Annotated in this window: 57 protein-coding genes, 1 tRNA gene and 6 pseudogenes (2 of these 64 running past the window's edge); 18 read left to right on the top strand and 46 right to left on the bottom strand. The window is 46.8% G+C overall.

The window, feature by feature from the left end; all coding sequences use genetic code 11:
- The 3 genes and pseudogenes from MJQ52_RS14740 to MJQ52_RS14730 all read right to left on the bottom strand — a co-directional run.
- Positions 1 to 105, bottom strand: a pseudogene (locus MJQ52_RS14740) (DUF3237 family protein) (its annotated part extends 45 nt beyond the left edge of the window); the annotation flags it as partial.
- A 256-nt stretch (positions 106 to 361) separates the two neighbouring features.
- Complete coding sequence (locus MJQ52_RS14735; protein ID WP_070082422.1) at positions 362 to 646, bottom strand: DUF1433 domain-containing protein; 285 nt, start codon at positions 644 to 646, stop codon at positions 362 to 364.
- Positions 647 to 776: 130 nt separating this feature from the next.
- A complete protein-coding gene (locus MJQ52_RS14730) occupies positions 777 to 1,091 on the bottom strand; it encodes a DUF1433 domain-containing protein (protein WP_094247470.1) in 315 nt (104 codons plus the stop codon).
- Between the two features lie 32 nt (positions 1,092 to 1,123).
- Between MJQ52_RS14730 and MJQ52_RS14725 the strand changes: the two are divergent.
- Positions 1,124 to 1,491: pseudogene (locus MJQ52_RS14725) on the top strand (lipase); the annotation flags it as partial.
- 96 nt (positions 1,492 to 1,587) lie between these two features.
- Positions 1,588 to 1,698 (top strand): annotated as a pseudogene (locus tag MJQ52_RS14720) (sporulation transcription factor Spo0A); the annotation flags it as partial.
- 188 nt (positions 1,699 to 1,886) lie between these two features.
- Here the strand turns inward: MJQ52_RS14720 and MJQ52_RS14715 are convergent.
- Positions 1,887 to 2,201, bottom strand: a complete 315-nt coding sequence (locus MJQ52_RS14715) for a DUF1433 domain-containing protein (RefSeq protein WP_165698143.1) — start codon at positions 2,199 to 2,201, stop codon at positions 1,887 to 1,889.
- A gap of 51 nt (positions 2,202 to 2,252) precedes the next feature.
- Here MJQ52_RS14715 and MJQ52_RS14710 point away from each other — a divergent pair.
- Positions 2,253 to 2,582 (top strand): annotated as a pseudogene (locus tag MJQ52_RS14710) (lipase); the annotation flags it as partial.
- Between the two features lie 94 nt (positions 2,583 to 2,676).
- On the opposite strand, the pseudogene MJQ52_RS14705 reads toward MJQ52_RS14710, so the two are convergent.
- Together MJQ52_RS14705 and MJQ52_RS14700 are read right to left on the bottom strand one after the other, a co-directional pair.
- A pseudogene (locus tag MJQ52_RS14705) lies at positions 2,677 to 2,760 on the bottom strand (DUF1433 domain-containing protein); the annotation flags it as partial.
- A 97-nt stretch (positions 2,761 to 2,857) separates the two neighbouring features.
- Positions 2,858 to 3,145: a DUF1433 domain-containing protein gene (locus tag MJQ52_RS14700; RefSeq protein ID WP_077722892.1), complete on the bottom strand. Its 288-nt coding sequence runs from the start codon at positions 3,143 to 3,145 to the stop codon at positions 2,858 to 2,860.
- Positions 3,146 to 3,347: 202 nt separating this feature from the next.
- On the opposite strand from MJQ52_RS14700, the gene MJQ52_RS14695 reads away from it, so the two are divergent.
- Positions 3,348 to 3,545, top strand: coding sequence for a helix-turn-helix domain-containing protein (locus MJQ52_RS14695; protein WP_065180501.1), 198 nt, complete (start codon positions 3,348 to 3,350; stop codon positions 3,543 to 3,545).
- Positions 3,546 to 3,569: 24 nt separating this feature from the next.
- Here MJQ52_RS14695 and MJQ52_RS14690 read toward each other — a convergent pair whose 3' ends face one another.
- On the bottom strand, positions 3,570 to 3,914 hold the full coding sequence (locus tag MJQ52_RS14690; protein ID WP_094247469.1) for a DUF1433 domain-containing protein: 345 nt from the start codon (positions 3,912 to 3,914) through the stop codon (positions 3,570 to 3,572).
- A gap of 53 nt (positions 3,915 to 3,967) precedes the next feature.
- Here MJQ52_RS14690 and MJQ52_RS14685 point away from each other — a divergent pair, with 53 nt between their 5' ends.
- Entirely contained in the window at positions 3,968 to 5,389 is a 1,422-nt protein-coding gene (locus MJQ52_RS14685; protein ID WP_094247468.1) for a lipase, read from the top strand.
- A gap of 16 nt (positions 5,390 to 5,405) precedes the next feature.
- On the top strand, positions 5,406 to 5,717 hold the full coding sequence (locus tag MJQ52_RS14680; RefSeq protein ID WP_094247467.1) for a hypothetical protein: 312 nt from the start codon (positions 5,406 to 5,408) through the stop codon (positions 5,715 to 5,717).
- A gap of 59 nt (positions 5,718 to 5,776) precedes the next feature.
- Here MJQ52_RS14680 and MJQ52_RS14675 read toward each other — a convergent pair.
- The 3 genes from MJQ52_RS14675 to MJQ52_RS14665 all read right to left on the bottom strand — a co-directional run bounded on the left by MJQ52_RS14675 (position 5,777) and on the right by MJQ52_RS14665 (position 8,783).
- Positions 5,777 to 5,852, bottom strand: a tRNA-Arg gene (locus MJQ52_RS14675).
- 214 nt (positions 5,853 to 6,066) lie between these two features.
- Positions 6,067 to 7,536, bottom strand: coding sequence for a glycoside hydrolase family 32 protein (locus tag MJQ52_RS14670; RefSeq protein WP_094247466.1), 1,470 nt, complete (start codon positions 7,534 to 7,536; stop codon positions 6,067 to 6,069).
- 14 nt (positions 7,537 to 7,550) lie between these two features.
- Positions 7,551 to 8,783 carry an MFS transporter gene (locus MJQ52_RS14665; protein WP_003151517.1) on the bottom strand — a complete coding sequence of 411 codons (1,233 nt, stop codon included), beginning with the start codon at positions 8,781 to 8,783 and terminating at the stop codon, positions 7,551 to 7,553.
- A gap of 390 nt (positions 8,784 to 9,173) precedes the next feature.
- On the opposite strand from MJQ52_RS14665, the gene MJQ52_RS14660 reads away from it, so the two are divergent.
- Both MJQ52_RS14660 and clpP read left to right on the top strand, forming a co-directional pair.
- The gene (locus tag MJQ52_RS14660) at positions 9,174 to 10,148 is read left to right on the top strand and encodes a LacI family DNA-binding transcriptional regulator (protein ID WP_265210225.1); all 975 of its coding nucleotides are present in this window, start codon (positions 9,174 to 9,176) and stop codon (positions 10,146 to 10,148) included.
- 247 nt (positions 10,149 to 10,395) lie between these two features.
- The gene (gene clpP / locus MJQ52_RS14655; protein WP_003151513.1) at positions 10,396 to 10,992 is read left to right on the top strand and encodes an ATP-dependent Clp endopeptidase proteolytic subunit ClpP; all 597 of its coding nucleotides are present in this window, start codon (positions 10,396 to 10,398) and stop codon (positions 10,990 to 10,992) included.
- Positions 10,993 to 11,035: 43 nt separating this feature from the next.
- Here clpP and MJQ52_RS14650 read toward each other — a convergent pair whose 3' ends face one another.
- Entirely contained in the window at positions 11,036 to 11,896 is an 861-nt protein-coding gene (locus MJQ52_RS14650) for a LysR family transcriptional regulator (RefSeq protein ID WP_003151510.1), read from the bottom strand.
- A 173-nt stretch (positions 11,897 to 12,069) separates the two neighbouring features.
- Between MJQ52_RS14650 and MJQ52_RS14645 the strand changes: the two genes are divergently transcribed.
- Entirely contained in the window at positions 12,070 to 13,200 is a 1,131-nt protein-coding gene (locus MJQ52_RS14645) for a 2-methylaconitate cis-trans isomerase PrpF family protein (RefSeq protein ID WP_265210224.1), read from the top strand.
- 42 nt (positions 13,201 to 13,242) lie between these two features.
- Positions 13,243 to 14,619 (top strand): MFS transporter, encoded by a 1,377-nt coding sequence (locus tag MJQ52_RS14640; RefSeq protein WP_060674016.1) that lies wholly within the window; start codon positions 13,243 to 13,245, stop codon positions 14,617 to 14,619.
- Between the two features lie 208 nt (positions 14,620 to 14,827).
- Here MJQ52_RS14640 and MJQ52_RS14635 read toward each other — a convergent pair whose 3' ends face one another.
- Positions 14,828 to 15,403, bottom strand: a complete 576-nt coding sequence (locus MJQ52_RS14635) for a TIGR00730 family Rossman fold protein (protein ID WP_017418850.1) — start codon at positions 15,401 to 15,403, stop codon at positions 14,828 to 14,830.
- 115 nt (positions 15,404 to 15,518) lie between these two features.
- On the opposite strand from MJQ52_RS14635, the gene MJQ52_RS14630 reads away from it, so the two are divergent.
- On the top strand, positions 15,519 to 15,839 hold the full coding sequence (locus tag MJQ52_RS14630) for a MazG-like family protein (RefSeq protein WP_265210223.1): 321 nt from the start codon (positions 15,519 to 15,521) through the stop codon (positions 15,837 to 15,839).
- Between the two features lie 44 nt (positions 15,840 to 15,883).
- Here the strand turns inward: MJQ52_RS14630 and MJQ52_RS14625 are convergent, their stop codons facing one another.
- Positions 15,884 to 17,473 carry a SulP family inorganic anion transporter gene (locus MJQ52_RS14625; protein WP_265210265.1) on the bottom strand — a complete coding sequence of 530 codons (1,590 nt, stop codon included), beginning with the start codon at positions 17,471 to 17,473 and terminating at the stop codon, positions 15,884 to 15,886.
- A gap of 2 nt (positions 17,474 to 17,475) precedes the next feature.
- The gene (locus MJQ52_RS14620) at positions 17,476 to 18,057 is read right to left on the bottom strand and encodes a beta-class carbonic anhydrase (protein WP_003151503.1); all 582 of its coding nucleotides are present in this window, start codon (positions 18,055 to 18,057) and stop codon (positions 17,476 to 17,478) included.
- Positions 18,058 to 18,508: 451 nt separating this feature from the next.
- On the opposite strand from MJQ52_RS14620, the gene MJQ52_RS14615 reads away from it, so the two are divergent.
- Together MJQ52_RS14615 and MJQ52_RS14610 are read left to right on the top strand one after the other, a co-directional pair.
- Complete coding sequence (locus MJQ52_RS14615; RefSeq protein ID WP_434181930.1) at positions 18,509 to 19,423, top strand: 2-hydroxyacid dehydrogenase; 915 nt, start codon at positions 18,509 to 18,511, stop codon at positions 19,421 to 19,423.
- Positions 19,424 to 19,627: 204 nt separating this feature from the next.
- Positions 19,628 to 20,017, top strand: coding sequence for a ribonuclease (locus MJQ52_RS14610; protein WP_223883540.1), 390 nt, complete (start codon positions 19,628 to 19,630; stop codon positions 20,015 to 20,017).
- A 59-nt stretch (positions 20,018 to 20,076) separates the two neighbouring features.
- Here MJQ52_RS14610 and MJQ52_RS14605 read toward each other — a convergent pair whose 3' ends face one another.
- The 21 genes and pseudogenes from MJQ52_RS14605 to MJQ52_RS14505 all read right to left on the bottom strand — a co-directional run bounded on the left by MJQ52_RS14605 (position 20,077) and on the right by MJQ52_RS14505 (position 40,117).
- Positions 20,077 to 20,823: an arylamine N-acetyltransferase family protein gene (locus MJQ52_RS14605; RefSeq protein WP_017418847.1), complete on the bottom strand. Its 747-nt coding sequence runs from the start codon at positions 20,821 to 20,823 to the stop codon at positions 20,077 to 20,079.
- A gap of 24 nt (positions 20,824 to 20,847) precedes the next feature.
- Positions 20,848 to 21,105, bottom strand: coding sequence for an HPr family phosphocarrier protein (locus MJQ52_RS14600; protein WP_025853523.1), 258 nt, complete (start codon positions 21,103 to 21,105; stop codon positions 20,848 to 20,850).
- 23 nt (positions 21,106 to 21,128) lie between these two features.
- On the bottom strand, positions 21,129 to 22,079 hold the full coding sequence (whiA, locus tag MJQ52_RS14595) for a DNA-binding protein WhiA (RefSeq protein WP_017418846.1): 951 nt from the start codon (positions 22,077 to 22,079) through the stop codon (positions 21,129 to 21,131).
- A gap of 26 nt (positions 22,080 to 22,105) precedes the next feature.
- Positions 22,106 to 23,059, bottom strand: a complete 954-nt coding sequence (locus tag MJQ52_RS14590; RefSeq protein WP_007407422.1) for a gluconeogenesis factor YvcK family protein — start codon at positions 23,057 to 23,059, stop codon at positions 22,106 to 22,108.
- Positions 23,056 to 23,943, bottom strand: coding sequence for an RNase adapter RapZ (rapZ, locus tag MJQ52_RS14585; RefSeq protein ID WP_012118535.1), 888 nt, complete (start codon positions 23,941 to 23,943; stop codon positions 23,056 to 23,058). The genes MJQ52_RS14590 and rapZ overlap by 4 nt, the downstream gene beginning before the upstream one ends.
- Positions 23,944 to 23,968: 25 nt before the next feature.
- Positions 23,969 to 24,436, bottom strand: coding sequence for an 8-oxo-dGTP diphosphatase (locus MJQ52_RS14580; protein WP_003151491.1), 468 nt, complete (start codon positions 24,434 to 24,436; stop codon positions 23,969 to 23,971).
- Between the two features lie 273 nt (positions 24,437 to 24,709).
- The gene (trxB, locus tag MJQ52_RS14575; RefSeq protein WP_007407423.1) at positions 24,710 to 25,660 is read right to left on the bottom strand and encodes a thioredoxin-disulfide reductase; all 951 of its coding nucleotides are present in this window, start codon (positions 25,658 to 25,660) and stop codon (positions 24,710 to 24,712) included.
- 206 nt (positions 25,661 to 25,866) lie between these two features.
- Positions 25,867 to 27,280: pseudogene (locus MJQ52_RS14570) on the bottom strand (PcsB-like coiled-coil domain-containing protein).
- Positions 27,281 to 27,676: 396 nt separating this feature from the next.
- Positions 27,677 to 29,131 (bottom strand): tetratricopeptide repeat protein, encoded by a 1,455-nt coding sequence (locus MJQ52_RS14565; RefSeq protein ID WP_102422868.1) that lies wholly within the window; start codon positions 29,129 to 29,131, stop codon positions 27,677 to 27,679.
- Between the two features lie 115 nt (positions 29,132 to 29,246).
- Complete coding sequence (locus MJQ52_RS14560) at positions 29,247 to 30,308, bottom strand: sensor histidine kinase (RefSeq protein ID WP_176283549.1); 1,062 nt, start codon at positions 30,306 to 30,308, stop codon at positions 29,247 to 29,249.
- The gene (locus MJQ52_RS14555; protein WP_015387652.1) at positions 30,305 to 30,982 is read right to left on the bottom strand and encodes a response regulator transcription factor; all 678 of its coding nucleotides are present in this window, start codon (positions 30,980 to 30,982) and stop codon (positions 30,305 to 30,307) included. The genes MJQ52_RS14560 and MJQ52_RS14555 overlap by 4 nt, the downstream gene beginning before the upstream one ends.
- 36 nt (positions 30,983 to 31,018) lie before the next feature.
- Positions 31,019 to 31,636 carry a hypothetical protein gene (locus MJQ52_RS14550; RefSeq protein WP_191073225.1) on the bottom strand — a complete coding sequence of 206 codons (618 nt, stop codon included), beginning with the start codon at positions 31,634 to 31,636 and terminating at the stop codon, positions 31,019 to 31,021.
- Between the two features lie 88 nt (positions 31,637 to 31,724).
- Positions 31,725 to 33,494, bottom strand: a complete 1,770-nt coding sequence (locus tag MJQ52_RS14545; RefSeq protein ID WP_070082434.1) for an ABC transporter ATP-binding protein — start codon at positions 33,492 to 33,494, stop codon at positions 31,725 to 31,727.
- 211 nt (positions 33,495 to 33,705) lie between these two features.
- Complete coding sequence (gene hisIE / locus MJQ52_RS14540; protein WP_077722905.1) at positions 33,706 to 34,326, bottom strand: bifunctional phosphoribosyl-AMP cyclohydrolase/phosphoribosyl-ATP diphosphatase HisIE; 621 nt, start codon at positions 34,324 to 34,326, stop codon at positions 33,706 to 33,708.
- The gene (hisF, locus tag MJQ52_RS14535; RefSeq protein WP_077722906.1) at positions 34,323 to 35,081 is read right to left on the bottom strand and encodes an imidazole glycerol phosphate synthase subunit HisF; all 759 of its coding nucleotides are present in this window, start codon (positions 35,079 to 35,081) and stop codon (positions 34,323 to 34,325) included. Before hisF ends, hisIE begins: the two co-directional genes overlap by 4 nt.
- Positions 35,078 to 35,815 carry a 1-(5-phosphoribosyl)-5-[(5-phosphoribosylamino)methylideneamino]imidazole-4-carboxamide isomerase gene (gene hisA / locus MJQ52_RS14530; RefSeq protein ID WP_077722907.1) on the bottom strand — a complete coding sequence of 246 codons (738 nt, stop codon included), beginning with the start codon at positions 35,813 to 35,815 and terminating at the stop codon, positions 35,078 to 35,080. Before hisA ends, hisF begins: the two co-directional genes overlap by 4 nt.
- Positions 35,812 to 36,450: an imidazole glycerol phosphate synthase subunit HisH gene (hisH, locus tag MJQ52_RS14525; protein ID WP_070082438.1), complete on the bottom strand. Its 639-nt coding sequence runs from the start codon at positions 36,448 to 36,450 to the stop codon at positions 35,812 to 35,814. Before hisH ends, hisA begins: the two co-directional genes overlap by 4 nt.
- Positions 36,451 to 37,035 carry an imidazoleglycerol-phosphate dehydratase HisB gene (gene hisB / locus MJQ52_RS14520; protein WP_094247463.1) on the bottom strand — a complete coding sequence of 195 codons (585 nt, stop codon included), beginning with the start codon at positions 37,033 to 37,035 and terminating at the stop codon, positions 36,451 to 36,453.
- Entirely contained in the window at positions 37,001 to 38,314 is a 1,314-nt protein-coding gene (hisD, locus tag MJQ52_RS14515; RefSeq protein WP_094247462.1) for a histidinol dehydrogenase, read from the bottom strand. The genes hisB and hisD overlap by 35 nt, the downstream gene beginning before the upstream one ends.
- Positions 38,311 to 38,952, bottom strand: a complete 642-nt coding sequence (hisG, locus tag MJQ52_RS14510; protein ID WP_012118547.1) for an ATP phosphoribosyltransferase — start codon at positions 38,950 to 38,952, stop codon at positions 38,311 to 38,313. The genes hisD and hisG overlap by 4 nt, the downstream gene beginning before the upstream one ends.
- A complete protein-coding gene (locus tag MJQ52_RS14505) occupies positions 38,945 to 40,117 on the bottom strand; it encodes an ATP phosphoribosyltransferase regulatory subunit (RefSeq protein ID WP_077722910.1) in 1,173 nt (390 codons plus the stop codon). The genes hisG and MJQ52_RS14505 overlap by 8 nt, the downstream gene beginning before the upstream one ends.
- 246 nt (positions 40,118 to 40,363) lie before the next feature.
- Here MJQ52_RS14505 and MJQ52_RS14500 point away from each other — a divergent pair, with 246 nt between their 5' ends.
- Positions 40,364 to 41,089: a C39 family peptidase gene (locus MJQ52_RS14500; RefSeq protein ID WP_094247460.1), complete on the top strand. Its 726-nt coding sequence runs from the start codon at positions 40,364 to 40,366 to the stop codon at positions 41,087 to 41,089.
- Between the two features lie 16 nt (positions 41,090 to 41,105).
- On the opposite strand, the gene MJQ52_RS14495 is transcribed toward MJQ52_RS14500, so the two are convergent.
- The 4 genes from MJQ52_RS14495 to hprK are packed head-to-tail and all read right to left on the bottom strand — an operon-like array spanning position 41,106 to position 44,066.
- A complete protein-coding gene (locus MJQ52_RS14495) occupies positions 41,106 to 41,624 on the bottom strand; it encodes an acyltransferase (protein WP_014418977.1) in 519 nt (172 codons plus the stop codon).
- A gap of 3 nt (positions 41,625 to 41,627) precedes the next feature.
- A complete protein-coding gene (ppaX, locus tag MJQ52_RS14490; protein WP_063636484.1) occupies positions 41,628 to 42,278 on the bottom strand; it encodes a pyrophosphatase PpaX in 651 nt (216 codons plus the stop codon).
- 25 nt (positions 42,279 to 42,303) lie between these two features.
- Positions 42,304 to 43,119, bottom strand: a complete 816-nt coding sequence (lgt, locus tag MJQ52_RS14485; protein ID WP_014418979.1) for a prolipoprotein diacylglyceryl transferase — start codon at positions 43,117 to 43,119, stop codon at positions 42,304 to 42,306.
- 14 nt (positions 43,120 to 43,133) lie between these two features.
- Complete coding sequence (hprK, locus tag MJQ52_RS14480; protein WP_013353746.1) at positions 43,134 to 44,066, bottom strand: HPr(Ser) kinase/phosphatase; 933 nt, start codon at positions 44,064 to 44,066, stop codon at positions 43,134 to 43,136.
- Between the two features lie 169 nt (positions 44,067 to 44,235).
- On the opposite strand from hprK, the gene nagA reads away from it, so the two are divergent.
- The 3 genes from nagA to MJQ52_RS14465 are packed head-to-tail and all read left to right on the top strand — an operon-like array spanning position 44,236 to position 46,893.
- Entirely contained in the window at positions 44,236 to 45,426 is a 1,191-nt protein-coding gene (gene nagA / locus MJQ52_RS14475; RefSeq protein ID WP_014471078.1) for an N-acetylglucosamine-6-phosphate deacetylase, read from the top strand.
- Positions 45,423 to 46,148 (top strand): glucosamine-6-phosphate deaminase, encoded by a 726-nt coding sequence (nagB, locus tag MJQ52_RS14470; RefSeq protein WP_013353748.1) that lies wholly within the window; start codon positions 45,423 to 45,425, stop codon positions 46,146 to 46,148. The genes nagA and nagB overlap by 4 nt, the downstream gene beginning before the upstream one ends.
- A gap of 13 nt (positions 46,149 to 46,161) precedes the next feature.
- Positions 46,162 to 46,893, top strand: coding sequence for a GntR family transcriptional regulator (locus MJQ52_RS14465; RefSeq protein WP_434181830.1), 732 nt, complete (start codon positions 46,162 to 46,164; stop codon positions 46,891 to 46,893).
- 133 nt (positions 46,894 to 47,026) lie between these two features.
- Here the strand turns inward: MJQ52_RS14465 and MJQ52_RS14460 are convergent, their stop codons facing one another.
- From MJQ52_RS14460 to MJQ52_RS14435, 6 genes are all read right to left on the bottom strand, one after another.
- The gene (locus tag MJQ52_RS14460; protein WP_013353750.1) at positions 47,027 to 47,602 is read right to left on the bottom strand and encodes a TetR/AcrR family transcriptional regulator; all 576 of its coding nucleotides are present in this window, start codon (positions 47,600 to 47,602) and stop codon (positions 47,027 to 47,029) included.
- A gap of 166 nt (positions 47,603 to 47,768) precedes the next feature.
- Positions 47,769 to 51,638: a metallophosphoesterase gene (locus MJQ52_RS14455; RefSeq protein WP_094247458.1), complete on the bottom strand. Its 3,870-nt coding sequence runs from the start codon at positions 51,636 to 51,638 to the stop codon at positions 47,769 to 47,771.
- Between the two features lie 93 nt (positions 51,639 to 51,731).
- Positions 51,732 to 52,091, bottom strand: a complete 360-nt coding sequence (locus MJQ52_RS14450; RefSeq protein WP_014418984.1) for a phage holin family protein — start codon at positions 52,089 to 52,091, stop codon at positions 51,732 to 51,734.
- The gene (locus MJQ52_RS14445) at positions 52,092 to 52,286 is read right to left on the bottom strand and encodes a PspC domain-containing protein (RefSeq protein ID WP_003151448.1); all 195 of its coding nucleotides are present in this window, start codon (positions 52,284 to 52,286) and stop codon (positions 52,092 to 52,094) included.
- A gap of 4 nt (positions 52,287 to 52,290) precedes the next feature.
- Positions 52,291 to 53,388 (bottom strand): DUF4097 family beta strand repeat-containing protein, encoded by a 1,098-nt coding sequence (locus tag MJQ52_RS14440; RefSeq protein WP_070082446.1) that lies wholly within the window; start codon positions 53,386 to 53,388, stop codon positions 52,291 to 52,293.
- 24 nt (positions 53,389 to 53,412) lie between these two features.
- Entirely contained in the window at positions 53,413 to 53,739 is a 327-nt protein-coding gene (locus tag MJQ52_RS14435; protein WP_003151444.1) for a hypothetical protein, read from the bottom strand.
- A 198-nt stretch (positions 53,740 to 53,937) separates the two neighbouring features.
- Here MJQ52_RS14435 and MJQ52_RS14430 point away from each other — a divergent pair, with 198 nt between their 5' ends.
- Entirely contained in the window at positions 53,938 to 54,177 is a 240-nt protein-coding gene (locus MJQ52_RS14430) for a hypothetical protein (protein WP_003151443.1), read from the top strand.
- A gap of 48 nt (positions 54,178 to 54,225) precedes the next feature.
- Here the strand turns inward: MJQ52_RS14430 and uvrA are convergent, their stop codons facing one another.
- A protein-coding gene (gene uvrA / locus MJQ52_RS14425) for an excinuclease ABC subunit UvrA (RefSeq protein ID WP_071543379.1) crosses the window boundary here: on the bottom strand, positions 54,226 to 55,748 show its 3' portion. Its footprint extends 1,351 nt past the window's final position; only the last 1,523 of its 2,874 coding nucleotides appear in the window; its start codon lies beyond the right edge, outside the window; it ends in the stop codon at positions 54,226 to 54,228.

Genomic DNA, 55,748 nt, shown 5'->3' with positions numbered 1-55,748 from the left:
GACCGCAGCCCCGATAAACAGCCGGTCCTGCAGAAACTGATATGCCTCACTGCTTGTTTCAAACACAGGTACAGTGCGGAAATACACGTGCTCGGGATCAATGATGCGCTTCACTGACTCATAAATGACTTTTTTAAAGAAGGTTCATTCAAGGACGTATCACCTCCCGAGACATTATGTTTGTTTAAACATGTAACTATTTACATGATTAATTGTAACGCTGTTAAAATGGACTGTCAAATAATGAGCTGTTTCCGGTTATGTTTTACAGTGTTCAATAAAAAAAGACAAGGGCGGCACATGCCGAAACCCTTGTCTTTTTCGTTAAGCTCATCTATAAAAAACGCAGACGAGCGTCTTCTTAGTAATCACAATCTTTATCTCTGCATCCTTTCTTACTTACAGCGTCTATTGAGTGCCCCATGATCTTGTCATTTGCTTTATCATAAATACCATCAAATTTATTCGATGTATCACCGTTGTAATAGCCAAATACCTCTATCCCGCCCATTGGATCTATCTCGTATTTATCTTTAAATGTAACGTTATGTATACCTTCATAATTCGCTTTGATAAATTTCTCCATTCGTTCTTGCGCAATCTTTATCTCTTCAGCCTGAACATTTTTATCATTCATACTCTTCATTATAAAACCTCCGGCTGCTATTAAGATAATGAAGATAATAATATATTTTTTCACAGAATCATCCGTCCCATCAGTTATGATGAAGCTCGCGGACTAGAAAATGGTGGTGACATCCGATGCATTTAGGGTCTTAAGATTTTTCTTCCGCATCCACAGAGGAGCTCCCTATTTTGTCACCTACAGGATCATATAAACCGTCAAATTCTTTAGTTTTATCGCCGTTTAGATACCCCTCAACTGTAATTCCGCCCGTTGGATCAATAAAATAATCATCATAAGAAATTTTCTCTATTCCCTTGTACTCGTGATGCAAGTATTCGGTCATTTTACTTTTGGCTTTTTCAAAAAGAGCCTTTTCTTCCTTTTTCACATCATATTGATGCTTCATAATCAATCCTCCAACAGTTATAGTTAACACCGATACAATAATAAGGTATTTTTTCAAAAAAAATCATCCCTTTTCCTACCCTATTTTACATGACAAGAAAGGTGCTATATAAACGTGCTTATAACTATGACTATCTTAAAAGGAAATTAGTGAACAATGAGTATATACGTACTAATTCTTCCATTTCAAAACCTACTTATTGGTACGTCGATCAAATAAAATCAGACGATGATACAGGGCTCGATGCGGTTGTATTAGTACAAGCAGTGAAGAAAAATGGTAAACTGTGAAATCAAAAACCCCGAAAACGTGGTCGTCCCCTTTGCAGGAACCGAAATCGCAAAAGGCCCGATCTTTGACGGCGGGAATGTTGTTTTCGGAAATAATCCGAAAACAGAAGTGTATTATTTTGTAAAAGAAGATACGGAGGATACATCGAACGGTCGGAACCTACAATAGTAATTTGCCCACCTAAATATTTGATAGCTTAATATTGCAGTGCTTCTTGGACTTCCCCTCATGGATTAAGTAAACGTAACTACTGAAAACTTGATATGAATATACTTTCAGCATGTCAAAAGCAAAGCTAACCAATTCAGAATTCATCGCGATTGTTACTGACAAGTTAAGATTGGAACTTAAAGCGAGTAAAATGCTGATCTGACGTTTTTCCTAACGTTGAGTTGTCATGATATTTGTACGCGGTTATCGTTAATATCGGGGATACCTCGACAAATGAGACTGTAGAGGCGATTGATCTCAGGAATAGGTTTGAACTGTATGAGAAACATATCTCGAATCTTGTAAGATAATTAAACAAAATAAATACCCACTCATCCTGAGGTGGGTATTTTATCTTTCTTCGGCATTGACCACTGAAATACCTATCTCCTTGTTCGTTGGATCATATATACCGGAAAATTCTTTTTCTTTATTATTATTTATGTAGCCTGAAACTTCAACTCCGCCTGTCGGATCGATATTGTAGTCTTTTGAAAAATGAACTTCCTGTACATTTTTATAGTCTTTTTTTAAGTAAATCTTCATGTGCTCTTGCGCCTCAATCACAAGTTTTTCTTCGTTTTTATGTTTATCATATTGACGCTTCACGAAAAAACCTCCCACTGCTATAATTATAACAATTAGGATAATAATGTATTTTCTCATGCGTGTCATCCTTTCGGAACTATTTTACAATATAAGAAAGGTGATGTATATATGCCAAAAGGAAAAGAAATAACCGTCTCTAATGTCACAGATAAAGAATATTACCGTTTGAGTCAAGCAGCTTATAATTATAAAATGTTAGCCCTGCATATGAAGTAAGACGTAATATTGGTACGTTGAGAAAAGCAGCAGGATTCTGATACGTGGCTTGATGCCTTTGTATTCTCAAAAGGCATCAAGACAAAAAGCAGAAAATGGATCAAATCAAAAAACCCCGAAAACGTGGTCGTCGCCTTTGCGGGAACCGATATCGAAAAAGACCCGATCTTTGACTGCGGGATAATTGTTTTCGGAAATGATCCGAAAACAGAAGTGTATTACAAGGAGAAAAACAAGAATGGCTACTCTTTAAGGAAAGGGATTTATCCGTTAGAGTTTTTGGGGCCAGCCAATAATACAAAAATAAAGACGCCAGTTAGGCGTCATAAGATTTTTCTTCCGCATCCACAGAGGAGCTCCCTATTTTGTCATCTGGAGGATCATATAAACCGGCAAATTCGTTTGGTATTACATTATTCAAATATCACTAAACTGTAATTTTGCCAGCTAAATCAATAAAATAATCATAAAGAATTCTTCTCTATTCCAGCGTCTTTTTAGTATTCACATTCTTTTTCCTGACATTCGGGTTTCTCTTCTGCATCGACTGACGAAACTCCTATTTCATCATTCGTTTTGTCATAAAGTCCGAAAAATTCTTTTTCATTATTACCATTCAAGTACCCCCTAATAGAAATTCCTCCCATATGGTCTATTTTGTAATCGTTATCGTATGTAATGTGTTTTATATTTTTGTAATTAGCTTTTATATAGCTTTCCATTTTATCTTTCACTTGGATAAAAAGTTCTTGCTCTGCTTCTTTTTTATCATGGTGGTACTTCATGTAGATACTTCCTGACACTATAGTTATTACAAATATCAGGACAACCATGTATTTCTTCACAGACTCATCCTTTCTTAGATTAAATTTACATCAACCTCAGGGTGTTGTACATGTCTAAAAAACATCAACGTATCAAGTATCAGTGATCGAGAATACTTTTTTATAAGCGTTAGTTATAGTTAGATCTAGGTTAAATGAAGTGATGAAGGAGAAGGGTATTCAAAGCCAAAAGGGTTTGGCTGATTTAGTTGGTTCTACTGAGGTTACGATAAGCAGATTTAAAACAAATACAAGATATGATATCACAACACTATTCATTATTAACAGAGGATTAAATGTATCTATGGAAAATTTGTTTTATGCCCAGGAGATTAGAGGAAGAGCAATACAGCAAAATTAGCCCAGCTCGATTGAGCAGGCTAATTTATCTTGTACAAAGCTTATCTTTACATTCTTCTTTTGGTTCGGCATCAACCGTATATGATAATATTTCTTTATTGCCTGGATCATATAGACCTTCAAACTCTTTTTTTCCATTCGTATAACCCTTAACACTAATACCGCCCATTGGGTTAATATAGTAATCCTCGGAAAAATGGATATTATCCACATTTTTATAGTTCGTTGTTAAAAACTTTTCCATATGATTCTGGGCTTCTTCGAATAACGCAATCTCTTTTTCCTTTCGATCATACTGATGCTTCATAAAAAGTCCCCCAACTGCTATAATTATTAAAATAAGGATAATTATGTACTTTTTCTTTTTCATTTGGAAATCAACCCTTTCCTATCTTATTTTACAAAAATAAGGAGGCAATGTATATGAATCACAAGATTAAAGTTCCAAAATTAACAGATAAAATTTATTATACGCTAAGTCAGGAATCTTACAACCACGAAAGATTAGTTGATAAATTGAAAACGGGGAAACCGATACAAACAGACCAACAAACTTATTGGTACGTTGAAAAAATAAAAACGGACGAAGATACCGGATTAGACGCGGTTATACTATCACAAGGGGAAAAAACACAAGGTGGTAAATGGATAAAATCAAAAAACCCCGAAAACGTGGTCGTCGCCTTTGCGGGAACCGATATCGGAAAAGACCCGATCAATGACGGCGTAAAAGCGGACGGCGGGAATATTGTTTTCGGAAATGATCCGCAAAAAGAAGTGTATTATATTGTAAAAAAAGGCGCGGAGGATACCTCGAAAACACTCGGAAAATACAATGGAACGCCCTCTCAAGACGCCATGCTCACAACCGGAAAGTATAAGCTGATAACGAAAACATCGCAAATCGATCAAGCCGATCAGCTGGTACGCAGCGTAAAGAAAAAGTATGCCGGAACGTCAACGATTATTTCAACAACCGGCCATTCACTCGGCGGCGCTGAGGCCGAATACAGCGCGGTGAATAATGATGTGTACGCCGTCGCGTTTAACAGCCCTTCCGTCGTCAAACTGCACGATGAAGAAACACAGAAAGACATCAACAGCGGCATATACGATCCATACATCCGGTCCATTATCAATCCGGACGACATGGTCGGGGCGGGTTATTGGAACGAATATGACCGCCACAACGGGACAACGATTTATACGAAAAACCCCTCACTCTCACAGTTCAGCCGGAAGCAGCGGCTTGGCGGGAACTTGAACGAGCAGATCAGCAAGAATCTCGCTTATTTCTTCACTACGGTCATTCTGAGAAATCCGGATACACACGGCTTAAACGAAGCGAATTTCATATTTGACCGAAACGGAAACATCACAAATCCGAATGGTGATGAATTAGTTTTCGATAAAAACCTCGGCGCTCTCCTGCCGGCCGGTGCGATCGGAAGCGGAGACGCGATAAAAGTAACGCCGAAAAACGCAAAGAAGCTGGCTGAAAAGGTGCAGGCCATGACTGAGGATTTGCGGACGATGAAAAAAGAAGCGCAGAACGCCTATCAAGAGCACGATGAAAAAATCGCCGAGCTGAAAACGGAATTTTACGGCCAAGTTGGGCATGGCTTGTTTGATCAGCTTCAAGCACAGGACGTGACCAATACAATTGAAGATATTGCGCAATCCTACGATAAAGGCCCGATTTTTTACGACACACAGGCTGAGCAGGCGTTTATTGATTCTTTGCAGGCGGCGATCACGGACCTTGAAGAGATCGGCGGATTCTTACATAAAATAGCGGACGAATTTCAGGAAAAAGACCAGATGCTCGCAAACTGGTTAAGATGATAGAGGTGGATACATAATGCCGACATTAGACGAACTTTTAGAAAACAAGGACGACCCGATGAAGAAAAGGCTGCAGCGGCAGATGCTGAAAACCGTCATGACACAGGCAGCGGAGACAAAACTGGAGACAGTGCGCCGAACGCTGAAACCGACATTCGAAATGGATACGTTGAAAGATGAATTATATGAAGTTTATTCAGCCTTATTGAACAGCTTCGAAGGCAAGGCGCAAAAAGCTCTCGCACAGCGGATCAGTGAAAGTGCGCGGCTGATTGCCGGAACCGAACATAACAGAGACACATTCGTTAACAGTTTCAAAACAAGATAAAATAAAAAAACCTCGCAGATTTATCATCTGCGAGGTTTTTCCTATCGTCTTAACTGAGACGCGCTCGGAGGGATTCGAACCCCCGACAGACGTGGTACCGGAAACCACCGCTCTATCCAACTGAGCTACGAGCGCACGTTTTTTCAATCAGATACCTTTATATTATAATAAAGAAACGCACAGAAAGCAACTCTTTTTTGATTACACACAACAGGATTATGCAGCGTCCTCATGCAGCATAATCCTGCATCATTTAACAGCATTGATTTTCACAAAAAACTTATTTCAGGCGGACGCCCCCGGCTCGGTGCATTTCCAGCCGCTGCAGAAAAAGCGGCAATCACTCGTTTCAGCTTTTTTTCCAAATGTCTTTTAACGTCCAATAGGTGAATTCCTCAACCTTTACGGCGCCTTTCTCAGAAAACAGCTCAATCCCCAATCTGCCCTCATTCGGATAGATACGGCTTGTCATCGTTGTTTCTCCATGATTGGCGAATACTTCAATCGAGGATCTGTCAATAAAGATACGCAGCGCCAGCTTGCCGTTTGCATCCAGCCGCACCCTTCTCACACCGTCTTTCGCTTTCCCCATCTTAGTGCAATCAAGTGTCAGCTTTTTATCCGTTAGATTGTATGTCAGCACAAGTTCTTCTTCGTCAAGGCCGCGAATTTTAAAACCTGCCGCTTCGGCATCAGAATCGTTTACATCAAACACGGCTCGGACTTCAAGCAGGTCTTCGGACGTCTTTGCCAAGTAACTCCCTGAAACCGATCGTCCGGCACATTCCCGATATTCCATTTTCCGCAGCTGCTTGGTTTCTTCCACGGGATTCATCAAAAGTTTATGATCATCACGCAAAGTCAGTTCTCGCGGCAAAGTCAGTGCACCGCACCATCCGTCTGCTTTTGTCGGCATCTCAGATTCCCACATATCCATCCAGCCGATAGCAATTCTGCGTCCTTTATCATCTAATAATGTTTGCACGGCGTAAAAGTCATGGCCGTGATCCAGTTCTTTAAAAGCGCCGTGTGTAAATTTGTTTGTTTCATTATTATAGTCACCGATTAAATAGCCGGTTTGATGTAAATTTTGATAGGAATCACCGTCCGCTTCAATACCCTGTGGCGAAATCAGCAGGACATGTTTGCCGCCTAGTTCAAAGAAATCAGGACATTCCCACATATAGCCGAGATTACCGTCACTTTGGGCGAGAACCCCCGCGTATTCCCAATCACGCAAATCAGGTGAACGGTATAAAACGACCCGTCCGACATTTTCTTTTGAAGAGTTGCCGATGACCATATACCAAACATCGCGATGCTTCCATACTTTCGGATCGCGGAAATGACGGGCGCTGTCTTCCGGCGGTTCCGCAATAACGGGGTTTTCCTGAAGCTTTTCAAACACGGTGCCATCTTGGCTGACAGCGATATTTTGAGTTTGATAGAATAGGTCTTTCTCTTGATCAATTATATTATGTCCTGTATAGATGAGGGCCAATCTTCCATGATCATCGACCGCGCTTCCCGAAAAACAGCCGCTTTGATCGAATGCGTCGCCCGGAGCTAAGGCAACCGGCAGGTGCTCCCAATGAACGAGATCTTTACTTTTTACGTGTCCCCAATGCATCGGCCCCCAATGCTCATCATACGGATGATGCTGAAAAAAGACGTGGTATTCTCCTTTAAACTGAATAAGCCCGTTCGGATCATTGATCCAATTCGCCCGCGGCATAATATGATACCCCAATCGATACCTTTGTTTTACTTTACCCTCGGCTTCCTTCAAAGCTTCTTCCGCCTGCTGAATTCTATCCATTTGTAACATCCTCTCTATCCGATTTTTTGCAGACGCTGGACACGCCTGCTGTTTTGTTTCGGGCCCAATAAAGTAAATATGGAGATGACGGTAAAACCAAAGACGACGAATCCCATGATGAGATAGGTTTGACGGAACCCCGCACTGTCATATAATCCTCCCGCAAGCGGCGACAGAATCGACGCGCCTGCCTGAGATGCGAATTGAAAACCGACGAGATAAAGGACGGACGACAGACGCGTATCAAAATTGGCAGCCAAATATTTAAAAACGGCGATCAGCATAATCGGCAATTCCAGTGCGTGGATGAGTTTCATTGATGAAATGCCTACAGGCTCAACTGCAATTCCGGACCCGACGATGCGGAAAGCCATTAAAAACCCCGCTAAAATCAAACTGTTTTTCGCTCCGAACTTATTGACGATAAAAGGCGCAAGAAACATCATGCCGGCCTCCAAAAACACCTGGAATGAATTCAGATAGCCGAATACTTGGTTACCCATCGACACTGAAGGAAACAAAGACGCATAGTAGATCGGGAACTGCTGATCATAAACGCCGTAAATGCAAGTCACCCCGATAATGTACGTCATAAAAAACCAGAAATCTTTTAATAAAAAGAGCCGCCCCACATCTTTTAACCGGACCGAATCCGCTCTGTTTTTCTCATGATCGGTCATTTCTATTTTCACGGACATGATAATGGCCGTTAATATGACGGCTGAAACAGACGCGATCCAGAAGTTGATATTGGGATTGATATTGAAAAGCTGCCCTGCAAAAAATGCAGCCGCCGCCCAGCCCAGCGAGCCCCACATTCTTGATTTTCCATACTCGAAATCATACTTACGGCTGACCTTTTCAATGTACGTTTCAATCGCGCCTATTCCCGCCAAAAAAGCGGCTCCCAAATATAAGCCTCCGACAACGGCGCCAAGAAAGACGTTGTATTGTAAAAGCGGCCCATAGACGTAGATATAAAACGGACCCGTGAATATGAGAAGACAGCTGATCATAAACAATATCTTTTTCTTCAGCCCCAATTTGTCAGAGATAAAACCGTAAAGAGGCTGCATGCACAGGGCAAATACGGCGTTTACAGAAAAGATAATGCCTGTCGCTGATCCGTTTAAATTGATTTCCTGCCCTAACCAAATCGCAAATAAAGAATAGCTGGAAGACCAAGTAAAAAAGAAAAAGAAGAAATAAGCACTCAGTTTCCAATACAGACTTTTTGAGCTTTTCATTTGCACCGCTCCTTTAATAGGACCTTTTAACAGCCGTTTTAGAGCCGCATACTTCCTTCTTCATATTCATCACATACATGCGAGCTCCGAGTAAGCGCTTACTTTCCGCCGCTGCTTGATTCCTTCACTTTATTGTCGCCAGCCATCTCTCCATACCCGTCACTTCCCTTCACTCCGTAAATAAAGCGCTTTCAAAAAGAATTGTATGTCAACCGGTTTCATATGTCAATCGGTTGACATACAATTTTCTGATTATTTCAATCAAACAAAATGCACCCTCTTTATATGAAAACAGAAACATGGAATGTCCTTGCACATGTCAGCCTGATTCTCTAAAATAAGTGCGTGACGGAAATTGTAAGCCATTTCAGTAAGCAGGAGGGCACGGGAATGAAGCCTAACATTCATGATGTTGCGAAAATAGCGGGAGTTTCATCTACAACCGTTTCGCGGGTATTAAATAACCGCGGCTATATCAGCGAAAAAACAAAAGAAAAAGTGTACAAGGCGATGGAAGAAATCAATTACTTTCCAAACGATCTGGCCCGCTCTTTATTCCGAAAACGAACCAATTTAATAGGACTTATCATTCCAAACTCCAGCAACCCGTTTTTCGGCGAACTCGCCTTTCATATTGAAAGCATTTGTACGTCCATGGGCTACAAACTGCTGCTTTGCAACAGTTTACATCGAAAGGATAAGGAAGAAAAATATTTGGAGATGCTGATAAGAAACCAAGTGGACGGCGTGATCGCCGTGACTTACAACCGGGGAATTCTCAATTATCACAAGCAAAATCTGCCGATTGTCGCCATTGATCATTACTTATCGGACACGATTCCCGTCGTCGGCTCAGACAACTATGACGGCGGAAAAAAGGCGGCTGAACTGCTGATTGAAAAAGGGTGCCGGCACATCGTCCATCTCAACGGCCCGATTGAACTCGAAACACCGGCAAACCTCAGAAGAAAAGCATACGAAGACGTCATGCATGAACACGGACGGAAGCCTATTACATATGAAGTACCCTTTTATCAGCATTACCATGATATTATTTCAACATTATTCGATGAACAGCCTGACACCGACGGAATTTTTGCCAGCGATGATATCATGGCGGCTGCCGTGATGAACGAGGCTAAAAAACGGGGGAAAGACATCCCGAATCAATTAAAAGTGATCGGTTATGACGGCACTGAAACCGTTCAATCGGTTCTGCCGGACTTGACAACCATCCAGCAGCCGATCGAATTGATTTCCAAAACAGCCATCGAGATTTTAGCAAAAGAAATTGAAGGCGAATTTGATGATTTGCCGCTGGAAACGTGTTTGCCGGTACGGCTTTTGGAAGGACGGTCAACGTAGTCAGACCGTTCAGCCGTATGTACCGACGGAACTGCGGTCTATTTTGAGCGCTCCGGCCATATCATTTTCTCAAGGCTCCGGCGCTGATCATCCTCATTTCCACTTTGCTGTTTGAACTTTTTGTTTTATGGGAAAAATGGTGTTAGAAGAAAAGGTTGGCATTTTGGTCAGCGTTTTGTTTGACCTTTATTGACCAAAAATGTATCATGTAAATACATACTTACCTAAAAGGTGAAGGAGGAGCATTATGAATTTAATACCTACAGTCATTGAACAAACGAACCGCGGAGAAAGAGCTTATGACATTTACTCCCGTCTTTTGAAGGACCGTATTATCATGCTTGGATCTGCGATTGATGACAACGTTGCGAACTCCATCGTGTCACAGCTTTTATTCCTTGAAGCGGAAGACCCTGAAAAAGATATTTCCATTTACATTAACAGCCCTGGCGGATCAATCACTGCCGGTATGGCAATCTATGATACAATGCAGTTCATTAAACCGAAAGTATCCACGATCTGCATCGGTATGGCCGCTTCTATGGGAGCATTTTTACTTGCAGCCGGAGAAAAAGGCAAACGTTACGCGCTTCCTAACAGTGAAGTTATGATTCACCAGCCGCTTGGCGGAGCGCAAGGACAGGCGACAGAAATTGAAATTGCGGCAAAACGCATTCTCTTGCTTCGCGACAAATTAAACAAAGTGCTTGCTGAACGTACCGGCCAGCCGCTTGAAGTCATTGAGCGCGATACAGACCGCGACAACTTCAAATCAGCTGATGAAGCCTTAGAATACGGCTTAATCGATAAAGTGCTGACACGCAATACGGAAGACCAGAAGTAATGCCTCAGAAACCTGCAAGAGATGATGTCTCTTGCAGGTTTTTTTATGCTTTATTCCCATTCAAAAAAGTAATGAATGCTTTGACGACAGATAATTCTAACGCTGAAGAATCATACATGAGCCAAGTATCGCGTATCACAGGCTCGTTATTTTTATAAGACAGCGCCAATGTGTATAATTCATCAGAAGGCTGAAGACAGATTTCCGGCACAACAGAATAACCGAGGCCGTTTTTCACCATCTCTTTACAGGTTTCCTGCCTGTCTACCTCCATTGCAATGAAAGGCGGTTCAGTAAATTGGTTATTCCACCATTTTTGAATCAAACTTTTCAAAGAAGCATCAGTTTGATAATAAATCATCGGCAATTTTGGAAGGTCCTCACTGTTGATTTCAGTTTTTGAAATAAGGTACAGCCTCTCTTCATTCAGCAGTTGTTTTTCCCCTTGCCAATCATAATTTCCCCTCATAATCCCAAGGTGTACCCCCGAATGATGAAGCAGATCCATCACCTTCGCACTCCATCCCGTATTGACGTGGAATTGAACAGACGGATACTGATCAGAAAACCGTTTTAGAATCGCCGGGAGCTTATACTGAGCAAAATTGCTTGAGACTCCTAATCTGAGAACCCCGCTGACTTCATGGCTCATATTGAGCATATCATCCTTCACTCTTCTGAACTCCTGCAGCATCTCTTTCGAATAATCAACCAGATGTTCACCTTCTGAAGTGAACTCCATCCCTTTTTTTCTTTTATAAAAAAGGCGCACTCCGAATTGTGCTTCCAGGTTTTTGAGCCGATAACTTAACGCCGGCTGTGTCATATATAATCGCTCTGCCGCCTTCGTCATATTTTTTTCTTCGAATAATGTAATGAGCACAATCCAATCCTTTTCATCCATATGAAATCCCCCAAAATATTTTTCTGCTATAAAATTTTCTCATATTATAAAAGTTTTTTATTCAACTTTATAAAAATTATATGTTTTACTTATAATCCTTATTTATCATACGATATCTTCCAAAGGGACCGGTACCTTTTTATCCACACAAAATGATGTAAGGATGAGACAGCATGGAAAAAGTTCCTGTAACCGTTATGAGAGGCGGCACCAGCAAAGGCGTTTTTATTCTTCAAAAAGACATGCCAGACGATACAAACCTATGGAGCGATTTTCTTTTAGACATTATGGGGAGCCCTGACGAGAGACAAATTGACGGTCTCGGCGGCGGCCATTCTCTCACAAGCAAGGCAGCCATTATTAAGAAATCCGCCAGAAAGGACGCAGATGTTGAGTATACATTTGCGCAGGTCAGTCTGACTGACAAATTTACCGACTTCAAAGGCAATTGCGGAAATATCTCTTCTGCGGTAGGCCCTTATGCTATTGAGAAAGGGCTCGTTCAAGCTGAAGAGCCGGTGACAACAGTCAGAATTTTAAACACAAACACTCAAAAAGTGATCGCAGCAGAAGTTGAAGTCAAAAACGGAACATTTCATTATCAGGGAGACTGCTCGATTCCGGGGGTTCCAGGTACAGCTTCTCCTATTTATCTTTCATTTCACCAGGCTGAAGGAGCGGTGACCGGTAAGCTGTTTCCCACTGGTCAGCCTATTGATGTTCTCGATACACCGTATGGAAATATCTCGGTATCGATTATTGATTACGCCAATCCGCTTGTCTTTGTAAAAGCAAAGGACATGGGGCTTACCGGCTTAGAACTTCCGGATGAATATACCCCGGATATATTGGAAAAGCTCGAAATAATCCGATCGATTGCAGCCGAGAAATGCAGATTCGCTCCGAGACATGAGGCTGCTGCAAAATCACCGGCCGTACCAAAACTGACATTAATCTCATCTCCAGCGGATTATATCGATACAAAAGGGATAAAGAGACACGCAGAAGAGATGGATCTTGTCATTCGTATGATGTCCATGCAAAAACCGCATCAAGCTTTAGCCATTACAGGGGCGGTATGTACGACTGCCGGCATGCTATTGCAAGATACAATATTATCTGAATTTTCATTCTCCGGCAGAACGATCCGATTGGGGCATCCAAGCGGTATTTTAAAAACCGAGGCAGATGTTGATCCGGACGGAACAACGATTAAAGTAGTACGCACAGCAAGAAAGATCTCTGAAGGCTATGTGTTTACTAAACAAAGTTACAACATGAATACGCTGAATCACATTGGTTAATACCGTCTTCAGACAAGTCAAAGATAAACGGAGGAATACGAGATGATCAATGTAAATGCGTCTAATCGATTAAACAGACTGCCTTTTTCAAGGGCCCATCAAGCAGTGCTCGTTATCCTTTCATTCGCTTACTTTTTTGATTTTATCGATTTAAATACGTTTTCATATGCGGCGCCTTCACTTTTAAAGGAATGGAACATATCCACTCATACCATCGCTTTTATTACGTCTGTCTCCTATTTCGGGATGTTTATCGGCGCCTCTGCCGGAGGATGGTTTTCAGACCGTTTCGGAAGGAAAAAAGGTTTAATTCTGGTTGTCACCTTTTTCTCTTCCTTCTCCCTCCTCTCTTCTCTGGCTTGGAACCCAGAAATACTCGGTGTTTTTAGATTTCTTACGAGTTTAGGTATCGGCGCCACAACGATTGTGGCAAGTACGTATATCAGCGAATTTTTCCCATCCGCAACTAAGGGAAAATACCAGGCAATCTGTATTACAATCGGCATATGCGGAATTCCTGCGGCCGGCTGGGTGGCTAAATTGGTCGTGCCGTCCGCCTCTTACGGCTGGCGGTTTATCTTTCTATTCGGCGCTGTCGGTATTTTTTTCCCGCTGATCGCCAGAAAACTGGAAGAATCACCGAAATGGCTGGACACGAAAGGAAAAAGCGAACAAGCACACCGCATTCTGCTTGAACTGGAGGCAAAAGCAGAAAAAGAAAAGGGTGAACTGCCTGAACCAGCTCCGGCTCTGCAAAGCAGACAAACCGCTGTAAAATCCGTTCCATATCGGACGCTGTTTCAAAAGCCTTTGGCAGGAAGAACTTTTGTTTTAATGACAATGTGGGCAGCTTCCACGATTGCAATTCAAGGCTTTGGCACGTGGGTTCCCACCCTTCTGGTGAAAGAAGGCGTATCAATGGATGAGTCTATCGTATACGTCACTCTGGGAACGATCGGTGCCCCGCTGGGCGCTCTCATTGCGTCGCAAATCTCTGACCGTGTGGATCGAAAGTGGGCCATTTCTGTTTTATCGTTAATTATTATGGCGCTTGGATTCTTTTACGGCATCAATCCTTTGCCGATGGTCATTATCGTATGCGGATTTCTCATGCATATGTTTGAGCGTACTTTCAGTTCGATCGCATATGCTTATACGCCGGAATTATATCCGGTTGAAGCCAGGGCATCTGGAAATGGCCTCACTTACGGCGTAGGACGCCTTGCAAATGTAGCCGGTCCCTTTGTCGTCAGTTTCCTGTATTCAGGCTACGGATTTTTAAGTGTTTTCTTGTTCTTTACAGGCTGCTGGTTTCTTTGTGCACTGACAGTCGGTATATTTGGAATCGGTTCAAAAAAACAAAAGATGCAGCAGGATGATTTCATATCGGAAGAAACATTCGTACAACAAAAGTTGTAAACGCATACAGTCTGCAAACCGCAAAACATCCATCTCCTCTGAGGAAATGGATGTTCTTCTTTCAACCCCAACAGCATTCTCATTCGCATCTTATTCTCAGCCATATCTCTTATTACGAAGAAAGGCGTGGTACGCACGAGAAAGAGAAAAGAACTTTCCGTCAGAATGAATCAGATGCAGCCGCCGAAACATATTTCCGACCGCTGCCTCACAATTCCTGCCATTTCTTATCTAAAATCGGGTATGTATACCGATTCATCTGCTCAATCAGCTCATCCGGCCGGGAGGAACTGTGTATCAGCTTTAAATGAGACTCATTCGAAAATCCTTCCTGAATGCTGTACTTGACCATCTTCATCATCGGCTCAAAATACCCGTTCACATTGTACAGTCCGATCGGTTTTTGATGAATGCCGATTTGCGCCCAGCACAGCACTTCAAATAACTCTTCATATGTTCCGAAACCGCCGGGCATGGCAATGTACCCGTCGGCAAGTTCACTCATTTTCGCTTTCCGCTCATGCATGCCGCTGACTTCAATCAGCTCCGTCAGATTCTGATGAACAATCTCTCCGCTGAAAAGCCCGCTCGGCATGACGCCGACAGCTTTTCCGCCGCCTGCCATTAACGCATCAGCAACGGTTCCCATCAGACCGACCCGTGAACCGCCGTAAACAAGGCCGATTCCCTGCTCCGCCATATATTCACCCAGTTCGGCCGCTTTGCGTTTGTACTCTTCATTTACCCCCGGGTTTGACCCCGCAAATACACAAATGGTTTTCATTTTTTCATCTCCGTATCTATATATGTACATCAATAAATCAAAATACACTATATATTGTCCCATCTCTATATGATAATATCAATAAGAATCATACAGGACATAAGGAGTGTTTCACATGCAGATGGCTGAAGCAGAACAATGGACGAAAGATTTTTACGAAAAACGAGGATGGACGGCGTACGGGCCATTTATCAGAATCGGCTTTTTAATGGAAGAGGCGGGTGAGCTCGCCCGGGCGGTAAGAGCATATGAAATCGGCAGAGACCGGCCGGATGAAAAGGACGCAACCCAGGCTGAACGCAGACAGGAGCTGATTGAAGAAATGGGTGACGTCCTCGGAAATCTGACTATCCTTGCCGATAAGTACGGAATCACGTTAGAAGATGTGATGAAAGCCCATCAGGAAAAACTGATCAAGCGCTTTGAAACCGAATAAAAACACGGCCTGTCCGCTTTTTCATGGACAGGCCGTATCTGAATTTATCCCGTTATCTCGTCCTGATGCTCAAAGAAATGCTGTTTCCCGATTTTATGAAACAGCCCCGTCTTCCGGATCAGCTCTCTCGGCTGTGATTGCAATCCGACGATCATCAATCTCCCGTTATGCCGTTTGATCCGGTTCATCACATTCCCCAGCACCGCTTCTGCGGAGGTATCCATGTAATGCACATTATTCATCAGCAGAATAAGCGTCTTCGGCTTTTCCTGAAGCCTCTCAAGCAGCGATGATTCCAGTGAATCAATTGAACCGAAAAACAGCGGCCCTTCAATGGAATATGTGCTGACGGATGAATCATTTTTAACCGATTTGACAGCGGCATGCGGTGTTTTAATGCTTGTTGATTCGCTCATTTTTCTGATAAAGAAAACAAAAGCGAGCACGAGACCGGCGGAAACGCCGATGATTAAATCAAACAGAACCGTCAGCAAAAAGGTTGCCGCCAGTACGAATGAATCAGTGTTTTTCAGCCGCATCATATTGGCGACTTCCCTCCGCTCACTCATGTTCCAAGCCACAACCATCAATACCGGCGCCATGCTTGCCAGCGGTACGTGAACGGCAAGCGGGGCGAAGACGAGCAGGACGAGGAGGACGGTGACTCCGTGGACAACACCGGAAATCGGAGAAACTGCGCCGTTTTTAATATTTGTTGCGGTCCGCGCAATCGCTCCCGTTGCCGGTATGCCGCCGAAAAGCGGCGCTGCCATATTGGCGATGCCCTGCCCGACAAGCTCCCTATTGCTGTCATGCCGTGATCCTTTCATATTGTCCGCGACCATCGCCGATAATATGGATTCAAGTCCGCCGAGAAGCGCAATGATCAGAGCCGACGGAAACATCATCACCATGTTATCAATTGAGAAATCCGGAAGCTGGAAAGCCGGAAGCTGCCGCGGAATTTCCCCGTAAGCAGAACCGATTGTCGCCATTTTGTCAGGAAAAAACACGACCGCCGCGGCTGTAGAGACAAGCAGCGCCACAAGCGCGCCCGGAATCTTCGGCATCAGCCTGGCTGATAACAGTAAAATGGCCAAAGCAATTCCCGCGATGAGGATGCTGTACAAATTAAAGGTTCCGATCTTCTTGCCTATTTCCGCAATGTTGAGGATAAAGCTTTCATGCTTTTGGATATCGCGCAGACCGAGAAAATGGGCAATCTGCTCCGAGAAAATCAGCACCGCGATCCCGGCCGTAAATCCGACGATCACCGGCTTCGGCACGAATTTCATAATCTTTCCGAGCTTAAATACGCCAAACAGGACGAGCATGACGCCTGCCATAAAACCGGCTACAAGTAAATTCTCAAAACCATACTGCATCACAATGGCAAATAAAATGGGAACAAACGCCCCTGTAGGCCCGCCGATCTGATATTTAGAGCCGCCCAACAGCGAAATCAGAATTCCGGCCACAATAACGGTGTAAAGCCCGTATTCCGGACCGACCCCCGAGGCGATGGCAAAGGCCATTCCCAGTGGAATCGCTACAATTCCGACCACAATTCCCGCGATTAGGTCTTTCTGAAATTTCCGCAAATTGTACCCCTGGTATCTGCCGGTAAATTGCATCGTCAGCTGCATCCTCCTTTGACTGTTTCATAACCGTCAACGACTACATCCAGCGTCCCCGTTCCCGGATCGATCACCAGCCCGTGCACCGGCACCTCTTCAGGCAAGAGCGGATGATGCCTGACCATATTCACGCTGTGGGCCACGCTTTCTTCGACGCTGTGAAAACCGGTCAGCCATGTTTCCAAATCGACTCCCGCATGCTGCAGAAGGCTCAGACATTTGTCCTCCACGCCGCGCTCTTTTGCTTTATTTAATATGGAAGCCGCATTTAATCCCGACATTCCGCACTCGCGGTGACCTATGATGCAGACTTCCTCTGCCTGCAGTTCATAAACGGCAACCAAAATGCTCCGCATAACACTTCCAAATGGGTGAGAAACAATGGCTCCCGCGTTTTTTATGATTTTGGCATCGCCGTTTCTGAGTCCCATCGCCTGCGGCAGAAGCTCCGTCAGCCTTGTATCCATACAGGATACGATGACAAGCTTTTTTTTCGGGAATTTTGTCGTTTGGTAAGGTTCATATTTCCTTTCTTGGACAAACTGCTGGTTGTGCTCCAAAATGCTTGATAAAGAAACCATTTTTCTATTCATCTCCCATCCGATTGTATTGCAAGCCTTCTTACCCAGCTTACAGTAAGGAATTATAGCACAGAAAAAGGCCTCAAAAGCGCTTTCAAAAAAAGACACGATAATTTGACTGTAAATTCAGATTATATTCATTTATATCTTTCAAAAATAATAAAATTTATCTTTACACCAACCTATAAAGCTTTTAAAAACAGCGGTTCCGCTCATTTTGCCTTCAGAAATATAGGCGGATTCTGTTACTGTTTGGAGAAATCAAGCATGTACATTTCTTTTTCTTTCATTTTAAGTTCAAAAGAACCAGAAATTTATCGTAATGCGTTTGAATATTTCTCACGTTACCGCTTCTCTTATATAATAAAATAGAGAAGAAAGACAAAGGAGGAGAAGCCCGTTGAAACCCTATGTATTCATCGCGAAACCGATACCGCCCGAAGTCGAACAAATGATAGGCGAGCATTGCCGCTATGACATCTGGAAAGAAGATACCATTCCAAAAGAGGAACTGTACGAAAAAATGAAAGATGCTGAAGGGCTGCTGACATCCGGAACGGCGATTGACAGTGATTTGCTGGATCACGCGCCGAAGCTGAAGGTCGTCAGCAATAATTCAGTCGGCTATGATAATTTTAATATTGAAGAAATGAAAAGACGCGGGGTTGTCGGCACGCATACACCGTACACCTTAGATGACACTGTCGCTGATCTGGCTTTTTCATTAATTCTGTCTTCCGCCAGACGGGTTGCCGAATTGGATCGATTCGTCCGCACCGGCAAATGGGGAACCGTTGAGGAGGAATCTCTTTTCGGTATGGATGTCCACCATCAGACATTAGGAATTATCGGCATGGGCAGAATCGGTGAACAAGCTGCCAAACGGGCAAAATTCGGCTTCGATATGGACGTGCTGTATTATAACCGCAGCAGAAAACCGGATGCTGAGAAGGAACTCGGGGTTACATATGCCGACTTAGATACACTGCTGAAAACATCAGACTTTGTGCTTTTAATTACGCCGCTCACTGACGAAACGTATCATATGATGGGAGAGCGGGAATTTAAATTGATGAAAGATACGGCATGTTTCGTCAATATTTCCCGGGGAAAGACGGTTGATGAGAAAGCGCTCATCCGCGCATTGCAGGAGGGCTGGATAAAAGGCGCCGGTTTAGATGTGTTTGAAAAAGAGCCGATCGCCGAAGACAATCCGCTCCTGCAGCTGGAAAACGTCACATTGCTTCCTCATATCGGGTCAGCAACGGCAAAAATCCGCTTGAATATGTTGAAGCAAGCCGCACAAAACATGATTGACGCCGTATACGGAAAAACACCGAAAAACCTCACGAAGGAATTTCAATGAGATGAAAAATCCCGGCCGTTTCAGCCGGGGTTTATTTTTCACTAGATCAAAAGTACTATTTTAAAATTCTTTCTATTCCTTTCTCTTGATGCTGATACAATGAAAAGGAATCAGCTTCACATGATAAAAATGGGAGGTATTGCTTTGAAAAAACGATTATCGTGGATTTCCGTTTGTTTGCTGGTGCTGTTCTCCGCGGCGGGGATGCTGTTTTCAACGGCTGCCAAGACGGATACATCTTCTCACAAGGCGCACACTGAAGCACAGGTTATCAACACGTTTGACGGGGTTGCGGATTATCTTCAGACCTATCATAAGCTTCCTGATAATTACATTACAAAGTCAGAAGCTCAGGCCCTCGGCTGGGTGGCATCAAAGGGGAATCTGGCGGAGGTCGCCCCGGGGAAAAGCATCGGCGGAGACATCTTCTCAAACAGGGAAGGCAAACTCCCTGCAAAAAGCGGACGGACGTGGCGTGAAGCGGATATTAACTATACATCAGGCTTCAGAAATTCAGACCGGATTCTTTACTCAAGCGACTGGCTGATTTATAAGACGACAGACCACTATCAAACCTTTACAAAAATGAGATAAACACATACAAAAAACGGCTTCCCTGCGGAGGCCGTTTTTTTACAGAGAACCTGCGAGCTTCATATAAAATGAGCAGTAAATTTTTCTTCGAACTCTGATCGGTCTATTCTGCTGTTTTCCGCCGTGCCATCGTGTTTTTTTATTGTTATATTGCGTTCAGACAGAACCATGTGCCCTTCCGGTGTCCGCTTAGAAGCAAGCAGGCGTTTGTTGAAAGGAGAACGTTCATGTTCAAAGATTGTTTGTTTCATAGACTTGAGGTCCTTTTCATCGATTTCTTCAAGCGAAAATGCGTAACCTGTCTGCCAGCCGTCCCCTTTGTTCATTTCAAGCACGTATGCCCCGAATTCCGTCTCTTCTATCCTCACGCGGAACGCTCCGGCCGCTGATACCGTCTCGTCTCCCGACATCGGCACAGGCTGCATGGCGAGATTGAGGCCGAAGCCTGCATCAGCGATGTACTCATTCCCTCCGGCGGAAAGAAGTACGGCCGCATGTGTGCCGGGCAGCGCCCAGCCGTTTTTCCAGACCGTTCCGCGGATCAATTTGACATCCAATCCGGCATCTTTCAGGATGAAATAAAGCAGTCCGTTCAAGTCATAACAAAGGCCGCCGTGAGGTTCCTTCACCATGTGCCGCCACAGTCCTTCTTTCGTGACGTCATATTCTTTTTTGGACAAAACCGCGCGATTTTCAAACGGAAACCGATACGCGAGTGCCTTTAAAAACTCCGGCAGGTTGCTGAAATCGAGGGAATCCTTTTCCCAGCCTATCGTTTGATAACAATCTTTCAGAAACTCATTCATCGTTCCGTCCCCCTTACAAAGTGTTTACACTTCTTCCTGCACATAAGCGGACAACTTTTCCAGCGCTTCCTTTTCATCGTCGCCTTCAGCGATCAGAGTGACTTCCGTCCCCGAGCTGACCGCCAGACTCATTAATCCCATAATGCTTTTGGCATTCACTTTCTTGCCGTTTTTTTCAAGAAACACATCTGATGCAAAACGATTTGCCTCCTGTACAAACAATGCAGCGGGGCGCGCCTGCAATCCCGTCTTTAAACGCACTTCCACTTTCCCCTGAACCATAAGATCTCCCCTTTTCTGTACGGTTATTTCAAAGTGATGCTTTGTCCTGTACGCAGCTGTTCTGCGATTTCATCGAGCTTTCTCAGCCTGTGATTGATGCCGGATTTGCTGATTTTCCCGCTTGCAACCATTTCCCCCAGTTCTTTCAGCGTGACCTCCTGATAATCAATCCGCAGCTGCGCAATTTCGCGAAGCTTTTCCGGCAGCGCTTCAAGACCGATCCGTTCATCAATGTATTTAATATTTTCCACCTGTCTGAGAGAAGCCCCGATGGTTTTGTTTAAGTTTGCTGTTTCACAATTGACGAGGCGGTTCACTGAGTTTCTCATATCTCTGACAATCCGCACATCTTCAAAGCGCAGCAATGAATTGTGAGCGCCGATGACATTCAGAAATTCAGTGATTTTTTCCGCCTCTTTTAAATACGTAATATAGCCTTTTTTCCGTTCAAGCGTTTTGCTGTTCAGATGAAATTCATTCAGCAGCGCGCATAATGAATCGTTATGTTCCTTATAAAGCGAGAAGATTTCCAAGTGGTACGACGAGGTTTCGGGATTATTCACAGATCCCCCCGCCAAAAACGCCCCTCTCATATAAGAACGTTTGCAGCACCGTTTCGCCACCAGTTCCTCAGAAATATTCCGTTCAAATATAAAGTTCTCCCCGAGGATTTTCAATTCCTCTAAAATCAGTTTTGCATTTTCAGAGAAGCGCACAATATAAACATTGTTTTTTTTCAGCCGCATTTTTTTTCTGACTAACAGTTCGACCGATACATCATATTGTTTCTTCAGCAATGTATAAATGCGGCGGGCAATCGCCGCATTTTCGGTTTGAACGTCAAGCACGAGATGGCGGTTTGAAAATGACAGGGAACCGTTCATCCGAATCAGCGCGGACAGCTCCGCCTTGGCGCAGCAGTCCTTCACTTCCAGATTCGTCAGTTCTTTTTTTGTTTCCGATGCAAATGACATATTAGCCACCTCATTTCAAAAGGCCTCTAGTCCCTTAATAAATCGACAAGAAGAGAAGCCACTTTATGTGTATCGTGACGGATTACGCCATTTTTATACGTGATAATCTGATCCCTGATGACCTCAAGCCCCATGGATTTCAGCTTTTCAACATTGAAGTCGACGGGCCGGGCCAGCTCTTTCGCATATTTGCTTTTGATTTCGTCAGGGATCTCCTCATTGTTGATTAAGATCGTGTCGATAAACGGCTGCTCCATATGATCGTTCAGCGCCTTGACATGGTCGGCCGCGCTGTATTGAAGCGTCTCGCCGGGCTGTGTCATGACGTTGCATATATATACTTTTTTGGCCGCGGCCTTGACGACTTCCTCTCCGATTTTCGGCACGAGCAGATTCGGAAGAATGCTTGTGTACAGGCTTCCCGGACCGATAATGATTAAATCGGCCTGACGGATGACGTCAATCGTTTCCGGCAGCGGATCAATTTTTTCAGGCGTAAGAAACACCCGTTTAATCCGCTGGCCGTAAGAAGGGATTGTAGATTCTCCGGAGACGACCTGCCCGTCCTCCATTTCAGCATGAAGAACGACACTGGTGTTGGCAGCAGGCAGCACTCTGCCGCGGACATTCAGCACCTTGCTCATTTCGGTGACAGCGTGAAAGAAATCACCGGTTATATTTGTCATCGCTGCCAAAATCAAATTGCCGAGCGAATGTCCGGTTAAGTCGCTTCCTTTGTTGAAACGGTGCTGAAACAGATTTTCAACGAGCGGCTCAACATCTGACAAAGCGGCCAATACGTTACGGATGTCACCCGGCGGCGGAATTTGAAGTTCATCCCGCAGACGGCCTGAACTTCCGCCGTCATCAGCAACTGTCACAATCGCCGTAATATCAACGGGCTTATGCTTTAACCCCCGAAGCAGCACAGACAGACCCGTTCCGCCGCCGAAGATTGCGATTTTCGGCTTCTTATTCATTTCCGGCTTCTCTTTTCAATGTCCCGGTGAGTGACATGAGTATAGAAATCTTTTTTAAAATAGTCAGCCAAATACTCAGCGAGCGTGACGGAGCGGTGCTGGCCGCCCGTACAGCCGATCGCGATGACAAGCTGGCTTTTCCCTTCCCGCTTATAAGACGGAAGCATAAAGCCGAGCAGATCAACAAGCTTTTCAATAAACTTTTGTGTTTCGTTCCACTTCATCACATAGGATGACACTTCCTCATCTTTCCCCGTAAGCGGCCTCATGCTTTCAATGTAGAACGGATTCGGCAGAAACCTTACATCAAACACGAGGTCGGCATCTATCGGAAGCCCGTATTTGAAACCGAATGACATCACGTTCACTGTAAATGTTTCACCTTGGTTCGTGGCGAAATGCGCCACGATTTTTTCACGCAGATCACGAGGTTTCATATCCGATGTGTCATAGATCAGCTGAGAGCGCCCTTTCAATTCTTCAAGCAGCTGGCGTTCCAGCGCGATTCCTTCAAGAGGAAGCCCGGTAGCGGCCAGCGGGTGAGAACGCCTCGTTTCTTTGTATCTCGTCACAAGGATAGAATCCTTAGCGTCTAAAAAGAGAATGCGCGGTGTAATCCACGGATTTTCCGCCATTTCATCCAGCGCCTCAATCAGCCTGTCAAAAAATTCACGTCCCCGCAGATCCATGACAAGCGCGACCTTGCTCATTTTTGAACTTGATTCTTTCATCAGCTCCAAAAATTTCGGCAGCAAGGAAGGCGGCAGATTGTCGACGCAAAAATAGCCGAGATCCTCAAAGCTTTGAATGGCGACGGTTTTCCCCGCTCCAGACATTCCCGTAATGATGACGAGCTGAATATCATGGTTTTCATTCATACTCATCTTTCTCCCCCCTGCGGTCTTTCTTTTATTTGATAAGCTGCGGATCTAAACGATAGCTGAGCAGCTCGAAGTCCGGCGTATACGTAAAGGTGCCGTGCAAAAGCCCTTGGCCCTTGATCATAAAATCAAGGATATGCCCGTCTCCGGGGGCCATCGGAAGGCTGTGGATATCTTTTACGTCATGCCACTTCAGAACGCCTTCCTCTGATTCAGCGACATTCCGCCCCGTGTAGGAGTCGGCGACGAAAGTAAACATCATCCACTCTGACACGATTTGTTCCTGTTCCTTAATAATAAAGGTAAACACGCCTTTTAACTGCGGATTTAGTATATAAATGCCCGTCTCTTCTCTGTACTCTCTGATGACGGAATCTCTGACGGATTCGCCGCTTTCCATCTTCCCGCCGGGCGCGACCCACCAGCCCCGTCTCGGCTTTTGGAGAAGGAGAACCTGATCATCTGTCTGCAGCACACAATTTGTCACTCTTTGCACAAGTACGTCACCTAACCTTCTCAACAAATCATCGTCTCTTCATTATACCGTTTCGGCATGTCTCTCACAATGCAGAGACACCGACATCCTTTTCTTTTATTTGACAGAAAACAAAAAATCGCAAAAAAAGGGCACGGATACTGGAATCCGTGCCAAAGTGTATTCATTAAAAAGGGGGTCAATTACTACATTCATCTTAAAACATCAGTATTTCACCCGTGTTACAGCGTAATTAAAACACAGTAACGATTCAAAAACTGAACATTACAGTGATTATTTAACGGTTTTGAGCGTTTCCTCAAGCTCTTCCACATAATGCTGAACGCTTTGAGCCGCAATACTTCCGTCGCCTGTCGCCGTTACGATCTGGCGGAGCGTTTTTTCCCGGATGTCTCCCGCGGCGAAAATGCCTGGAACTTTTGTCTCCATTTGGGCATTTGTTTCAATGTAGCCTTCTTCATTTGTGATGCCCAAGTTTTCGAACGGTTTAGAAAGCGGAAGCATACCGATATAAATAAAGACGCCGTCAGCTTTGAATTCTTCCTCTTCTCCCGTCACGGTATCCACAAGAGTAAGTCTGCCGACTTTTCCGTTTTCCTCATGGATCTCTTTTACGGTTTTGTTCCATTTGAAGTCAATTTTCTCATTGTCAAAGGCACGCGCCTGAAGAATGCTTTGCGCACGCAATTTGTCACGTCTGTGAACGATGGTGACTTTTGAAGCGAAGCGTGTCAGATAGACGCCTTCTTCAACGGCGGAGTCTCCGCCGCCGACAACGACAAGCTCTTTATTTTTAAAGAACGCGCCGTCACAAACCGCGCAGTACGATACGCCGCGGCCGCCCAGTTCTTTTTCGCCGGGGACACCGATCTTTTTGTATTCCGCTCCGGCAGAAATGACGATGGCGCGCGCTTTATATTCTTTTGAACCGGCTTTGACCGTTTTATATTCTTTACCGTCAACAATTTCTTTAATATCACCGTACGCATATTCCGCACCGAATTTTTTCGCATGTTCAAACATTTTATTAGAAAGTTCAGGGCCGAGAATGCTTTCAAAACCCGGATAGTTTTCAACATCCTCCGTGTTGGCCATCTGGCCGCCCGGAATTCCTCTTTCGATCATTAATGTGGATAAGTTCGCTCGTGATGTGTAAACAGCAGCGGTCATCCCCGCCGGACCCGCGCCGATAATGATCACATCATAAATTTTTTCTTCTGACACCATGATTCACTCCTTTTCGAAATGGGGCGCACCCTATATGACTAAGAATCCCCATCAATCGTATTCCTTACCCATATCCTATTAAATCTGAGGGCAATTCGCTATTTTTTTGCTCATTTTTCTGAGAAACCGTGATTAGGCAGCTCCTGAGCGGGTATACAAATAAAGAAAGAGCCTTCCGGGATAGAAGGCCCTTGTCTTATTCATTATTGCACGACACGTCTTACATTGCCGTTGAATGCTTTCTTCCAGTAAGGGTTGCTCATAGAATCAATGGATACACCGTGTGATGTATTATCGTTCAGGAACGTTCCGTTACCTAAGTAGATGCCGACGTGGCCGTTTGTTTTATACGTGTTGAAGAAAACTAAGTCTCCGCGTTTCATGTCAGACGCGCTTACTGCTTTACCTCTTCCGATTAATGTATCTGTGTTTGTGCCGCTTGCAGGTCCGAGATTAACGCCTGCGTTAGCATAAGCCCAGCGTACGAATGAAGAGCAGTCAAAAATACGGTTGTCAATATCGGATTGAGTGCGTCCGCCGCCGAATTTATACGGAGATTGACCCACAAGGCTTGATCCTACGCTGATCGCGCCTTCAATACCGCCTGAATTTGAAATAACAGATCCGCCGTCAGAATCATCTGAACCGCCGCCGTTATGAGATGATCCGCCTGAAGTGCTCTTCGGTTTGCTTGAGCTGTCAGATGAATCAGATGATGTTGAAACAGCCGCTTTTTTCACAGTTTTAACCGCCGGTGCCGGCTGGCTGTCATCTTTTTGGTTTTGGTCTTCAGAAGCTTTTTGCGCTTCTTCCTGTTTTTTGATCAGGGCAGCAGCAGCAGCCTGCTCAGCTTTAATGCGCTTCTGCTCTTTTTCAGTGTCAGCTTTTTGGTTTGCAAGCTGTGACGCTTCTTTTTTCAGATCAGAGATAGCGGAAGCCGCTTTTTTTCTGACCGTTTTTCGCTTCGTCGAAAAGCTTGTCTTTCTGATCAAGCTGTTTGTTCAGGTCTTTTTGCATAGACTCGAGTTTCGCAAGATCATCTTGAACTTTTTTCAGCTTCACGTTAAGTTCAGCTTCTGCGTCTTCGAGTTTCGCTTTATCCTGCTCCTGCTGTTTGATCAGGTCTTTATCCGCATCAACGATAGAAGATACTGCAGTCGCACGGGAAATGAAGTCTCCGAAGCTTGTCGCTCCTAAAAGTACATCTATGTATCCTTGAGAACCGCCGTTTTCCTGTAAAGAACGAACGCGTTTTTTCAGGATTTCATTGCGTTTTTCAATACGCGCTTCTGTTTCTTTGATTTCTTTTTTCAAATCAGCGATCTGCTTTTTCGTTTTTTCGTTTTCAGCTTTTTTATCTTCGATTTTATTGCTTGTATCCAACGCTTTAGCGTTAATGTCTTTCAGTTCTTTTTCAATCTTAGCCTGCTTGTCCTGAAGCTTGGACAATTCTCTTTCTTTTGCTTCAAGGCTTGAAGCCACCTCAGATTGCTTGCTTTCAATTTTCGCTTTTTTGCTGTCTAATGTTTCCGCCGATGCAGTTTTTGTAAACGGGATCAAAAAACTGCTTGTCCCGATGACGGAAGCCAAACCAAGTGTTAATAAACTCTTTTTCACTTTTTCTTTCCTCCCTTTTACTTTAAACCTGTTCTCATTTGGAATTCTATTATGAACATCAAAGTTACGCTCCCTCACATGTCCGTGAGGCTGATGATTTTTATGTACGATTCTTTGAATCTGGTTAATTGGTATAGATTATACAGCACATGTAAAATAAACTAATCTCTTATGTACGAGACTCATTATACCATCATGTTTCGACAATTTTTATTACAGTTATATTTCAATGTGATTGCAAATCTCATATTTTGCAAAATAAACGGTGATTACGGCCTGATTTCGATTCAAAAAGCAAAAAAATACGTATGAATACCTCTTTTTTCGGCGGTAAAGTTCTGTTTTGCCCCTTTATGATAAAAAAAGAACCGACTCTTTATATAGAAAGAATCGGTTTTATTCTAATATATCATCTATTTGTCTGATGTATTTCGAAAGGGTTGCCGGGGTTATACCGTAAACGGCGGCCGTTTCTTTTTTCGTCGTTTTTTCGCCGTTTGCTTCTTTCCATACATATGCGATGGCTGCGGCCCATGCCCGCTCATTCTGTACGGCAGCGGCGGCGCGGATATGCTGAATGACGTGAAAAACCCAGCAGCTCATGACGTCAGTTTTTAAACTGTCGGCTTCCGCTTTCTCCAGAAGCTTGACCGTCCGATACGTGAACAGCGCGTCACCAGAGACGCCTGAAGCGCCTTTTTCACCGGAAAGCAGCAGTCTGACGAAATCTTGTTCAAACGGTGAAACGGCGCGTTTTGCCGTCAGAACTTTTTCAAGCTGGTTCCGCTCTCCTTCAGCGCTGCTGATATAATAGGCGGCAAGCCGCTGTTCAAGTGAAGCAGGCAGCGGTTCCTGCCGCTCCGCCCAAGGCGCGGGCCGGTCTGATTCGGGAAATTCGGCTTCGGCCTTTTTCCAAATGGTTTCCGCAAATTCTGTGCGGCCTGTCCCGTAGGCTGAGGCGGCAAGCCAGTAATAAAACGTTTCGTCGCCTTCGAACCCGCTTTTGTAAAGAGAACGGAGCCATTTATAACCGAGATCATGTCTGCCGACAAGCGCAAGCGTCGCCCCCAGCTTATAGCGCTGTTCGAATAAAATCGGATACACGTTGGCGAGTTTCCCGCTCAGTTCTCCGACTTTTTCATCTTCCCTCTCGTAATAGCAAAATACAAGGAGGTTGCACAGGGCATGGAGATTGCCTTCATTTTTCTCAAGCACTTCGAATACCGTCTGTTTCGCTTTTGTAACATTGCCTGAGTAAAAGTAAGCAAGCGCCAGGTTGTTGTATGCAGACCAAAGCTCGGGGTAATCGGCCGTAATCTCTTCAAGCATGACAACCGCTTCATGAAGCTGGCCGCTCTCAAGAAGCATTTTTGCCCGGTCCTGCCTGATCAGCAGCTCATCCTGGTCATAGAGCGATTCGTTTTCACCCGCTTCGCCGAAATCCAAAAGCTCCATCAGATTTTCAATCTCTTCGCTGAATTCCCCGTCCGGATCGGCATCTGAATAAGCCGCCGCTTCTTTGTATGCTTCCTGAAAGAGCCCCAAATGCGCGAAATTATTCGCTTTAAAATAATGACACTCGGGCATTTCTTCTTTCAGGTTCACCAAAATAAAGTCGAACAGCTCATTTGACTGCTGGTAGTGGCCCATTTCAGAATAAATCACGGCCAGCCGTGACAGCATTTCGGAATCATTCGGCTCGAGGTGGACGGCCCGCTGAATCAGTTTGCTGGCCCGTTTTAAATTCCGCTCTTTATATGCTTTTAAGCCTTTATGAAAAAAATATTGTCCATCCTGAAGCAGCTGGACAATTTGCGCGTGCTTTTTCTGTTCAGAAGTGTGTTTTCCCACAAATATCCTCCGTTTTATACGTATTACCGTCAGTAGTATACCATAAAACGGTTTCGCCTCAATAGTTCAAAAGACAGGATCGGCTTCGTTTTTTACTGGCTGGTTCGACCAGATTTTAGCTGTTTTTTTCACGAGGCTCGGCTGGAAGAATGACGCGGAAAAGGGTTCCTTCGCCGCGCTTGCTCTCAACCTCTATCGAACCGCCGTGCAGCTCTGCGATTTTTTGGGCGATGGACAGGCCGAGCCCGCTTCCCCCTGCGTTTCTCGCCTTGTCCGCTTTATAAAACCGTTCAAATACACGCTCCGCCTGTTCAGGCTCCATTCCGATTCCGTCGTCGGCGATTTCGACAGCCGCCGCTCCCGGCAGATCAACAATTTTAACGGAAATGCGGCCGCCTTCACCGGTAAATTTTACGGCATTGTGAATCAGATTCATCCATACTTGGCTGAGCAGCGCTTCATCTCCGTACACATACGACTCCTGTAAATCAATGAGAAACTCAATCTGTTTGGCGGACCATTCAGGCTCACAGGTCAATATGGTGCGCCGCAGCTGTTTGTCAATGCGGAACGGTTTTTTTTGTATCGGTTCGGTTTGGCGTTCAAGCGCAGTGAGCTTCAGCAGATTTTCACTGATTTTTGATAATCGTTCTGTTTCTGTCTCGATGATGTGTAAATAGCGCCCCCGCTCCTCATATGATAAATCCGGTTTTTTCAGAAGATGCGCGTAGCCCTTTAATGAAGTAAGCGGAGTTTGGATTTCATGGGAAACGTTCGAAATAAATTCTTGTTTCAGCTTTTCCATTTCACTCAGTTCCGCGGCGAGTGTCGACAGTTCATCAGCCAATTTCGTCACGGGGTGGTCCCGTTCAATCTTCTCCATTTTCCTGGAGGCGGCCGCTGTGAAGTTGCCGCTCGACATTTGCTTGATCGTGGCGGTCAGCGAATCCCAGATCGCATGATGTCTTTCACGTGCTGACTTTGAAAAAATAAACATCGTTACAAACAGCAGGCCGAAAACAAGCCAGAGCGTCAGAATCTGCTCGGCGTACGGCACAAGCAAAATCGGCCATATGAGACCGAATCCCTGAACGATCAGATGAGCCGCCAGCCATAAGAATGCGGTGACGGTGAGAAGGATGATGATTTTTCCAGCCGTTCTGAAGATCCGTTTCATTCTGTCACCACAAACCGATACCCGAGCCCCCGCACCGTATGGATGGCAAACGGATAGTCCTTTTCCGGAAACCGTTCCCTCAGCCTTTTAACATGCACATCAACCGTCCGCTCGTCACCTTCATAATCAAAGCCCCAAATATCTTCTATTAATTGTTCTCTTGAAAACGTCTTATTCGGATAACCGGCGAGCTTAAATAAAAGCTCAAATTCACGCCGGGGCAGCGTCAATCCCGCTCCGCCGCCGCGCGTTACGGTGCGGGATTGCTTATCTAATGTGACATTTCCGATGGTCAGCAGTTTTTCAGCGGTGATCCGGTACCGTTTCAGCAATGCTTTGACCCTTGCTTCCAGCTCAAGCGGCTCAAACGGTTTGACGAGATAATCATCCGCTCCGGAAGTAAAACCTTGCACTTTGTCCAGCGTTTCGCCTTTTGCCGTCAGCATCAAAATCGGAATGTCCGTAAAGCTGCGGACGGCTTCACTGACTTCAAACCCGTCCATTTTCGGCATCATCACATCCAGTATGATGAGATCAATAGGTGCTGATTCGATCAGCCGCACCGCCGCTTCCCCGTCTTCCGCTTCTGCGACGTCAAAGCCGCTCTGCTCCATCATGAGGCGGACAAGCTCACGGATATGGCGGTCGTCATCCGCAACCAATATGACAGCCATGAAAATCCCTCCTTCTGCTTTTTTGCCTGTCTTCTTTTAATGAATCGACATGATGTCTATTAACCGTCTTATTTTTTCATTGTCTCCTGTATCGACAGACACTTTTTTTGTATGGCGGATCATTTCCTCCGTCACTTCTTTCATTTCGCCTTGATCAGTATCTTCACGAGACTCCCAGCGCAAAGGAACATTGTATACCTGAATGGTGCCGTCACCATTGCTGCTGTAAGTGACTGACCCATCGACTAACCGGGAGCCTGCTAACTGCGTAACATCTTCCGGATAGCGGGCGCTCGTATGATCGTCAGGATTGACGAGTGCTCCGGCCGGAATGCGGCGAACGTTCAATTCATCTATCTGCTGATTTTCCCCAAGCTGCAGCCAGATGCGGGCATATTCAATTTGCAGAGGAGAATAATCTGCCGACATGTTGTTCGGTTCGCTTTTGTCCGCAGAGATGTGATGTGAATCTTTGATTACGGGTTCTTTTTTTTCTGCCGCTGATGCTGTTTCAGCCTTGTTGATGCCGCTGATTTCTCCGGCCGGACTTGAAGAATGGCTCGGCTCTTCATCGTTACCGTCCGTACACCCGGCAGTCATGAATACGAGCAGTAAGGCCGCGTGACAATAAAAAATCTTTGTGCGTTTTTTCATAATTCACCCCCCGCTTCCAATGAATAGGATTCCGGCTGCAAAATAAAAAGCAGCTTTTTCAGCTGCTTTCTATTCATAAAGTCTTGCTTTACACAGCTTTGTTTTCTAAGTCGGCATTCAGCTTCAGCTGCTGCTCCGCAAAATCGCGGTACAGCGAATGGGATGCCATTAATTCATGGTGTGTGCCCCGTCCGGTGATTTCACCCTGTTCGACAAAGAGAAGCTGATCTGCATCCACAACCGTGGATAAACGATGGGCGATCACAATCGTGGTGCGGCCTTCCATTAGAACTTCCAGCGCCTGCTGCACCCATTTTTCAGATTGGCTGTCCAGACTTGATGTCGCTTCATCAAGCATCAGAATGCTCGGGTTGCGAAGGAGCGCTCTGGCAATGGCGATGCGCTGGCGCTGTCCGCCTGACAGCATAATTCCCCGCTCACCGACCTCTGTTTCAAATTTCTTCGGTAAGTCTTCAATAAATTGCAGGGCGTAGGCCATGTCAGCCGCTTGCCTCAGTTCCTCATCAGTCACCTCGCGTTTTAATCCGTAGCAGATATTGTCGCGGATGGTGCCTGACATTAACGGGCTTTCTTGCGACACGTAGCCGATATGCTCCCGCCATGACTCAAGGGAATATGCATCAATCGGTTCATTTCCGAGCAGGATGCTGCCCGCAGTCGGATTGTAGAATCGTTCAAGCAGCTTAAATAACGTTGTTTTTCCGCCGCCGCTCGGTCCGACGATCGCGGTGACTTTGCCGGCCTCAATCGTAGCCGTAATGTCTTTTAAGATGGTTTGATCTGTTTTGTAGCCGAATGAGACTTGTTCGAGCTTAATCGGCTGATCTGCGTTTTCAATGGCTTTTCCGGTTTGGATATCTTCTTCTTTTTCTGCAAGAATATGAATCATCCGTTCCGTTGCGCCGACGGATTTTTGAAGCTGTGTGAAAAATGAAGTGATCTGGCCCATCGGCATAATGATTTGAAACAAATACAGGATAAAGGCAACGAGTGCGCCGGCTGTCAATTCACCGGATGACACCTGCATCCCGCCGTACCCGATGACAGCGACCAGCGCCGCCATTAATACAAGTGTAATAAGCGGGCCTACGAGCGACTGCACCTTCGCTTCACGCAGCCCGAGTTTAAAGAGCGCCATGATGCCTGCTTTTCCGCGTCCGTATTCCGCTTCTTCAGCGTTTGACGCTTTTACAAGCCTGATTTCCGGGAGGATGTGGTTTAATAATCCGGTGAATCTCGCCGTTTCATCCTGTGTTTCCCGAGAAATTTTAAACATTTTCCGGCCGATCGGCACTAAAATCACCGCAGCCAGCGGCACGACGATCAGCACGAGCAATGTGAGCTTCCAGTTCATGAAAAATAAGATCGTCAGTGACCCGATAACGGAAATGATTCCGGTAATAAATCCGCTGATATTGTTTGTGATCAGCTCTTTTACCACCATTGTGTCATTGGTGATACGGCTGATCGTTTCTCCTGTGGCGTTTTTGTCAAAATAAGAGACGGGCAGTTTAATTAATTTCTGCCACAACAAATCACGCAGTCCCGAGATGATTTTCTGGCCGCTGTAGTTCAGGGCGTAGGTGGCGTAGGCGCTTAATGCGGCCTGTACGATAAACACGGCTGCGATGATTCCGATTTGCACGCCTGACAGCGACGACATGGAAAAGCCGTCAACGAGCTGCTTTGTCAACAGCGGAATCAGCAGGCTGACGAGCGTTGTCACAATACTGAGAGACAGCGCGAAGGCCAGCATACCGTATGATGGTTTTGTTTTTTTGACTAATGAAAAGAATGAGCTGAATTTCCCTTTAGGTTTTGGTTGTTTATTCGGCATATGTTTTCCTCCTATATCACTGTTTATACTATAACGGATGTGCATGAACGGAATATGAACAAAACGTATATTTTTGATAAAAACCAAAATAAACTCTATTAGTCAATATTATCAAATTCATCTGCCTCCGGTTGCGGAAATAAGGAATATTTTATTGAATGTTTAAGTTTGACAGAATAAAAACCTCACGGATCTCTCCGTGAGGTTTGTTTTACTCAGATGCTGAATGGCGTTTCGCAAGGACATCAAGCACGTCATCCAAAGGAAGCGACTGCTCACGCAGAAGAACGAGCAAATGATACAGCAAATCTGCCGCTTCCCATTTTAATTCTTCATGGTCGCGGTTTTTCGCGGCGATAATAACCTCTGCGGCTTCCTCTCCGACTTTTTTAAGGATTTTATCGACGCCTTCCCGAAACAGATACGTTGTGTAGGCTCCGTCAGGCATCTCCGCCTGCCGTTTGGCGATTACGCTTTCCAGTTCATTCAAGATGCCGAAACGATCCTGCGTGTCTGCTTTTTCCGTGGAAAAGCAGCTGTAGCTTCCCTTATGGCATGCGGGTCCTGAGGGCTCCGCAAGCACGACGAGGGCATCTTGATCGCAATCATAACGGATGGCTTTCACCTTTTGGGTATTCCCCGATGTCGCTCCTTTATGCCACAGCTCCCTGCGTGAACGGCTGTAAAACCAGGTTTCTTTCGTTTCTATCGTTTTTTCGTAGGATTCTCGGTTCATATAAGCCAGTGTCAGCACTTCTTTGCTTGCCGCATCCTGTACGATGGCGGGTATCAGTCCGGCCTCGTCAAACCGCAGTTCATCTGCCTGTTTCATCTCACATTCACCCCGTGTTTCTTCATATAATCTTTCACTTCTTTTATAGATGTCTCTTTGTAATGGAAAATGGAAGCTGCAAGCGCGGCGTCCGCTTCACCGACTGTGAAGGCTTCAAGCATATGACGCGCGCTGCCGGCTCCCCCTGACGCAATGACGGGCACCGGGACGGCACGTGAGACAAGCTGTGTGAGCGTATGATTAAAGCCTGTTTTCTCACCGTCTGCGTCCATGCTTGTCAGCAGGATTTCACCCGCTCCCCGGCTGACGGCTTCTTTTGCCCAGGCCGTGACTTCCCGCTCGGTTTTCTTTCTGCCGCCGTGTGTGTACACTTTATAGCAATCCGAATCTTCGTCATACTTTGCGTCAATCGCCGCTACGATGCATTGCGAGCCGAAAAACTCAGCTCCTTCCGTAATCAGCTCGGGTCGGAGAACGGCCGCTGTATTAACGGATACCTTGTCAGCGCCGGCGCGAAGCATTCGTTTCATATCGCTTAATTGATTGATTCCGCCGCCGACCGTAAACGGAATCGCCAGTTTTGCCGCAACTTGTTCTACGACGTCTGTCATCGTCTTGCGGCCTTCGTGAGAGGCGGAAATGTCGAGAAAAACAAGTTCGTCAGCGCCCTCCCTGTCGTAGGCTTCGGCCAGCTCGACAGGATCGCCCGCATCTTTCAGCCCGAGAAATTGAATGCCCTTGACGACGCGTCCTTCTTTCACATCGAGACACGGAATGATTCGTTTCGTGATCATGCGTCCTTCACCCCGCTGAGCGCTTCAGCCAATGAAAATTGTTTGGTATACAGCGCTTTTCCGATAATCGCTCCCGATACGCCGGCGTCTTTGAAGCGGGCCAGTGCTTTGAGGTCGGCGACTGAGCTGACTCCGCCTGAAGCGATGACGTCTTTTCCCGTTGCTTTTGCGAGCTGAACGGTGCTTTCGATGTTCGGGCCTGACAGCATGCCGTCAGTTGCAATATCCGTGAAAATGAAGGTTTCCGCTCCTTCGGCCGCCAATTCACGGCCCAGATCGGCCGCCCTTACCGAGGATGTTTCCAGCCAGCCTTCCGTCGAGACATATCCGTTCCTTGCATCAAGGCCGATCGCGATTTTGCCGCCGTATTGTTTCAGCATGCTCTTCACAAATGCCGGATCGGATACGGCCGAGCTGCCGAGAATGACGCGATCAACGCCTTGTGATAAATAACCGTACACATCCGCTTCAGAACGGATCCCGCCGCCGATCTCGACTTTGATATCAAGCTGCCGCGCAATGTCAAGAACATGCCTGTCGTTTACTTTCCTGCCTGCTTTCGCGCCGTCAAGATCCACGAGATGAATCCATTCGGCGCCTTCTTGTGCAAATTGCGCTGCCATGTCTAAAGGAGAGTCACCGTATATCGTTTCCTTGCCGTAATCGCCTTGGATGAGGCGGACGCATTTGCCGTTTCTCATATCGATTGCCGGATATAATGTAAAAGCGTTCATTTCTTCACCTTCTGTTCCGCTGCCATTTTTGTAAATTGCGTTAAGATCGCCATTCCGGCCGTACCGCTTTTTTCCGGGTGAAACTGTGCACCGAAGACATTGCGTTTCCCGACGACTGCCGGAACACGAACGCCGTACTCAGCGCTTGCCAGAAGATCGCCGTCTTCCAGCCCGTCTATATAATAGGAATGGACAAAGTAAACGAATCCTTCTTCCGCTTCCGAAAGCAAAGGAGACGTTTGGTGAAACGTCAGCCGGTTCCAGCCCATATGCGGCACCTTCAGCTTGTTTCCTTCGGCATCTCTGTCTTTGAGTCTCACAGCTTTTCCGGCTAATAAACCAAGTCCTTTTGCAGAGCCGTTTTCGGCGCTCTCTTCGAAAATGAGCTGCATGCCGAGGCAGATGCCGAGGAGCAGCTTACCCTCGTCAACCATACGGTGTATGAATTGATCAAGCTTCGTGCTGCGTAAATTGTCCATGGCGTCACTGAATGATCCGACACCTGGAAGAATAAAAGCATCCGCTTTTTCAAGCTCTTCCGGCCGGTCTGATACGACATACGGGACGCCGACGCGTTCCAGCGCTTTCGACACGCTGAATAAATTGCCCATACCGTAATCAATTACACCGATCATTTACAGCATTCCTTTCGTAGACGGCACACCCTTGACGCGCGGATCAATGGATGACGCTTCATCAAGCGCTCTGCCAAGCGCCTTAAACACGGCTTCTATCATATGATGGGTATTCGTGCCGTAATGAACGATGACGTGCAGATTCATTCTCGCTTCGAGCGCCAGTTTCCATAGGAATTCATGTACCAGCTCGGTATCAAACGTTCCGACTTTCGCTTGCGGAAATGCAGCGCGCATCTCAAGGTGCGGCCGGTTGCTCAGGTCTACGGCGACTTGGGCGAGCGCTTCGTCCATCGGCACAAGCGCTGATCCGTACCGTTTGATCCCTTTTTTATCACCGAGCGCCTCCAAAAAAGCCTGCCCTAAACAGATGCCGATATCTTCAGTCGTATGGTGATCATCTATCTCCGTATCGCCTTTTGCGTCAACAGTTAAATCGAATTGCCCGTGCTTTGTGAACAAATCAAGCATATGAGTCATAAACGGCACATCCGTGCTGATGTCGACTTTTCCTTCTCCGTCTATTTCGAAAGCCAGCTTAATATCCGTCTCATTTGTTGTTCTGGCGCGTTCCGCTTTTCTCATCGGTCACTCCTCCGTTTCTCGCTTCAATCGATCTTGCGTGCGCTTCAAGCCCTTCCAGTCTCGCAAAGGCGGTAATGCTGTCCGCGTGCGTTTCAAATGCCTTCCGGCTGTAAGAGATGATGCTCGATTTCTTTTGAAAGTCTGTTACATTCAGCGGGCTTGAAAACCGCGCCGTTCCGTTTGTCGGCAAAACGTGATTCGGTCCGGCAAAATAATCGCCGACCGGTTCAGCGCTGTATCGTCCTAAGAAAATCGCCCCCGCGTGTCTGATGCTTCCAAGCAAAGCCTCCGGCGAATGCGTCATGATTTCTAAATGCTCGGGCGCCAGCGCATTCACCGTGTCCACCGCATCTTCCATCGATTCCGCGATATAAATGCGGCCGTGATCCTTGATCGACGCTTCGGCGATTTCTTTACGCGGCAGGGTCTGAAGCTGTTTATTCACCTCATCTGATACCGCTTCGGCAAGCTTCTGTGAATCGGTGACAAGCACGCTTGAGCTGAGCATATCGTGTTCGGCCTGTGAAAGCAGGTCAGCGGCGACTTCTTCGGGCACCGCCGTATCGTCTGCCAGGACCACGATTTCACTTGGCCCGGCAATCATGTCAATATCCACAACGCCGAAGACTTCGCGCTTCGCGAGCGCTACAAATATATTACCGGGGCCCGTGATCTTATCTACAGGCTGTATCGTTTCCGTTCCGTAAGCGAGCGCGGCAACCGCCTGCGCGCCTCCCGCCTTGTAAATTTCCTTTATGCCGAGCTCAGAGGCCGCCGCCAGAACGCCTGGCGAAAGGCGGCCGTCTTTTCCCGGAGGACTGACGAGAACGATCCGTTCCACTCCCGCAGCGAGAGCGGGGATGACATTCATTAAAACGGAAGACGGATAAGCGGCCGTCCCGCCCGGCACGTATACGCCCGCGGAATCGAGCGCCGTTATTTTCTGTCCGAGCATCGAACCGTCTTTGCGATGGTAAAACCAAGAGGATTGCAGCTGGCGCTCGTGATATTCTTTAATATTGGCAATCGCCTGCCTGATCACTTCCAGCAGCTGATCATCAAGCAGACGGTACGCCTCAGCGATTTCTTCTGCGCTCACGGCCATTCGGTTCAGGCTGATGCCGTCAAATGTTTTTGTATAGGCCAAAACGGCTTTGTCACCGTTTTGTCTGACGTCTTCAATAATCCCCCTGACGGTTTTCCGCTGCTCTTCGGTTCCGCTGTCGATGGAACGCTTCAGTGAGAACCGCTCGCTACTTTTTACTGCGGTTATTTTCATTGTGCCGTTTCTCCTTCCACAACCCTGGCCAGCCTGGCCGCCATTTCGTCGATTACATCATCCTTCATGCGGTAGCTGACCGGATTGACGATAAAACGCGATGTGATGTCACAAATATGTTCTGATTCAACGAGACCGTTTTCCTTTAATGTCCGCCCGGTTGATACGATATCTACGATTCTGTCAGCAAGCCCGATTAAAGGCGCCAATTCAATGGAACCGTTCAGCTTAATGATTTCCACCTGTTCGCCCTGCTCTCTGAAATAACTCGACGCAACATTCGGATATTTCGTCGCAATCCTCGGGGCGACTCCGTTCCAATCCGCTCCGGGAAGCCCCGCAACGGCGAGATGGCATTTGCTGATTTTCAGATCGAGCACCTCATACACGTCACGCTCTTCCTCAAGCATGACATCCTTTCCGGCAATACCGGCATCAGCGACGCCATGCTCGACATAAGTCGTAACATCCATCGGCTTTGCCAGAATAAAGCGGAGATTTTCTTCAGGAACGTCAATGATCAGTTTTCTCGATTCTTCAAACTCCTCGGGCAGCCTGTATCCGGCCTGCCGCAGCAACCCGGCCGCTTCTTCGAATATCCGTCCTTTTGGCATTGCCATTGTGAGTACCTTACCCATTCCGCTCTTCCTTTCTGGCACCGATAAAGTATGTGACGTTTGCGAATGATTTTGTCATATGATCGATATTTTCAATGCCCGCCAGATCCTGCAGGACGACTTTTCTGCCTCGCGCCCTTTCTTCCTCCGCGAATAAAATGGCCTGGGCCCGCTGCTCCTTGCTGAAAATCACGGCGTCCGCTTCACTTGTTTCTTCCTGAATGCCGAGCGCTTCAATCAGCCTGTCGATACGGAGCCCGAAGCCCGTGGCGGGAGCGGGATTGCCGAAATGGCCGAGGAGATTGTTATAGCGTCCTCCGCTTCCGATGACGAAACCGACATTTGCCGCGTACACTTCGAATAAAATTCCCGTGTAATAACTCATATGGCTTACCATATTCAGATCAAGGCGAATATGCTCGGCACACCCGTAATCCTCAAGAATGTCCCACAGGTCTTCCAGCTCCTGAATTAAGCTTTGTCCGGAGATTCCGATGATCTCCTCCGCTTTGGCGCATATCTCTTTCCCGCCCCGCAATTCCAGAAGTGCGAGCAGCCGGCTTTTGTCTATTGAAGAAAGCGGAAGCGATTTGACATGTTCCCTGTATCCCACGTAATTCTTTTCAAAGAGAAAGCGCCGCAGAACATCCGCCCGCTCGGCATTGCCCAAAACCTCGACAAACAGCTCATCAGCGAGTCCGGCATGGCCGATCGCGATTTTAAACCGGTGCAATCCCGCGTTTTTCAAAGCGCCGGCCGCCAGCGCAATTACCTCGGCGTCCGCGCTTGTTGATCCGTCGCCGATCAGCTCCGCGCCGACCTGTTCGAATTCGGCCGGACGTCCGCCTTCCCGCTCCTGAGCGCGATAGACGCTTGCCGCGTACCCCGCTCTGAGCGGATGATTGTGTTTGTGCAGCTTAGATGCCGCCACCCTGGCAATCGGTCCGGTCATGTCAGGCCGAAGCACAAGCGTTTTTCCATCCTGATCGAGAAGCTTAAACAGCTGCTGTTCTTCAATGGCTGACTGGACGCCTACTGTTTCATAGAATTCAAGGGTCGGCGTCTCCATAAACTGATAACCCCATTTATCAATTAAATCCGTCAGTGTGGAACGGACTTTTTTCTTTGCTTTATATAAACCGGGCAGCGTATCTCTCATGCCATGCGGTTTCTCAAACATAAACATTTGCCTTTTACACCTCCGCTTTGTCTGAAGGAAAATTCCGAATCCTTTAGTTCGCTAATATGATAATATGTTAGCAGATAAAAGAATGGATTGCAACGCCCAATGTCCGCCGCGCCTATTCTTTTCCATAAACATGGCTAAAGAATGAACAAACCTGTAAACATATCGGAACGATCGAATCATATTGAGCAGAAGTGCTATAATACATAGAACAGCTTCATCAGAAACAAGGGAGAATAATTGATAATGAAGACGCTTGGAACATTATGTGTGCTGATTCTGACAGCCGTCCTTGTCTATCTGGGATATAACATCTATACAAACGATATTCATTTAAATTTTTTCAATCAGCAGTCCGACGAGCCTGATGAGAAAACACCGTTAAAAGGGAGCGCGTCACCGCTGAATGTCGTTCTGTACAGACAGATGGATTCTCCCAGACTGTACAATGGCTGTGAGGTGACCAGCCTTGCCATGATTTTGAACAATGCCGGATATCATGTGTCAAAAAATACATTGGCGGATAAAATCAATAAAGTTCCGCTCACATACAGCAGCGGGCTGAAGGGAGATCCGAATGAAGGATTTGCCGGAGATATGGAAAACGGCCCGGGTTTAGGCGTTTATCATGAGCCGATTGATAAACTTGCCAAAGAATATGCGGGAAACAAAGTATACGATCTTACGGGAAAAGACATTTCTTCAGTGTACCGCCAGCTTGAAAAAGGGCGGCCGGTCTGGGTGATTACCACCACATCCTTTAAGCCGGTTGATCATATGCAGACTTGGGATACGCCGAACGGAAAGGTCGACATTACGTTCAGCATGCATAGCGTAGCCGTAACCGGTTATGATCACGATTATGTATACGTTAATGATCCTTACGGCTATAAAAACAGAAAAACAGACCGGTCTGACTTTGAAAAAGCCTGGAAGCAGATGGGCAGCCAGGCCATTGTGATCAAGTCATAAAAAAACCCCGCTGACGTTAATCAGCGGGGTTTTCCATTCGTTTTTTCATTTCTTCGTCCGTATAGATCACCTGCATCGGATTTCCTCCGACAAACGCCCCGGCCGGGACATCTTTGTGCACCAGGGTGCCGGCTGATACAACGGCTCCGCTCCCGATGGTGACGCCGGGCAGAATGGTTGTGTTTGCACCGATCATCACCTTGTCACCGATTGTGACAAAACCGGTCCGGTACTCATGTATTAAGTATTCATGAGCCAAAATCGTCGTATTGTAGCCGATGATGCTGTTTTTTCCGACAGTGATTTTTTCGGGAAACATGATATCCGGCATCACCATCAGCGCGAATGACGTCTGTTTTCCGACATTCATTTTCAAAAAGGTTCGGTACAGCCAGTTTTTCACGCTTAAAAACGGCGTATACCTTGCGATCTGAATGATGATGAAATTTTTCATCACCTTCAGAAAGGGAACCGTCTGATAAACATGCCACAATGAATTTGCACCTGCAACCGGATGGCGGTCTGTTTTTCTCACGGATTACTTCACTCCGGTGATGTGCAATAAATCACTCATTTTCTCGAGCATATAATCGGGTTCATAGGCGGAAAGCGCCTGTGCGCCTTTAATCGTCCACGCGACGCCGGCTGATTTCGTGCCGGCGTTTTTGCCCGCCATGACATCGTGATAATTGTCACCGACCATTATGGCTTCCGACGGATCGCACCCCAGCCGGCTGAGAGCAAGCCGCACAGGCTCGGGGTCAGGCTTCGGATGCTTAACATCATCAAGCGTGACGACAGTATCGAAAAACGCCCCGATGCCTGTCAGCTTCAATCCCATATTCACTGTATCCCTCAGCTTTGTGGTGACAATCCCGAGCTGATAGCCCGCTTTTTTCAATTCATCAAGCGTTTCATAAACCGTTTCGTACTCCGTGACGAGCTCATCGTGCTTTTCATGGTTGAATGCTCTGTACATGCTGATCATCTCATCGCACTTTTCAGCATTAATGCCTGAAAACGTTTCATACAGAGGCGGGCCGATAAACGGAAGCACATCTTCCCTTTTGAACTGCCCCGGGCAATAATGATCAAGCGTATGAAGGTAAGAAGCGATAATCAGTTCATTCGTGTCAATCAGCGTGCCGTCGAGATCGAATAAAATGGCGGTTACACGTTTATCAGTCATCTTATGTCCTTTCCGATTTCAGGCGTCAGTCCGTGTCGGCATACCGCTTATCGGCATACCCCTTCATGCGTCTGAAAATCATTAAAATAATCGCAAGTACAATCAGCACAATGGAAATGACCTGCGCGATCCGAAGCTGGCTCGTAAGCATCAGGCTGTCCGTCCGCATTCCCTCAATAAAGTATCTGCCGATCGAATACCAGATCACATACGTCAAAAACAGATCGCCCCTGCGCAGGTTCACGCGGCGGAGCAGAAGCAGAATCACGACGCCCGCAAAACTCCACAGCGATTCATACAAAAACGTCGGGTGGTAATATTGTCCGTCTATGTACATCTGATTAATGATGAAATCCGGAAGATGCAGACTTTCCAAAAATGACCGGCTGACCGCTTCACCGTGAGCCTCCTGGTTGATAAAGTTCCCCCAGCGCCCGATGGCCTGGCCGAGCAGAATACTCGGCGCGGCAATATCCGCCAGCTTCCAGAATGAGATGCCTCTTACTTTTGAAAAGACAATTCCCGTTGCGATCGCGCCGATTAATCCGCCGTGAATCGCAATGCCGCCTTTCCAAGTTTTAATGATTACCCCGGGGTGTTCCGAGTAATAGCTCCACTCGAAAAGCACATAATATGCCCTTGCGCAAATGATTGCGATCGGGATGGCGAAAAGAACAAGATCAATAAAAATGTCCTTATTCAGCCCCCGCTTTTCACTCTCCCTCATGGCCATCCAAAGCCCTAATAACGCGCCCGCGCCGATAATGATTCCGTACCAGTGCACGGATAAAGGCCCGAGCTGAAAGGCAATCGGATTGATTGGTGTTCCTGCTTCATTCATATTATTGCCAACTCCTATTCGTCTTGTTCGCCGTCCTCAATGACATCCGCCAGCTTATTCGTGAATTGCTCGGCGGCATTTAAGCCCATCCGCTTCAATCTGAAGTTCATCGCGGCAACTTCGATAATAACGGCGAGATTTCGCCCCGGGCGGACGGGAATGGTCAGTTTTGTAATTTCCGTATCAATGATTTTCATTTTTTCTTCTTCCAGCCCGAGACGGTCGTATTGTTTCCCTTGCTCCCAAAGCTCAAGGTCCATGACGATTGTGATTCTTTTGTTGCTTCTGACGGCGCCCGCTCCGAACAGCGTCATGACATTTATAATGCCGAGCCCCCTGATTTCGAGCAGATGCTCAATCAGATCAGGCGCATTCCCGACGAGCGTGTCCTGATCCTCCTGCCGGATTTCGACGCAGTCATCCGCGACGAGGCGATGGCCGCGTTTGACGAGCTCCAGCGCCGTTTCACTTTTACCGACGCCGCTTTTTCCCGTAATGAGCACACCGACGCCGTAAATATCCACGAGCACGCCGTGAATGGCGGTTGTCGGCGCGAGACGGCTCTCAAGAAAATTCGTCAGCCGGCTTGACAGTCTGGTTGTTTTCAGAGGCGATCTGAGCACCGGCACACCGTTTTTCTCGGACGCTTCTACAAGCTCCGGCGGAATCGGCATATCTCTGGAAAGTATGATAGCCGGCGTCACATCGGTGCACAGCGATTCCATCCGCTGTTTTTTATCTTCCTCAGGAAGCTGATCGAAAAATGACAGCTCCGTTTTTCCTAAAAGCTGCACCCGTTCTCTCGGGTAATATGTAAAATAACCGGCGATTTCAATACCGGGCCGTGATAAATCACTCATCGTAATCGGGCGGTTAATTCCTTCTTCTCCGCTGATCAATTCTAAATGGAACTGCTCCATTACGTCTTTGGTCCGAACCTTTGCCAAGATATGTTCCTCCTGTTCTGGGATGTTCCGAGCTTTGAACAGTTATATTTTATCACTTTACCGTCTGAACCAAAACAGATTTATACAATTCCGGGATAACTGGTCTAGATAACTAGTCTGAAAAGGAGTAAAATAAAACTAACAACTAACCAGAAAGGCGTGTTTTAAAGTGGCTGAAAGCTTGTTAATCAGCGGTGCGGACATCGTAACAGAAGATGAAATCATCCAAAACGGATTTCTCGGCATAAAAGACGGCATCATTTCTTACGCGGGTAAAACAAGACCGCAAGAAACGTATGAGAAGGAATGGAAGGCGCCCGAGGGCACGTATGCGCTTCCCGGAATGATTGATATCCATATTCACGGCGGATACGGCGCGGATACGATGGATGCCGATTTCGCGGCGCTTGATACAATGGCCGCCCGGCTGCCCGAAGAAGGAACAACCTCTTTTTTAGCGACAACAATTACACAGCAGCACGAAAATATTGAAAAAGCGCTCGAAAACGCCAAAGAATGGACGGCATCTTCACCTCAGGCGCATAAAGGCGCTGAGTTGATCGGGATTCATTTAGAAGGGCCTTTCGTCTCTCCGGAAAAGGCGGGAGCACAGCCGAAACAATGGATTACCCCGGCCGATACCGGGCTCTTTCAGAAATGGGAACATCTTTCTGGAGGGCTGATCAAAATTGTGACGCTTGCGCCGGAAGAAGATCCTGATTTCAGCCTGATCCGTTATTTAAAAGACCGGAACATCATCCCCTCAATGGGACATACAAACGCGGGAGCCGATCTTTTAGAAAAAGCGGCGGATGCCGGAGCGCTGCATATGACGCATCTCTTCAACGCCATGAGCTGCTTTCATCACCGTGAGCCGGGGGGCATCGGTACGGCTCTCGCCTGCGGCCGCATCACGGCGGAGCTGATCACTGACGGTATTCATTCCCATCCTTTAGCCGTAAAGCTTGCCTTTTTGGCGAAAGGAAGCCAAAACCTGGTGATGATTACAGACTCCATGCGGGCAAAAGGGCTGAAGGACGGAGAATACGAATTCGGCGGACAAAAAGTCACCGTTCGCGGGAACACGGCGCTTCTTCCTGACGGGACGCTGGCCGGTTCCATTTTAAAAATGAATGAAGGCGCAGCGCTCATGCGCAGGTTTACAAACTGTTCATGGCTGGATATAGCAAATATGACGTCGGCAAATGCAGCCCGCCGCCTCGGCATATTTGACCGCAAAGGAAGCATTGCGGAAGGAAAAGACGCCGACGTTATACTGACGGACGGACAGTGCGGCGTGCTGGCATCCATTTGCCGCGGAAACACCGCATATATTTCAAAGGAGGCTGATTGGGCATGAACATCATCACATGCAGACATTATGAAGAATTAAGTGAAAAAGCCGCAGCGATTATCGCTGAAACAGTCAAACAAAAGCCGGATGCCGTCCTGGGCCTTGCGACGGGAGGCACCCCCGAAGGCGTATACAAAGAACTTGTGCGGAGGCACCGCTCCGAAGGTTTGTCATTCCGGGATATCACGACGATCAATCTTGATGAATACGCCGGACTTTCTCCCGAGGACAAAAACAGCTATCATTATTATATGAATACACATTTTTTTGCACATATCGACAGCCGAAAGGACCGCCACTTTCTCCCTGACGGACGGGCAGACGATCTTGATGCTGAATGCGAACGCTATGACCGATTAATTCAAACACTCGGCGGAGCGGATATTCAGCTTTTAGGCATCGGACACAACGGCCATATCGGCTTTAATGAGCCCGGGACGCCATTTGAATCCAGAACCCATGTCGTTGAGCTGAATGAAGAGACAAGACAGGCGAATGCGCGGTACTTTCCGTCAATCGATCAAGTCCCTGAAAAAGCTGTGACAATGGGGATCGGGACTATCTTGTCCGGCAAACGCATTTTGATCATGGCATCCGGAAAAAGCAAGGCCCAAGCGGTGAAACAGCTTCTGGACGGACGCGTCAGTGAAGCATTCCCCGCCTCTGCCCTGCACGCACACCCGGATGTGACGGTCTTGATTGATGAAGAGGCTGCGGGCGGCGATTGAAAGGATTTGACCTATGCAGATTGATAAACAATCTCCGGTTCCGATTTATTTTCAGATTATGGAACAGTTGAAAACACAAATCAAAAACGGCGAGCTGAAAGCGGATGCGCTGCTTCCGTCGGAGCGGGAATACGCTGAACAATTCGGCATCAGCCGAATGACGGTGCGCCAGGCGCTTTCCAATTTGGTGAATGAAGGATTTTTATACAGGCAGAAAGGCCGGGGAACGTTCGTCAGCAAACTGAAGATGGAACAGCCGCTTCAAGGGCTGACAAGCTTCACCGAAGATATGAGAAGCCGGGGCATGAAGCCGGGGAGCAGACTTGCCGAATACCAGCTGATTCAGGCGACGGAAGAATTATCTTCTATCCTGGGATGCGGCTATCCGGCAACGCTTCATAAAATCATCCGCGTCCGGCTGGCAAATGATATCCCGATGGCGATTGAGGCATCGTACATCCCGTTTGACAAGGCGGGAAAATTGGATGCCTCCCATTTTCAATCATCCATGTATGAGCATATTGAAGCGTACAATCAGATGCCGATCTCACGGGCAAAACAAGAGCTTGAACCGGGAGCCGCTTCTGAGGAAGAAGCTGAGCTGCTCGGTATTCAGCCCGGCGCGCCCGTCCTCTATATCAAGCGGACCACTTATCTGCAGGACGGCACTGCCTTTGAGCACGTCAAATCCGCCTACAGAGGCGACCGCTACACATTCGTGCATTATATGGACAGGGTGAAATGAAACATCTCCAACCGTTTCGGGTTGGAGATGTTTTTTTGATCTGCCATTTTCAAATCAATTCTCTATGACTCTGTCAAAACGGAGAGGCTGGGGTTCTGGTATCTATTTTTATAAAGAAAAGGGTAACAAAATGCTACCCTCTGTTTCGGACAAGATATGGAACCTGCTTTGAAATCAGCAGCAGCGGTTCTTTGTTTTTGTGAGCCAGTGAAAACATAATCCCGCCTTCAATCATCGAGTTGATTGTCATTCCAAGCTTCTCCGCTTCCTCTTGCTCAAATCCGTGCTGAAGAAATTTTTCCGCGAACACATCCGTCCACTGTTTAAACACCTCAACACATGTGCATCTTAACGTTTCATTTATCAGAGCTGTCTCACCCGCTAACAAACCAACCGGCACTCCCTCAATATTCTGCGGATCATTAAACTGTTCAGCCGTTACATGAATAAAGTGCTGAATGGCTTCGACAGGATCCGCGAATTGAGTCATACTATTCTGTATTTGCTTTTCAACGCACCTTCCCGTATGTTTGATCGCTGCAATGGCGAGTTCTTCTTTTCCGTTCGGAAAGTGATGATATACAGACCCTCTGGGCGCTCCGCTCTCTTTTATGATTTGATTCAAACCTGTCGCATGGTATCCCTGAATTTGAAAAAGGTATGCAGAGGCTTGAATAATTCTTTCTTTTGTCCCGGTTTTGCTGTTCATTATGTTTCCTCCTGCATATTAAGAAAACCAATCGGTTTTAAGTATAGAAAAGGGACATAAAAAAGTCAAAAACACTTATCACCGTTGTGCGCCGCCATTCGCGTTACAGAAAAAATCCTGCTGACCGTCAGATTTTGTTCTGAGCAATCAGCAGGCGGTATTCGCATTATGGGCTGGAAGCATGCTTAAAATCAAATTGATCCGGAGCCGGGTGATACGGCGTTTTTCCCGTTTTGAACATCCAGATCGGCGATATTGTTTTTCCGTTGTACGGATCCTTGACGACGGTGTACCAGTAATAAACGGAATCTGGCTGCAGGCCGTCCCAGACCCAATGCGCGGTTTTTCCGCTTTTCACGTGTTTTTTATGACCGAGCAGTTCATTCGTATAGACGTTGCATTCAAAATAATCGGTCGCTACCTTTTTCATTTTCGGCTGTAAATCCATTTCAGCCGAGAATTCATCTTTATCCGCGAACAGATCGGTGTCATAGTAATTGATGTCATCCGTATACGGCGAGTAGGAGAACATGTGAACCTGATTGGCGGCCTGATCGAATTGCATAATGCGCATATAGCCTTGCCCCCCTTCAGGGCCGTCCTGATAATCGGTCAGAATTTGATGAACGAGGCGGTCCGGTTTTCCGTCTCCGTCATCGTCAAGGGCATCGGTTTTTTTCATGGCATTATGGTAATGGCCGCTTAATACCATCGCCACATTGCGATTCGGCTTGACGACTTTTTGATAGATCGTCTCCCCGATCGGGCTTCGGTTTCCGCTTACAAGCAAATACTCATGAAAGCATAATATGGCGGTTCGGTCCGGATACCGCTTTAGCACTTGATTGATCCAGTCAATCTCTTGATCCGTAATGCCCCAGCCCATATAAATCATAATAAAATCGTTCCCGCTTGCCGACAGCAGATCATAATGCCCGCGGTTATTTTTGTATGACCCGCCATAATGCATTTTCTTTTCAAAACGGCGGCTCCCGAAGAAATCCCCGAAGGTTCGGTATGTGCCGTCTTTATGGCCGACGTCATGATTTCCGGCAAGCACTCCGTACGGAATCCCCGCCTTGTCGAGTGTCCGCATGGAGTGATCGGCGTTTTTCCACTGTTTCATAACCATCGAATCATCGACAATATCACCGGTATGAAAGACATATTTAATATTGTGCTTTTCCTTATTTTCTTTGATCCACTCCGTCATTTTGTCAAAAATGTTCGGGTGACCTTGTGCGTAATACTGTGTATCCGACATCCAGACAAATGAGTAATTGCCTTTCGCCGGTATTTGATCCTGCACGATGACATTCATTTTTGAGTTCTTCACCACATCCGCTGCGGAAACGGCGGCTTTTAATGTAAACGGCTTTTTATCTTTGGCAAGGACGCTGTCCGCCTCCTGCCAGCGGCTTGTCCGGTAATTCCAAATATACATGGTTACCTTTCGGCCGGGCAGAGAGCTTCCTTTCCAGACCGCCTCGGCCAGATCCGTTTCGTCGATAGACGGGTCAACGGAGACTTCGAACCGGTGATAAGGAAAACGCTCCATACTTTCCGCCGAAACGGTTTTTCCGTCATTTGCCGAGATACGGTTCATTTCCGGCAGGGTAAACGGCATTTCATTTTCTTTTATGCCCTTCGGCGGTTCCGTTAATGAGGCGTGTTTATACACTTTCACGCTGCCCGGATTCCGCGCGGTATAACGGAAGCCGCGATAAAATGATACATTCATGTCATCCTTCGTCGGGTCTTTTACCCGGACGGACAGCTTTGCTTTGCGGGCGCCGATTTTTTGACCGGCAAGCTCCGGCTGGTTCGGCTCCTCCCGTTTAATATGGAAGGTGCGGACGGACGTTGTTTCATTTCCGGCAAGGTCTGCCGCAATGATGGTAAGGGTGTGCTTTCCGGGCTTGAGATCGGCTGATGACGTGTGATGCGGGAGCGTAATGCTTTCTCCGTCCAAAAACGCTTTCACCTCTTCCACTTTGCTCCATTTATCACGGATGTCCGCATTCAGCTCAACATTACCTTTCAGCGCCGCGCCTTCTTTAATACCCGGGACAATCTTCGGCCCCGAATTGTCCACCCTCACAGATTGGCTCAGCTGCTCCTCACCGTCACTGACAAAAATATGGTGATAGCCTTCCGAAAGCTTCGCCGTGTTCCACGGCAGCAGCCGTGACGTAAACAAATGATCCGGCAGGCTGAATGAGAAGGTCTTCTGCTGATTCGCCCGCCTGCCGTCACCGATAAACAGCTGCTCGGACGGGTCCGTCTTCCCGTCTTTGATCACCGTTCCGTCCGAAAGCACCAGACGGGCATGTTTCACGACAAAATCATCCCGATTCTCTCCCGTGTCATACGGAGAAACCTTTGAGCCCGAACGGATGGATACTTTCTGTGTTTTGCCGCCTTTTTGCAGCAGACGTTCCGGAAGCAGAACCGAGTGCGTTCTGTAGCGGTGAGACGGATCGTCAAAAATGTGCAGCACCTCGTTTTCCATCATGACGGTGTTTTGAAAATAAAGATTCGTTTTCCGGGCATCGAAGGCGAAATAGACCTCTTTTTCCAGCGCCGGCCGGGTCTCCTGCCGCTTGCCGTCAATCCACAGCTTGATCTTATCGGCGCTGACGTCGGAAGTCGCTTTGAGCAGATAGGTGCCGGATATCGTATCTTCCGGTTCAACATTCATTCTGAGTCCGTGTGATTTGCTCGTCTGTTCAATGTCAATCATCTTGACGGGCGTTTTTGCTTCATTTTCTCCATCACTGGCTGCGATATAATACTCAAGCTGATCCTGGCCGAGCAGTTCCGGGGAATAAAGAATGTGATGGTATAAGCTGTCGTTGCGGTCTTTTTCGGCCAGAATTCGTTTGAATGGTTTTTTCTCATTGGTCCGGTAATAAAACGCGGCTGTTTTGACAAGGTTTTTGTCTTTTATGTCAGCCTTTAATTCAATGCTTTCAGCGGGCCGGACGGGCTTTCTGTCTGTAAGGTCTTCGATGACCGGTTTTTCCTTGTCGGGTTTGATCACCCTTTTCTGCTGCGGAATCTGCGCCTGAAAAACGGAGCCCGGTGACGGCTTATGCTCGCTCGTGGAGATCTTCAGCAATTCTCCCGTTCCATTCAGCGGATATTTGTACAGCAAAGAAGTCAGCCGGCGGAAAGCGTGTTTCCGGTATTGCGCTGAGGCGATATCCTTGCCGGTATTTGCCGACAGCACGACCGTACGCGGGCGGCCGTTGGACATTCCGTCCGTCCCTTCGATGACGGCGAGATGTTCTCCTTCCTTCAGACGTGTCCCGTAATAGCGGTTGAAATCATCTATCGTCAGTTCTGATGCGGCGCGTCTCAGCCAAAACACGTAAGTCCCGCCTGACGGAATGACGGTATCTTCTTTCGGCCTCCATATCATATCTGATTCCGGCCCTTCCTTCGGATAGCGGTAGCGGATATGATAGTCTTTAAAATGAATGGGCCTGTCCGTCGTGTTATACACCTCGATAAATTCATAGGCATCAGCGCCGTCTTCATTTTTCGTATCAACCGCAAGCTCCGTAATCATCAGCTCGGGAATATGATTCAAATCGGCTTGATAGCCGTCCAGCTTCAGCCGCTTTTTCTCCGATTCCGCCCGCTGTCTGCCGTTAGTGAAAACGAGGTAATATTCCAATTCTCCATTCCAGATATCCCGTTTTGAAACCTGGGCCGTAAACAGCCGGATTGCGCCTGGCGCGGGCTCCATCGGCACCATCTTAAACCCCAGCTCATTGCTTTGTTTATAAAAAAGAAACGCCGAAAACGCTTGATAGTCAGCATTCCGTACATGAGCCTGTATGAACAGGTTTCTTTTCATTTCCGCCTTTACTTCGATTTGGGGAGGATTCTCCAGAAGCGGTATGTAATGAGGCGGCTGTCCGAATTCCTGCTGATTCACGGGGATTGCCGATTCTTTGCGCGCCGCATCCGCAGAAGGACTCACACAAAGCAAACCAATCAGAAAAAAGAGCGTCATCACAAGTTTCATCTCATTACCTCCCTATGCATTATGTTGCGTCAGGAGGCTGCCGCTTATGTAAACCGCACATAAAAAAGCTGCCCTCTCGGGACAGCTTGTTTTTTATCCTTTTCTAAGCGGCTCCAATATGCCTTTTTGGATCAGCAAGTGGAAAACGGACAGCACGACGGATGCCCAAATGGCGGTGCCGAACCCGTCAATCTGAAAGCTGTCTCCCATCAAGGCTGCGGTCATCATTAACGTAATGGCATTGATGACAAACAGAAAGAGGCCGAGGGTCACAACCGTGACAGGCAATGTCAATATGACGATGATCGGTTTGATCAGCACATTTAACACAGAAAGAATCACACTGGCGATGACAGCCGCTCCGATACTGCTGATATGGACGGAATCAAAATATCCCGCGATAACGATTAATAATAAAGCATTTACTAAAATGCTGACTGCCCATTTGATCATTTATTTCAAATCTCCTTCTAATGGTACAACAAAACACCAGATAATATATACAATCGGCACGATTCCGCTCGTGACAAGCGCTAATACAACGGTTATAATGCGCAAAAGCGACGCATCCATATTGATGTACTCCGCCAAACCGCCGACGACGCCGGCGATTTTACGGTTTTTTTCTGAACGGTAAAGTCTTTTCATCCAATCACCTCTGAGTATGCTTGAGCTTAATGGCTCCTGTTAACGATTCTGAGAAAATCGAGAGATGCTGATCATGGCCTTGATTTGATGCCAGCATCAGTTCTTTTTGAATGGTATCATTCTTTTCCTTTAAAATTTCCGCATCAATCAGCTCATGGCTGAGAGAGCCGAGATTGCTTTTGAGCTCCGCTTTCACCGCCGAATCATCAGGCAGAGCGATCTCCACGTTTCCGGTCGTCGTTTTCGTGTAGATGGAGCGGCAGTGGGGCGCTGTCACGGTAAGCATGATATTGCCGTTAAAGCTTTGAACGTCAATGGATTCACTCGATCCGCGCAAATCAATCAAGCCGTTGATCGTTTCCGCTTCAATCGCGCCGCATTGATGTCCGGCCAGCTTGATTTGTCCGTTAGCCGTTTCCGCCGACGCTTTCTCAGCCGTCAAATGAGAGAATGACAGAACGCCGTTTGTCGTTTTCGCCGAGAATTCTTTTACATGTAGATGTTCCCCTCTGATCGGTCCGTTAAACAGCTTCACTCTTATCTTATCGTACTCTTTCTGGGGAACATAAAGCGTAACATTGGTTTTCATCGTTTTCTTTTCCGTGCGGACAAAAAACTTATTGCCCTTCACTTCACACTCAATGTGCTGTAGAAATGCGGTGCGCGCCGCCTCCTGACTGTCCGCCCGGTACACTTTCGCCTGGCACTCCGCTCTGATATCTTCATCCGCCCACGGCACGATATTGACGCTGCCGTTTGCGATCTGCATATCAATGGCCGAGAATTCACTGTCTTTAAATTGAAAAATATGCTGCACTTCGTGTGCGTGGCCGAAATTCAGATCAAGATCCGCTTCCTTCACTTTTTTGACGGCAGAATCAATCCAGTCGAACAGCTTCGCCCCGAGCGACGGCTTTTGGCTTTCTTTTGCCCCGCTTTCGAAATCTTCCGCAGGTTCCTGAACCTCCGCAGATAATGCGGTGATCTGCTCTTCTTTTTCTTTATATTCATGATCCAGTTTTTCAATGAGCGTCAGTGCTTCCTGCGCCGTCAGCATCCCGTCTTCCACAAGCTTTAAAATCCGTTCTTTCTCCTGTTTCATACAAAACTCCTCCCCCGACTTTTCTTACACCTGGCGTAACACCTTAATTCCCTGCACGATATTCCAAATGACCATTCCGATGAGGATCAGAAAATAAACAGCTGCTCCTGTTATCATAACAAAAACGGGCACCATACTCTCCCCCTGGGCCGTAATCAATCCGCCGACAACACCCGCGGTCACAATCAGCAAGCCCGCAAACGGAATGATATGGGAAATCAGAGCGCGCATGGCATGCCGCTTCGTCTCTTTTTCATCGACGACAAAATAAGCCACAATCGGAAGAATGAGCGGCGCGAGAAACACGCTGAAATAACAAATTGATGCGATAATCGCTTGATTTCGGTTCAATAAAAACACTCCCTGTGCCGTGATGTAAAAAACCCTTCCTTATACATACGTATGACGAATGAGCGGGTTTCATTTTCATGCTAAGGACATGCTTCGTTATACGTAATTTTTGGTTTCAGAGATTTCACTATAGAATCTTTTCCCCGAACCGATTACAATATGTAACAAAGCCTGACCGTATGCAAGGAGGACATACAAATGGAGAAAGATCCCGAAAACGCCCAAGTAACGGAAGAGAGTCTTCGAAATTTAATTCGCGAACAGAAAAGAATGAACAGCGAAATGCTGGCTGAATTGGAACAGATCAAAGCAGCCCCTCTTCCCATTTCCCATGATATCCAATATATAAAAGTGCTGCTGGACAGCAGCAGCACCCATATTCTGCAGGACTTAATGCATTTAAGCAGACAGCTTCCCCAACAGAAAAAAAGCCTGTAACAACAACAGCCCAAAACCGATGAGTTTTGGGCTGTTTTTATTGATCTATTACGTGGCTGCCGTTTCTTTTTCGGCCAGCAATGTTTTCATCCGTTTTTTATCGCGTTCCATTACCGGTTTCAGATAGCGGCCCGTATATGATTCTTTCACTTCGACAACTTCTTCAGGCGTTCCGGAGGCTACGATCGTGCCGCCGCCCGCTCCGCCTTCAGGTCCCAGATCGACGATGTAGTCCGCCGTTTTAATGATATCGAGATTGTGTTCAATGACCAAAACGGTATCACCGTTATCGACGAGTCTTTGAAGCACAACTAAAAGCCTTGCGATATCATCAACGTGGAGGCCTGTCGTCGGTTCGTCCAAAATATACAGCGTCCGGCCGGTGGAACGCTTATGCAGTTCGGAAGCGAGCTTGACGCGCTGCGCTTCTCCCCCTGACAGCGTCGTCGCCGGCTGGCCGAGCGTCACATACCCTAGTCCGACATCGGCAAGCGTTTGAAGCTTGCGTTTGATTTTCGGGATATTTTCAAAGAAAGACAGAGCATCTTCCACCGTCATATCCAGAACGTCGGAAATGCTTTTCCCTTTGTATGTGACCTCAAGCGTCTCCCGGTTGTAACGTTTGCCGTGGCACACTTCACACGGGACGTACACGTCAGGAAGGAAGTGCATCTCAATTTTGATGATCCCGTCGCCGCGGCAGGCCTCACAGCGCCCGCCTTTTACATTAAAACTGAACCGGCCTTTTTTGTAGCCGCGCACCTTTGCTTCATTTGTCTGCGCGAATACATCGCGGATATCATCAAACACACCCGTATAAGTTGCCGGATTTGATCTCGGTGTCCGGCCGATCGGCGCCTGGTCGATGTCGATCACCTTATCAAGGTGGTCGAGGCCTTTAATTTCTTTATGGCTTCCCGGTTTCGCTTTGGCTTTATGAAGCTTTTGCGCAAGCGCCTTATGCAGAATTTCATTTACAAGCGTGCTTTTTCCGGAACCGGACACACCTGTCACCGCCGTAAAAGTGCCGAGCGGGAATTTGGCGTTCGCTTTTTTCAGGTTGTTTTCTGAAGCACCTTTGATTTCAATGAACCGGCCGTCAGGCTTTCTTCTCTCCGGAGGCATCGGGATGAATTGAGCCCCTGACAAATAACGTCCGGTCAGAGAATCCGCATCATTCATCACTTCTTCAGGCGTCCCCGCCGATATGACGCGGCCGCCGTGAATGCCGGCGCCCGGACCGATATCTATCAAATAATCGGCAGCCATCATCGTATCTTCATCATGCTCCACGACAATCAGTGTGTTGCCGAGATCCCTCATGTTTTTCAGCGCGCTGATCAGACGGTCATTGTCACGCTGGTGAAGGCCGATGGACGGCTCATCAAGAATGTACAGGACGCCTGACAAACGGGAGCCGATCTGCGTCGCAAGCCTGATACGCTGGGCTTCTCCGCCTGACAGCGTTCCCGCCGCCCTGCTCAGCGTCAGGTAATCAAGACCGACTTTATCTAAAAAGCTGAGCCGCTCCACAATCTCTCTTAAGATTAAATCGGCAATCTGCATATCTT

The organism is Bacillus sp. jun7, assembly GCF_051034795.1.
GTDB lineage: Bacteria > Bacillota > Bacilli > Bacillales > Bacillaceae > Bacillus > Bacillus velezensis.
This window is presented reverse-complemented; position numbering and strand designations above follow the sequence as displayed.

What these genes read in the sequence shown, in the direction of transcription:
- MJQ52_RS14735 (WP_070082422.1), bottom strand. Translation starts at nt 646, where the DNA reads ATGAAGAGTATGAATGATAAAAATGTTCAGGCTGAAGAGATAAAGATT.
- MJQ52_RS14715 (WP_165698143.1), bottom strand. Translation starts at nt 2,201, where the DNA reads ATGAGAAAATACATTATTATCCTAATTGTTATAATTATAGCAGTGGGA.
- MJQ52_RS14700 (WP_077722892.1), bottom strand. Translation starts at nt 3,145, where the DNA reads ATGAAGTACCACCATGATAAAAAAGAAGCAGAGCAAGAACTTTTTATC.
- MJQ52_RS14695 (WP_065180501.1), top strand. Translation starts at nt 3,348, where the DNA reads ATGAAGGAGAAGGGTATTCAAAGCCAAAAGGGTTTGGCTGATTTAGTT.
- MJQ52_RS14690 (WP_094247469.1), bottom strand. Translation starts at nt 3,914, where the DNA reads ATGAAAAAGAAAAAGTACATAATTATCCTTATTTTAATAATTATAGCA.
- MJQ52_RS14685 (WP_094247468.1), top strand. Translation starts at nt 3,968, where the DNA reads ATGAATCACAAGATTAAAGTTCCAAAATTAACAGATAAAATTTATTAT.
- MJQ52_RS14680 (WP_094247467.1), top strand. Translation starts at nt 5,406, where the DNA reads ATGCCGACATTAGACGAACTTTTAGAAAACAAGGACGACCCGATGAAG.
- MJQ52_RS14670 (WP_094247466.1), bottom strand. Translation starts at nt 7,536, where the DNA reads ATGGATAGAATTCAGCAGGCGGAAGAAGCTTTGAAGGAAGCCGAGGGT.
- MJQ52_RS14665 (WP_003151517.1), bottom strand. Translation starts at nt 8,783, where the DNA reads ATGAAAAGCTCAAAAAGTCTGTATTGGAAACTGAGTGCTTATTTCTTC.
- MJQ52_RS14660 (WP_265210225.1), top strand. Translation starts at nt 9,174, where the DNA reads ATGAAGCCTAACATTCATGATGTTGCGAAAATAGCGGGAGTTTCATCT.
- clpP (WP_003151513.1), top strand. Translation starts at nt 10,396, where the DNA reads ATGAATTTAATACCTACAGTCATTGAACAAACGAACCGCGGAGAAAGA.
- MJQ52_RS14650 (WP_003151510.1), bottom strand. Translation starts at nt 11,896, where the DNA reads ATGGATGAAAAGGATTGGATTGTGCTCATTACATTATTCGAAGAAAAA.
- MJQ52_RS14645 (WP_265210224.1), top strand. Translation starts at nt 12,070, where the DNA reads ATGGAAAAAGTTCCTGTAACCGTTATGAGAGGCGGCACCAGCAAAGGC.
- MJQ52_RS14640 (WP_060674016.1), top strand. Translation starts at nt 13,243, where the DNA reads ATGATCAATGTAAATGCGTCTAATCGATTAAACAGACTGCCTTTTTCA.
- MJQ52_RS14635 (WP_017418850.1), bottom strand. Translation starts at nt 15,403, where the DNA reads ATGAAAACCATTTGTGTATTTGCGGGGTCAAACCCGGGGGTAAATGAA.
- MJQ52_RS14630 (WP_265210223.1), top strand. Translation starts at nt 15,519, where the DNA reads ATGCAGATGGCTGAAGCAGAACAATGGACGAAAGATTTTTACGAAAAA.
- MJQ52_RS14625 (WP_265210265.1), bottom strand. Translation starts at nt 17,473, where the DNA reads ATGCAATTTACCGGCAGATACCAGGGGTACAATTTGCGGAAATTTCAG.
- MJQ52_RS14620 (WP_003151503.1), bottom strand. Translation starts at nt 18,057, where the DNA reads ATGGTTTCTTTATCAAGCATTTTGGAGCACAACCAGCAGTTTGTCCAA.
- MJQ52_RS14615 (WP_434181930.1), top strand. Translation starts at nt 18,509, where the DNA reads ATGATAGGCGAGCATTGCCGCTATGACATCTGGAAAGAAGATACCATT.
- MJQ52_RS14610 (WP_223883540.1), top strand. Translation starts at nt 19,628, where the DNA reads ATGCTGTTTTCAACGGCTGCCAAGACGGATACATCTTCTCACAAGGCG.
- MJQ52_RS14605 (WP_017418847.1), bottom strand. Translation starts at nt 20,823, where the DNA reads ATGAATGAGTTTCTGAAAGATTGTTATCAAACGATAGGCTGGGAAAAG.
- MJQ52_RS14600 (WP_025853523.1), bottom strand. Translation starts at nt 21,105, where the DNA reads ATGGTTCAGGGGAAAGTGGAAGTGCGTTTAAAGACGGGATTGCAGGCG.
- whiA (WP_017418846.1), bottom strand. Translation starts at nt 22,079, where the DNA reads ATGTCATTTGCATCGGAAACAAAAAAAGAACTGACGAATCTGGAAGTG.
- MJQ52_RS14590 (WP_007407422.1), bottom strand. Translation starts at nt 23,059, where the DNA reads ATGAATAAGAAGCCGAAAATCGCAATCTTCGGCGGCGGAACGGGTCTG.
- rapZ (WP_012118535.1), bottom strand. Translation starts at nt 23,943, where the DNA reads ATGAGTATGAATGAAAACCATGATATTCAGCTCGTCATCATTACGGGA.
- MJQ52_RS14560 (WP_176283549.1), bottom strand. Translation starts at nt 30,308, where the DNA reads ATGAAACGGATCTTCAGAACGGCTGGAAAAATCATCATCCTTCTCACC.
- MJQ52_RS14555 (WP_015387652.1), bottom strand. Translation starts at nt 30,982, where the DNA reads ATGGCTGTCATATTGGTTGCGGATGACGACCGCCATATCCGTGAGCTT.
- MJQ52_RS14550 (WP_191073225.1), bottom strand. Translation starts at nt 31,636, where the DNA reads ATGAAAAAACGCACAAAGATTTTTTATTGTCACGCGGCCTTACTGCTC.
- MJQ52_RS14545 (WP_070082434.1), bottom strand. Translation starts at nt 33,494, where the DNA reads ATGCCGAATAAACAACCAAAACCTAAAGGGAAATTCAGCTCATTCTTT.
- hisIE (WP_077722905.1), bottom strand. Translation starts at nt 34,326, where the DNA reads ATGAAACAGGCAGATGAACTGCGGTTTGACGAGGCCGGACTGATACCC.
- hisF (WP_077722906.1), bottom strand. Translation starts at nt 35,081, where the DNA reads ATGATCACGAAACGAATCATTCCGTGTCTCGATGTGAAAGAAGGACGC.
- hisA (WP_077722907.1), bottom strand. Translation starts at nt 35,815, where the DNA reads ATGAACGCTTTTACATTATATCCGGCAATCGATATGAGAAACGGCAAA.
- hisH (WP_070082438.1), bottom strand. Translation starts at nt 36,450, where the DNA reads ATGATCGGTGTAATTGATTACGGTATGGGCAATTTATTCAGCGTGTCG.
- hisB (WP_094247463.1), bottom strand. Translation starts at nt 37,035, where the DNA reads ATGAGAAAAGCGGAACGCGCCAGAACAACAAATGAGACGGATATTAAG.
- hisD (WP_094247462.1), bottom strand. Translation starts at nt 38,314, where the DNA reads ATGAAAATAACCGCAGTAAAAAGTAGCGAGCGGTTCTCACTGAAGCGT.
- hisG (WP_012118547.1), bottom strand. Translation starts at nt 38,952, where the DNA reads ATGGGTAAGGTACTCACAATGGCAATGCCAAAAGGACGGATATTCGAA.
- MJQ52_RS14505 (WP_077722910.1), bottom strand. Translation starts at nt 40,117, where the DNA reads ATGTTTATGTTTGAGAAACCGCATGGCATGAGAGATACGCTGCCCGGT.
- MJQ52_RS14500 (WP_094247460.1), top strand. Translation starts at nt 40,364, where the DNA reads ATGAAGACGCTTGGAACATTATGTGTGCTGATTCTGACAGCCGTCCTT.
- ppaX (WP_063636484.1), bottom strand. Translation starts at nt 42,278, where the DNA reads ATGACTGATAAACGTGTAACCGCCATTTTATTCGATCTCGACGGCACG.
- lgt (WP_014418979.1), bottom strand. Translation starts at nt 43,119, where the DNA reads ATGAATGAAGCAGGAACACCAATCAATCCGATTGCCTTTCAGCTCGGG.
- nagB (WP_013353748.1), top strand. Translation starts at nt 45,423, where the DNA reads ATGAACATCATCACATGCAGACATTATGAAGAATTAAGTGAAAAAGCC.
- MJQ52_RS14465 (WP_434181830.1), top strand. Translation starts at nt 46,162, where the DNA reads ATGCAGATTGATAAACAATCTCCGGTTCCGATTTATTTTCAGATTATG.
- MJQ52_RS14460 (WP_013353750.1), bottom strand. Translation starts at nt 47,602, where the DNA reads ATGAACAGCAAAACCGGGACAAAAGAAAGAATTATTCAAGCCTCTGCA.
- MJQ52_RS14455 (WP_094247458.1), bottom strand. Translation starts at nt 51,638, where the DNA reads ATGAAACTTGTGATGACGCTCTTTTTTCTGATTGGTTTGCTTTGTGTG.
- MJQ52_RS14450 (WP_014418984.1), bottom strand. Translation starts at nt 52,091, where the DNA reads ATGATCAAATGGGCAGTCAGCATTTTAGTAAATGCTTTATTATTAATC.
- MJQ52_RS14445 (WP_003151448.1), bottom strand. Translation starts at nt 52,286, where the DNA reads ATGAAAAGACTTTACCGTTCAGAAAAAAACCGTAAAATCGCCGGCGTC.
- MJQ52_RS14440 (WP_070082446.1), bottom strand. Translation starts at nt 53,388, where the DNA reads ATGAAACAGGAGAAAGAACGGATTTTAAAGCTTGTGGAAGACGGGATG.
- MJQ52_RS14430 (WP_003151443.1), top strand. Translation starts at nt 53,938, where the DNA reads ATGGAGAAAGATCCCGAAAACGCCCAAGTAACGGAAGAGAGTCTTCGA.